The sequence below is a fragment of the Erysipelothrix aquatica genome (assembly GCF_009828775.2).
GTDB lineage: Bacteria > Bacillota_I > Bacilli_A > Erysipelotrichales > Erysipelotrichaceae > Erysipelothrix > Erysipelothrix aquatica.
Genome location: NZ_WTSY02000002.1, coordinates 1 through 55,618, shown reverse-complemented (window position 1 = coordinate 55,618; position 55,618 = coordinate 1). Strand labels below are relative to the sequence as shown.

The following is a 55,618-nucleotide window of genomic DNA, read 5'->3' as shown; positions in this document are numbered from 1 at the left end:
TCCCTCGTGTACGTGACTTCCGTGGAATTAACGGTGGATCATTCGATGGACGTGGAAACTACACAATGGGTGTTAAAGAACAATTAATCTTCCCAGAAATTGATTATGATAAAATTAATAAAGTTCGTGGTATGGATATCACTATTGTTACCACAGCTCAAACAGATGAAGAAGGATACGCTCTATTAAAAGAGTTAGGAATGCCTTTTAAGAAGGAGGGTAACTAATGGCTAAAAAATCAAAGATTGCTCGTGAAATGCAACGTCAAGAAGTTGTTGCTCGCTATGCCGAAAAACGTGCAGCATTAAAAGCTGAAGGTGATTACATCGGGTTACAAAAATTACCACGTGATGCTTCACCAGTTCGTTTACATAATCGCGATAAAGTCGATGGCCGTCCTCGTGGATATTTACGTAAATATGGTATGTCACGTATTCGTTTCCGTGAATTAGCTCATAAAGGGCAAATTCCGGGCGTACGTAAGGCTAGCTGGTAGCAAGGAGGAACTTTTCATGTATGTAACAGATCCAATTGCGGATTTATTAACACGTATTCGTAACGCTGTTCAAGCGAAACACGATATTGTTGAAATTCCTGCAAGTAAAGAAAAAGTAGAAATCGTAAGAATTTTAAAAGAAGAAGGTTTTATTCGTGACTTCCTCATTAATGGTGAGGGATACAAACAATCAATCACAGTTGTACTAAAATATGGTGCAAATGGAGAACGAGTAATCAGCGGATTAAAACGTATCTCAAAACCTGGAAAACGCGTTTATGCAAAAGTGAATGAAGTGCCACGTGTTCTTAATGGACTCGGAATCGCAATCATCACAACATCAGACGGATTGCTAACAGATAAACAAGCTCGCCAAAAACATGTTGGTGGAGAAGTGTTAGCTTACGTTTGGTAAGAGAGGAGACACACTATGTCACGTATCGGAAATAAAACGATTACCATTCCGGCTGGCGTTGAAGTCGAAGTAAAGGCTGGTAATGAGGTGACAGTTAAAGGTCCTAAAGGAACTTTAACACGTCAGTTCAATGAACTTTACACAATCGAAATCGCTGAAGGCGAAATCAACGTTATTCGTCCGAATGATACAAAATTAGTAAAACAGATTCACGGAACTACACGTTCATTGTTAAACAACATGATCGAAGGTGTTCACGAAGGCTTTAAAAAAGAACTTGACCTTGTTGGTATCGGGTATCGTGCATCTAAGTCAGGGAATACATTAGTCTTGAATGTTGGATACTCACATCCAATCGAGTTCGATGTAACAGAAGGACTAGAAGTTGAAGTACCATCAGCAACATCAATCGTTGTTAGTGGAATTGACAAACAAATGGTAGGAGAATTCGCAGCAAACGTTCGCGCAACTCGTAAACCAGAACCTTACCTCGGTAAAGGTATTAAATACAAAAATGAAGTTATCCGTCGTAAAGAGGGTAAAACTGCAGCTAAGAAATAGTGGGAAAGGAGAAATTGAATTATGGCAAAAAAATTATCTAGAAATCAGGAACGTGTTCGTCGTCATGCACGCGTTCGTCGTAAAGTCAGTGGAACGCAAGAACGCCCACGTCTTAGCGTGTATCGTTCAAATACACACATTGCGGTACAAATTATTGACGATGTAGCTAAGACAACTCTTGTTGCTACAGGATCAGTAGCTCTTAAACTTGAAAACGGTGGAAACATCGAAGCAGCTAAAAAAGTCGGTGCAGAAGTTGCAAAACTTGCTAAAGACAAAGGCATTACTACTGTAGTATTTGACCGTGGTGGATACATCTATCATGGACGTGTTCAGGCAGTTGCAGAAGCAGCTCGTGAAGCCGGACTAGAATTTTAATAAGGAGGCGCATGATGAATCGTAAACCTAGAAGAGAAGCACGCGAACAAGAATTCGAAGAACGTGTTGTTGTCATCAATCGTGTTACTAAGGTTGTTAAAGGTGGTCGTCGTTTCCGCTTTGCAGCTCTAGTCGTAGTTGGTGATAAAAAAGGCCGCGTAGGATTTGGAACAGGTAAAGCAAACGAAGTTCCAGATGCAATCCGTAAGGGTGTTGAAGCAGCTAAGAAAAACTTAATCAATGTTAAACTTGTAAACGGAAGTTTACCACATACAAACACAGGTAAATTCGGAGCAGGAGAAGTCTTTGTACGTCCAGCTATCGAAGGTACTGGTGTTATCGCTGGTGGAGCAATCCGTGACGTTATGGAGTTAGCAGGAGTTACTGACGTTCTTACAAAATGTATCGGATCACGCACACCAATCAACATGGTTCGTGCAACATTTGATGCTTTAGAATCAATGACAACTGTAGACGAAGTAGCGAAATTACGCGAAATTAAAGTCCAAGACGTACGATAGGAAGGGGACCTTTATGAAACTACATGAATTAAAATACAATGAAGGTGCACGCCAAGATCGTAAACGTATCGGTCGTGGACACGGATCAGGAAATGGAAAAACAGCGGGTAAAGGACACAAAGGACAAAACGCACGTAGTGGCGGTGGAGTTGCTTTAGGGTTCGAAGGTGGACAAACACCATTATTCAAACGTATTCCAAAACGTGGATTTAAAAACGTTAACCGTGTAGAGCACGCAATTGTTAACGTATCATCATTAAACGTATTTGAAGATGGTACAGAAGTTACAATTGAAATGTTATTAGAAAAACGTATTATCAACAAAACACTTGATGGCGTAAAAATCTTAGGCCAAGGTGAATTAGAGAAAAAATTAGTTGTTAAAGCTAATGTCTTCTCAAAATCAGCAGTTGAAATTATCGAAAAAATGGGTGGAAAAGCAGAGGTGATCTAATGAGATTTATCACTGATTTATTCAAAAACAAAGAAATCAGAATAAGAATCATTTTCACACTTGCGATGCTATTACTTTATCGTTTAGGAACAGTTGTACCTGTTCCTAACGTTGATAGCGTTAAGCTTTCAGGGATGGTATCTGCATTAGAGTCTAACAACTTAGTTGGAATGATGAATATTCTTGGTGGTGGACTACTTCAGTCGTTATCAATTTTCTCGCTTGGAGTGGGACCATACATCACAGCATCAATTATCGTTCAATTATTAGCAATGGACGTTATACCTTATCTCACTGAATTAACAAAATCCGGTCAAAGTGGAAAACAACAACTTGATCGTATTACGCGTTATTTAGGTGTGGTATTGGCATATGTGCAAGCAATTGGTATTTTATACGTATTTAATTCTCAATATGGAATCTTATTGAGTACAACTCCTGCCGACTATTTCTTCATGGGAACAGTCATGACAGCGGGAACTATGTTCTTACTTTGGATAGCTGATCAAATCACTACTAAAGGTGTTGGTAATGGTACTTCATTAATTATCTTTGCTGGTATTGTATCTGCAATGCCAAATTCATTTGTAAGTGCGTTTAACGCAATGGTTACAAATGGTGGAAGCTTAGGATGGTTATGGTTTACACTTTACGTTATATCATTTATTGCAATTATCATCTTGGTAACTTTTATGAGCGGTGCCGTTCGTAAAATATCAATCCAATACACTTCGAGTGCTGGCGGAACGATGCGTGGAAAAGGAATGAACCACTTACCATTAATGATTAACTCAGCGAGTGTTATTCCGGTTATCTTTGCAGGAGCAATCATGCAAGCACCGATTATCGCATTAAGTTGGGTAAATCAAGGAAGTGTCTATCAATTCTTGTCAACATACTTTGTAACATCTCACCCAGTGGGTCTTGCAATTTATGCTGTACTTACAATCGCATTCACATTCTTCTACACTCACTTGCAAGTTGATCCTGAGAAAATCTCAGAAGACTTTGCGAAAAATAATTCTTACATTCCAGGGGTTCGCCCAGGGAAAGATACTAAGAATTACATCAGTACAATATTAAATCGAATTACTGTGCTAGGTGCATTATTCTTAACATTTATCGCTGTATTACCACATATCTTACCAATGATTACTGACGGCAGAATTCCTGCATCAACAGCTATTGGTGGAACTGGTATCATCATCGTTGTTGGGGTAGCACTTGAAACTGTTAAAGAATTAAAAGGACGTTTAACTGAACGTTCATATAAAGGTTTATTCAGCCGATAGGAGGAACTATGAATTTATTAATTATGGGTCCTGCTGGTAGCGGTAAAGGAACAATGTCAGCGAAAATCGTTGAAGAGTTTGGCATTGCTCATATCTCTACAGGTGATATGTTCCGTTCTGCAATTGCGAACGGAACACCTGTAGGTTTAGAAGCAAAAACATACTTGGATAATGGTAACTTAGTACCTGATGATGTTACTGATCGTATGGTTAAAGAGCGTATTATGCAAGATGATACAGTAAATGGATATCTCTTAGATGGTTATCCACGTAACTTACATCAAGCAAACGCTGTAGAAGAAATGGCTCGTGAAATTGGAAAACCAATCGATCTCGTTATCAATCTACAAGTTAATTACGATACACTTGTAAAACGAATTACAGGACGTCGTCTCTGCAAAACATGTGGTGCAATATACAATATTCACTACAAACCATCTAAAGTCGAAAATGTATGCGACATTGATGGTGGAGAACTGTATCAACGATCAGATGATACAGAAGAGAAACTAGCAGTACGCTTTGAAGAATATACAAAACAAACAGAGCCTTCAATCGAGTATTTCAGAGAAAAAGGCTTAGTTCGTGACATTGATGCATCTCAAGATGCTGAAGCAGTTATGAATGAAATTAGAAACATTTTGGAGGCGGTTAAATGATTACAACCAAGTCTGAACGTGAATTAGACTTAATGCGTGAAGCAGGTCGTATCGCTTTCGAAGCACAAGAGGTTGTTCGTCAGGCTATTAAGCCAGGCGTTTCGACAAAACATCTTGACGATTTAGCACACACGTATATAATAAGTCAGGGTGCAACACCAGCGTTTCTTGGTTACGAAGGATTTACCGGATCCATATGTGCTTCAGTGAACGAAGTATTAGTTCATGGAATCCCTAGTTCGGATGTAATTCTCAAAGATGGAGATATCATTACGATTGACGTTGGAGCTGTTTACAAAGGATACTATAGTGATCATGCGTGGACATATCCAGTCGGACAAATTAGTGATGAAGCCAAACATCTATTGGAAGTTTCGGAAGCATCTCTTTTTGCAGGTATTGAAGCTGCAATTGCGGGAAATCGTGTTGGTGATATCGGTCATGCAGTTATGGGCGTTGTTACACCACATGGTTATGGTTTACCTGTTGAATATTCAGGACATGGCTTAGGAACATCAATGCATGAAGCTCCTTATGTCCCTAATGTAGGGGTACCTGGAAAAGGTGCATTACTTAGAAAAAATATGGTTATCGCTATTGAACCAATGGTTCAAGTTGGTACAAGTAAAACAGAAGTGCTTGAAGATGGTTGGAATGTGGTTTCCGCAGATCGATCATTGACGGCTCATTTTGAACATACTGTACTAATTCTAGAGAATGAATTTGAAATTCTCACTCGAACAAAGGAGGCATATAAACACTCATGAGCAAAGAAAACGTAATTGAAGTAGATGGAGTAGTACTTGATACATTGCCAGGTGCAATGTTTAAGGTGGAACTCAGTAATGGTCATGAAATTTTAGCTCACGTATCTGGTAAAATCCGTATGCACTACATTCGCATTTTACCGGGAGACCGCGTGACTGTTGAGATTTCGCCTTACGATTTATCACGTGGGCGCATTACATTTAGACATAAATAGATAGTTTTAGGAGGATATACTATGAAAGTAAGACCATCTGTAAAACCAATGTGTGAAAAATGTAGAGTTATTCGACGCAATGGTAGAGTAATGATAATTTGTGAAAATCCAAAACACAAACAAAGACAAGGATAGGAGGACGTCATATTAATGGCTCGTATAGCAGGAATTGACATTCCACGTAACAAACGTGTAGTTGTCTCATTAACATATATCTACGGAGTTGGTTTACCAACATCACAAGAAATCTTAGCGAAAACAAACATTGATGAGAACATCCGTGTTAAAGATCTAACTGAAGATCAAGTTAACGCAATTCGTCGTGAAGTAGAACAAATCAAAGTTGAAGGGGATCTTCGTCGTGAAGTAAACCTTAACATCAAACGTCTCATGGAAATCGGAAGCTTCCGTGGAATCCGCCACCGTCGTGGATTACCAGTTCGTGGACAACGTACAAAAACAAATGCACGTACACGTAAAGGACCTCGTCGTACAGTTGCGAACAAGAAAAAATAATTAAGTAGGAGGAAATCATAATGGCAAAGCAAAAAGTTACACGTAAACGCCGTGTCCGCAAGAATATAGCTCGCGGAGTTGCACATATCCATTCGACATTTAACAACACAATCGTTACAATTTCGGATGAACAAGGAAATGTTCTCGCTTGGTCAAGTGCTGGGGCTCTTGGATTTAAGGGTTCACGTAAGTCAACACCATATGCAGCTCAAATGGCTTCAGAAGCAGCAGCAAGAGCGGCAGTTGATCATGGAATGAAAACTGTAGAAGTAAGTGTTAAAGGACCTGGTCCTGGACGTGAGTCAGCAGTTCGTGCATTACAAGTTGCTGGTCTTGAGATTAGCGTAATTAACGACGTTACTCCAGTTCCACATAACGGATGCCGTCCACCAAAACGTCCACGTGGATAAAATTTTTAAACTAGTAAAAAAACCAGGAGGTATTCATAGATGAACAAGTTTGAACGTGCGAAATTTGAAGTTAAAGAATTCGATGAAACAGCAAATTACGGTAAGTTTGTAATCGAGCCTCTCGAAAGAGGGTTCGGAAATACAATCGGAAATGCCTTAAGACGCGTACTTCTTTCATCACTACCAGGCGCAGCAGTTTATTCAATTAAAATTGAAGGTGTTTACCATGAGTTCACATCAATTGCTGGAGTCGGAGAAGATGTAACTGGTATTGTTTTAAATGTAAAAGACCTTGTAATTAATATTGCAGATGATGAAGTATATACACTTCGTATATCACAAAAAGGTCCAAAGGTTGTAACCGCAGCTGACATTGAATGCCCAACAAATGTGGAAATCTTGAATAAAGATCACATTATCGCTACATTAGCTGAAGGTGCTGTTTTAGAAATGGAACTGAAAGCTCGTAATGGTCGTGGTTATGTTAGTTCCGATGAGAACAAACTAATCTATCAAAACGCATCCCAAGGGATTGGCACGATTTTCACAGATTCTATTTATACTCCAATCGAAAGAGTTAAATATCTTGTCGAGCCAACACGCGTTGGTCAAGATTCAAAGTATGATCGTTTAATTATGGAAATTTGGACAAATGGAGCAGTACAACCTCAGGTTGCACTTTCATTAGGTTCAAAAATCTTAATGGATCACTTGGAACAAATCGTAGCAATCAAAGATTCAGTTTACGAAAGTGAGTCAGTAATTCGCCCTGATGTATCAGGTGTAGAAAACCCTATGTCCACAATGATGATCGAAGATCTCGATCTATCAGTACGTTCATATAACTGCCTCAAACGTGCAGGAATCCAAACTGTTGAAGAGTTAACACTCAAATCAGAGGATGAAATGATGCGTATCCGTAACCTGGGTAAAAAGTCATTAAAAGAAGTTAAAGACAAACTCCATGATCTTGGACTAGGCTTTAAATCATTTGAATAGGAGGATATAGAATGAGAAACCGTAAATTAGGTCGTGACGCCGCTCATCGTAAAGCGTTACTTCGTAACCTTTCAACAAGTTTAATCGTCTCAGGACGTATTGAAACAACAGAAATGAAAGCTAAAGAACTTCGTTCAGTAGCTGACAAACTCGTAACACTTGCAAAACGTGGTGATCTTCACGCACGTCGTCAAGCAGCTCGTATCGTATTTAACGTTGTAGCAGACGAGAAAACAGGCCAAACAGCTTTACAAAAACTCTTTGATGAAATCGGACCAAAATATGCTGATCGTCAAGGTGGATACACACGCGTAATCAAAACTGAAATGCGTCGTGGTGATGCTGCTCCAATGGCAATCATCGAATTCGTTTAATATTCGATTCAAAAGCTATCTTCGGATAGCTTTTTCTTTACTCGAGTTGATTATTTCCGATTAAAAATGACAAGAAATGGCTTATGGGTAATAATATTTCATCCGAATGTGTGAATGAGTGAAATATCGTTGACATCGCTTACATAAATGAGTAAACTAATACTGTTGATACATGCATGTATCGAGAGGAGAGAATATGGAAGCTTTAACAAATTTCATGGACCAAAAACTTGGTGGTCCAATGACGAAACTTGCAAACCAGAGACATTTGCGAGCAATTCGTGACGGAATGGTTGCTACATTGCCAATCATCATCGTCGGTTCGTTCTTCTTAATTATTGGAGGAAACTTACCTTTCCCTGCAGACTGGGGAATTCAAATTTTCTTGAAAGAAAATGCTGCAAACATCGTATTGCCTTACCGTTTATCAATGGGAATCATGGCATTATATGCAACATTTGGTATTGGCTTCAGCTTAGCTGAGTCATATGACTTAGACGGATTGTCAGGTGGTATCTTAGGTACACTTGCATTCTTACTAACTTTCACACCTGTAAACGTTCCTGCAACTTTAAATGCTGGAATCGCTGGCTGGGTATTACCAATGGCAAACCTTGGTGGTGGAGGAATGTTCGTAGCAATCCTTACATCAATGTTAGCAGTTGAAATCTTCAGATTTACAGACCGTTCAGGAATTAAAATTTCAATGCCAGAACAAGTGCCCCCATCAGTTGCACGTTCATTTGAAGCTTTATTCCCAACAACAATCGTATTAATCCTTTTCGGATCAATTACTTACTGGTTAGGCTTTAACTGGCATACATTTATTGCTCAATTAGTATCACCACTTATCTCAGCAGCTGACAGCTACGCTTCAGTAATGATTCAAACATTCTTGAACTCATTCTTCTGGGTATTTGGTATCCACGGTGCATCAATCGTCGGAAACATCGCACGTCCAATCTGGGTTGTATTGTTAGAAAACAACCAAATCGCTTTAGAAGCAGGGCAAGCATTACCAGCTATTGCTGCTGAGCCTTTCTTCCAATGGTTCATCTACATCGGTGGATCAGGAGCAACAATCGGACTTGCATTATCAATGCTTATTGTTGGTAAATCAGCATTCTCAAAATCATTAGGAAAAACAGTATTCGTTCCTGCTTTATTCAACATCAACGAACCATTAATGTTCGGTACACCTGTTGTTATGAACCCTGTTTTAATGATTCCATTTGTCGTAACACCACTTGTACTTGGTACAATTGCATGGTTCGCAACAAAATGGGGATTTGTAAACCAAGTAACACAAATTGCTCCATGGACATTGCCTGGACCAATCGGTGCTTACATGGCTACAGGATTTGATTGGAGAGCAGCCGTACTTAGCGTCGTTCTAATTATCATTGCTACTCTAATGTACTTACCATTCTACAAAATCTATGACAACTCATTGGTTGCTGAAGAACAAGGTAAATAATAAATACAATAAATGCTTAAAAGGTCTTGCATTGAGCAAGACCTTTTAATTAGAAGGAGTCAATATGGCAAGAAGAAAAGCAGAAAAGAAGACAAGTTCCATAACACGTTTTTCATTCAAAAGTTCATTTATAGTGATGTTTGGAATCTTAGCATCAACATTAGGGTTTCCCTTGTTGCTCGATGCATTCGGATTGCAACTAAACTTTCTCCGCGTAATCGTAATTGGAGTTACTTCAGGTGGTGTCATCGCATACTGCTTGTATTTTGTTGATTCCAACAAAGGAATGCAAAAAGGATTTTGGATTGTTTTTGGACTTATTGCAATACTATCAATGTTTATATCCTACTATTGGATATTCAATATTTACCCAATCTAGTCAACCACAAGAATGTTGCAAGTCTGCAGATTTGACAACATTATAATGTTTGGTTAAACTAAGATTGTAGGTACAAATAAAAGGAGTTTTTATGAGAAAATTAGGAATATCGATTTATCCAGATAAATCAACAGTTGAAGAAATGAAAGACTATATTGTTAAAGCAGCAGATGCAGGGTTCTCACGTATCTTCTCATGCTTACTTTCTGTCGAAAAGCCACAAGAAGAAATCAAAGCAGAATTTATTGAAATCAATAATTTTGCACGTGATCATGGGTTTGAAATCATTGTTGACGTTAGTCCTAAAGTTTTCGCTGACTTAGGAATTAGCTATGATGATTTAACTTTCTTCCATGAAATAGGTGCTGATGGCGTTCGCCTCGATGCAGGATTTGGTGGTCATCAAGAATCAATGATGACATTCAATGAATTTGATCTCAAAATTGAAATCAATATGAGTAACGATACGCATTACATCGATACAATTATGGATTACCAACCAAATCAATATAACTTGATTGCATGCCATAACTTCTATCCACACCCTTACTCAGGATTGAATGAAGAACAATTTGTAAATACAACAAAACGTTTTACAAAATATGGCTTACGTACGGCTGCATTCGTTGCAAGTCAAAGTCCTGAAGCTTACGGACCATGGCCTGTAGACTACGGTTTGGTAACACTCGAGTCACATCGTAATTTACCACTTCACGTCCAAATGAAAGACTATGTTGCACGTAATGTTTTAGATGACATTATTATCTCAAACTTTGTTCCTTCAGATGCAGAAATGGCTGAAGTGAAAAAAGTAAACCTTACAAAATTAAACTTACAAGTTGAACTTGTTAATGATATTCCTGAGCTCATGAAAAAAATCGTCCTTGAAGAACCACATTTCAACCGTGGGGATGTCAATGACTATCTACTCCGTTCAACAATGTCACGTGTTAAATACAAAGGGCAAGGCTTCCCAGTCTTCAATGCTCCTGAGATGATTAAACGTGGAGACATCGTAATCGAGAGTGATAATTTTGGACACTATGCAGGTGAATTGAATATTGCGAAACGTGATATGGTTAATACAGGCCGTTCAAACGTTGTCGGTCATGTTGTTGAAGAAGAAGTATTCTTACTCGACAAGATTAAACCATGGCAAAAATTCGAGTTTACACTATGAAACAATACCTCGGTATTGATGCAGGGGGAACGCATACGCGTTTCCTCATCTTTGATGATAAAGGTGTAAACATTGACCGAATTGATCGTGATAGTATCCACTTTATGCGGGTGGGCTTTGATGGTATTAAAAAGGTACTTGAAGAAGTTCGTTTAGAGTTTGAAAAACGAGGTTATGATTTTGAATCGATGGGTGTAGCAATTGGTACTGCTGGTTATGGAGAGGATCAGCAAGTACGCAAAGGAATTGAAGATGCAATATGGGGTGTTTTCCCTAAAGCAGTTATCATGAACGATGCAAAATTTGCGATGGCATCAGCACTATCCATGAATGATGGTGTTTACCTAATTTCTGGAACAGGTTCAATTGCATTCCGCAAACAGGATTGTAACTATGATCGTCGCGGAGGGTTCGGATACCTATTGGCTGATGAAGGAAGTGCTTTTTGGATTGGTAAGCGCATCCTTGAAGTATTTACAAAAGAAGCTGATGGACGTTTACCACGAACGGATTTATATACAGCAATTATGCATCATTTTGAATTGACGGAAGCGTATGACCTCATCAGCATCGCAAACAATCATCAAAGTGATTATAGAACATGGGTTGCTCAATTCAGTAAGATTGCAGGAAATGTTCAAAGTGTTCATGCTGATAATGTTTACGAACGTGCAGGACAAGAACTAGCCGATCTCGCAAATAACTTCGAATTAAATGGTAAAACAAAGATTGCATTCGGCGGTGGCGTTTTATTGAACAATAAACATGTCTACAATGCAGTCGTGAAGAACTTATCCCCTGATTTTGAAGTTGTTACCAGTGATCATCCAGTGGAATATGCAGCATATTTATTATTCCAGTAAAAACTTGTCATAAGGCAAGTTTTTTTATATAGTTAGTAGTATACGAGGTACTCAATGAAACCAAAAATTATTGCGTTTGACATCGATGGTACAACCATCAATAACTATCGAAAAGTAGATCAATCAACATTGAAAGCCCTGATTGATCTTTCAAAGCGTGGTTACATACTTGTGCCTACAACTGGACGCTCTTTAGACGGGATTCCGAAACCGATTCGTGATTTAAATATTTGCGATTATGCAATAAGTTCAAACGGTGCTCGGATTACAAATTTACGTACAATGGAAGATATTGATTCGGATTTAATGTCCACTGAACTTGCAATCAAAATTGTGGAAATTGTAAAACCTTATCGTGTGTGGACATCGTTACATATCAATGGTGAATGTTATGATCAATCCTGGTTTCAAAAAATGGGACGAAAAATCCTTTTTCATAATGATTTCAAATCGCATCCAACAGTTCGTGATTTGGCGACTTTCATCAAGGACAATAATTACGAAGTCGAAAAAATTCAAATATTTACCTTGTCACACCGAAAATTAGAACGGGTCTTATCAGAGTTAGAACCGCTCAAATGCATTTCTTATCCAATGTCCGCTAATCGTTATTATGAAATAACACAAGAAGGTGCAAACAAAGGACGCTCACTCCAAATCCTATGCGAACATTTGGGTCTGAGCATGGATGATGTATTTGCGATCGGAGATGACTCGAATGATATCGCGATGTTAAAAATCGCAGGGATTTCCGTGGCAATGGGAAATGCACACCAAGCCGTTCGTGATGCTGCTCAATTTCAAACAGAAAAAAATACGGAGCATGGATTCGCACATGCAATCTATAAATATGTCATATCAGAAGACCGTTAGATTCAAAGAGTTCGTGATATCTTCACTTTCTAAACAAGTATGAGTATGATACACTAATAATAGAAGAAAGGCAGGAGATTCAATGAAAAAATTCTTACCACTCGTAATTATCGGTAGTGCAGTTGGTGCTGCAGCATACTATCTAAACGCAAATAATAAAAAGCATGTCGAGAAGACAATTGATGCTTTAGATGCAATCAGTCAAGAGGCAGAAAACGCAGTCTTAGATCTTGCCAATGAAGTTGTAGAAGAACCAACAGAATAGCATTATCAATTAATCCACTGAATAGTGGATTTTTTTATGAGGTTACCCTATCACTCTGTAACATTTCCGTTATCAAATATGGTAAAATAACAACAGACTAGCGAGGTAGAGACTATGAAAGATACTTTAATTGAACGCTTAGTACGTTATACTAAAATAAACACTCGATCAGATAGTGGATCTATGACAACCCCTTCAACCCAAATACAATTTGATTTGGCGAAAATGCTTTATCAAGAATGTATTGCGATTGGTTTAGAAAAAGTTAAAATCGATGATAATGCTATTGTGACTGCTTTGTTGCCTTCAAATGTGGATAGAGATGTTCGTACTGTAGGTTTCATTTCTCATATGGATACAGCTGATTTTAACTCGGAAAATGTACAGCCACGAATCATCGAAAATTACGATGGTCGCGATATTGTCTTGAATGAAGCATTAAATATTGTAACGAAAGTTGATGTGTTCCCGAATTTAAAAAAATATGTTGGAAAGACACTGGTTGTTACTGATGGGACGACACTTCTTGGTGCTGACAATAAAGCAGGAATTGCTGAAATTATGACGGCCATGGAATACTTAGTACAACACCCAGAAGTAGAGCATGGTGATGTCCGAATCGCATTTACGATTGATGAGGAAATTGGCACTGGTGCTGATGCTTTCGATGTCGAAGGATTTGAAGCAGATTTTGCATACACTGTAGATGGTGGCGGATTGGGTGAAATGGAATATGAAACTTTTAATGCTGCGGAATCACTTGTAACCATTAAGGGAGTCAGTGTTCATCCTGGGTCCGCCAAAGATACCATGATTAACGCGGGTGTTGTAGCGATGGAATTCTTTAATCAACTCCCGCCACTAGAACGTCCAGAGCATACTGAAGATTATGAAGGTTTCTTTATGATGTCAGATATGGAATCGACTGTTGAAGATGCGAAGATGATATTTATTATCCGTGATCATGATGATAGTAAATTTGAAGCACGTATGGACCTTATGGATACCATTGCAGCGAATCTTAATGCTAAATATGGCGCGGGTACAGTAATGGTAGAAACAGAAGAAACATACTATAATATGCGTAATATCATTGAAAAAGATATGAGTATTGTTGAACTAGCAAAAGAAGCAATGCTTGCTTGTGATATTGAACCTATCATTGCACCTGTACGTGGAGGGACTGACGGTTCAAGACTTTCTTACATGGGGTTACCGACACCTAATATCTTTACAGGTGGTGAGAATTTCCACGGAAAACATGAATTTGCCGTTGTTGAAACGATGGAAAAAGCAACTGAGGTTATTATTGCAATATCAAAATTAAATGCAATTCAATAGTTTGGAGTGAGTAATTTGAAACAATTAACAGTAAGTAATTTAAAATTCTCCTATAACAAAAAAGTCAATGCTGTCGATGGCATTGATTTTGAGGTTAACAAAGGAGATTATGTAACAATTATTGGCCATAATGGAAGTGGAAAATCTACTGTTGCGAAACTCATCATCGGTTTACTTGAAGCTGATGAAGGGAAAATCCAAATCGATGACATGATCCTTACACATGATAATGTTTATGACGTCCGCGAAAAAATCGCAATTGTATTCCAAAATCCAGATAATCAATTTATCGGATCCACGGTCCGTGATGATATCGCATTTGGGCTAGAAAATCGTACAGTAGAACCTGCACTTATGGATGGTGTTATTGAAACATTTGCAGGTCGTGTCGGAATGCTCGATTATTTAGGTCATGAGCCGACCAAACTGTCAGGTGGACAAAAACAACGAGTAGCAATCGCAGGGGCTCTTGCGATGAGTCCAGAACTTTTGGTTTTGGATGAAGCAACGAGTATGTTAGACCCCAAAGGCCGTAAAGAAGTAAATGATTTGGTGCATGAATTACACCACAAAAATAAAATGACAATCTTATCCATCACGCATGACATTGAAGAAGTATTGATGTCCGATTATGTCATTGTTATGAGCGGTGGGTCAATTGCAATGCAAGGAACACCAGAGAGTATCTTGAACCAAGCCGAAACGCTTGTAAAGTTACAATTAGATATTCCTTTCAGTGTTAAGTTTTATAATGCACTGAAGGTCCAGGGAATTGAACTGGAAGAGATGTATGATGTAGAAAGGATGATTGAGGAATTATGGCAATAACATTTAAAAATGTTGGTTTTGAGTATGCTCCGAAATCGCCTTTTGCATATGTAGCTTTGCGTGATATTAATGCCACAATCAACCCAGGTGTGGTTACCGCAATTATTGGTGCTACGGGTAGTGGGAAATCGACGCTTGTCCAACACCTAAACGGTTTGTTGCGCCCTACAGCAGGCGAAGTTCAAATTCTTGACCATATACATGTCGCGAATGAAAAGCCCTCTAAATTGAAAGCATTGCGTTCTAAAGTTGGATTGGTTTTTCAGTTTCCAGAAATGCAATTGTTCGAAGAAACAATTTATCAAGATGTTGCATTTGGTCCTAAGAACTTTGGGTTCAGTGACGAGACAATTAAAACAAATGTAGAACGTGCGCTCCGTTTAGTCGGAATTGATGAAGCGTTATGGCAACAATCTCCCTTTGACCTTTCTGGCGGTCAAAAACGACGTGTCGCAATTGCAGGTGTTTTGGCAACAGACCCAGAAATTATCGTACTAGACGAACCAACTGCTGGTCTTGATCCGCAAGGAAGTCGTGATATGATGCAATTGTTTATGACACTCAATAAAGACTATAACAAGACAGTTATCATGGTAACTCATGATATGGATCATGTACTAAACTACGCAGACGAAGTCCTTGTTCTAAAAGATGGTCAGGTGTTCTTTAGCGGAACAACTCAGAACTTCTTTGAAGATACCAGTCGTTTGGATAGTTTAGAATTTGTTGTCCCAAAAGTCTTACAACTGAAAGCATCTTTGAAACAAAGAGGCATCGATACAGGAACAGAACTCGACCTTGCTATCATTGCGCAAATGGTTAAGGAGGGACGTCATGAATAATATTGCATTAGGACGTTACGTTCCGCTCGATTCAAAAATCCATAAAATGGATCCGCGTTTTAAAATGGTGGCAATGATTATCTTGATGATTGCTATCTTTAATGTCAATAATGCTGCCGGAAGTATCTTTATGTTTGTTATTTTAGGTGCAGCAATTCTTGCGTCGAAACTCACATTCAAATTTATTTTAAAATCGATGAAACCGATGATGTTTATGTTGATTTTCTTATTCATTCTAAATATGTTTGCAATCCGAGAAGGCTATGTTCTTGTTTCGATTTTTGGATGGAATATTTACAGCGGTGCTATTTTTTCAACATTGTTCATCGTTAGCCGTTTAATACAGATGATCATGGTAACAACACTTTTGACAGCAACAACTCAGCCATTAGAATTGACACTTGGAATAGAGGATTTACTAAGTCCTTTACGTCGCATTAAAGTTCCCGCGCACGAGATAGCAATGATGATCTCAATTGTGCTTCGCTATATACCAACTTTAATTGAAGACACACAACGGATTATGAATGCGCAAGCAAGCCGTGGTGTAGATTTAGATGAAGGGTCGCTAAAAGAAAAAATAGCCGGAATCGTTTCGATGATCAGTCCTCTATTCATGATGAGTTATATGCGTGCGGAAGATTTAGCAGATGCGATGGAAGCACGTGGATATTACCCAGGAAAAACACGAACACGTTATAAACAACTTGAAGTAAAAGCAAGCGATTGGATGTTTATTGTTCTATCAGTTGCTATCCTCATAGCAACAATTATGATTGGACGTATCTAATGCGCTACAAAGTGACGGTTGCTTATGATGGGTCCGCCTTCTCAGGATGGCAAAAACAGCCATCGAAAGATAGTGTACAAGACGATATTGAAGGAGCACTAAAAAGGCTCCATCGTAAATCAGTACCAATTCATGGATCGGGTCGAACTGATACACAGGTTCATGCATTGGCTCAAGTCTTTCATTTTGATTCGGATATAAACATGCCAATTACAAATTGGATTAAGGCACTTAACACGCAAACCTCAGATGCAATTAATATTCTCAAAGTGGAAAGTGTTGATGATACATTTCATGCTCGCCATGATGCAATTGCAAAGACGTACGTTTACCGAATTAATGTCGGGCCGTACAATGTCTTTGAACGAAACTATGTTTACCAGTTCAATAACCCGCTTAACCTTTCAAAAATTGAAGAAGCAATGGAATATATTGTGGGCGAGCATGATTTTACAAGTTTCAATAGTTCACCACTTGACTTGTTTCCCAATCAAATTCGTACAGTTCATAGTTTTGATATGACTGTTTCGGATGATATTCTTGAATTTCGGATTACGGGAACTGGATTTTTAAGATATATGGTACGTATGATCATCGCATCGATGGTCATGGTCGGATCTGAAAAAATAAGTCCTGATACGGTCAAAATGTACCGAGATGCTAAGGACAAAGATATTGCAAAACACAATGTGCCTGGGTGTGGTCTTTATTTAGAAAAAGTCACGTACAATTCCTAATTAGTTTCTTGACTTTTATTGCCAAAGAACATATAATTTATATCGGCACTTTATGCCAATAGTAGCCCCGGAAACTACTTTTGGTTTAGGAGGAAATTTTATGCGTCAAACAACTATGACGAAACCAGCAGATGTTATGCGCCAATGGTATGTTGTTGATGGAACTGACAAGACTCTAGGACGTCTTGCAAGTGAAGTTGCAACAGTATTACGTGGAAAGCACAAACCAACTTACACACCTAACGTAGACGGTGGAGATTACGTAATCGTTATCAATGCAGACAAAATTAAAGTCAGCGGAGATCAAGAATTCAAAAAATTCTACTACAATCACTCACACTACCCTGGTGGAATGCGTACACGTTCAACACGTGTAATGCGTGAAGCATACACAGTAGAATGGGTCGAAAGAGCTATTCACGGTATGTTACCACACACAAGCTTGGGCGATGTTCAACGTAAACATTTATTTGTTTACAAAGGTGAAAACCACCCACATGCAGCTCAACAACCAGTGGAAATGGTAATCAAGGGATAGGAGAAGAGTATGACAACAAAAAACAAAGTAACTTACTTAGGTACAGGTCGTCGTAAGACATCCGTTGCTCGTGTCTATTTGACTCCAGGAACTGGTGTTATTACAATTAACCACAAACCTATTGAAGCGCATTTGCCTTCAGAATTATTACAAATGACAGTTCGTTCACCTTTTGAAGTGACATCAACTGTTGACCAATTTGACGTTAATGTTAACGTTAAAGGTGGAGGACTTACAGGTCAAGCCGGAGCAATCCGTCACGGAATTACTCGTGCTTTAATCGAAGCATCAGCAGATTACCGTCCTGCCCTCAAAGCAGCTGGATTCGTTACACGTGACCCACGTGCTAAAGAACGTAAAAAACCAGGTCTTCGCGGCGCTCGTCGTGCACCACAATTCTCAAAACGTTAATACTATTAACTTTAGAGACTATCAAGACTTCCTTTGGGAAGTCTTTTTATTTGACATGACGTAAAATTATGGCATAATGTTTAAACAAATGAGGTGATGAGTTGGTTCAAAAACTAAAACAGCTCAGAAATGTCGCAGTGGTCGTGCTCTCTTCTAAGTAAAATCGATAGAAGAGAGGTATTATCATGAAAATAGATTATCGACATTGGTCGGAGCCAAGATACTTAAAAGATATAATTACAAATCCCCTAATTGAGGTCGGAGAATATTCGTATTATTCAGGCTATTATGGGTCTGATGATTTTGAAGATGGATGTGTTCGCTTTTTATGGGGAGATGCATTTTCAAGGACTTTGTTTAACCCAATTGAATCAAATCAGTGGGAACTGGATCAATTAATAATTGGAAACTATGTCTGCATTGCTAGTGAGGTTGTAATTCTTATGGGAGGAAACAATAACCATAATACAGAATGGATTTCACTCTATCCATTTGCGGAAACGATTCAAGCATCGTATTCACCGAAAGGTAATACAATAATTGGGCATGACTCATGGATCGGGATGGGAGCAACAATTATGCCTGGCGTAACGATCGGGAATGGTGCTATTATCGCATCTGGAGCGGTTGTAACGCGTGATGTGGCGGATTATGAAGTTGTGGGCGGTAATCCTGCGAAAAGGCTTAAAATGCGCTTCAGTGAGTCGGAGATTTCGATGTTAAATGAGATTGCTTGGTATACGTGGTCTCATGATATTATTGTCTCGGCATTGCCTTACATTTCAAGTGGTGATGTAGACGCATTGTATCAATTTGCACAGAGTCATAATTTAATATAAATAAGAGGCGTTCATCAGATGATGACGCCTTTCTTACAGTTATAATAGTGTAAATTTAGATGGTGTCTTATGGGATATCTTAAATACTTGAGATATTATGAAATAAAGTTCAATTCCGGTTGACACCCCTAAATGCGAGTGGTATATTATTAAGGCAGTCAGAAATGGGCCTGTAGCTCAGTTGGTTAGAGCGCACCCCTGATAAGGGTGAGGTCGCTGGTTCGAATCCATTCAGGCCCACCATTTCTTTAAATAATAACAAAATATATGGGGCTTTAGCTCAGCTGGGAGAGCGCCTGCCTTGCACGCAGGAGGTCAGCGGTTCGATCCCGCTAAGCTCCACCATAAAATATTAAATCAACTTTCTACTTTAGAAAGTTTTTTTTATTCAACTTGATAAGTATAATAACAAAGTTGTTTGACGGAATAACTAATTCTGGGACAGGCCTATAAAAAACACCCTAAATGGATGTTTTCTATCCGCGATATGCAGACATGCCGCCTAACATATTGACGACTTTATACCCTTGCTGCGCTAAGAATTGTGCCGCAGTGTAGGAGCGAGACCCGCTTTGGCAAACAATGTGATAAGTTTTACTCTTATCCAGCAATCCTAAATTGTAAGGAATCGTCTGAAGTGGAATATTGAGTGCATTTGGTATTGAACCCATAGCAAACTCAATAGGTTCGCGAACATCAATAACGTGATGTTCCTGTTGATTATATTTGAACTCATTGATGAGTATAGTTTGAAACATAATTATCTCCTATCGTATGTGCATCATGCCGCCGCGAATATTAATGGCATCAATATTGCGTTGGCGTAATGACTTCACAGCGCGTTTACTCCTTGCGCCGCTTGCACAGATTACATAGACTGTTTTTGAACTATGAAACCCATCAAGCTGACTCAAAGGTACATTTTTTGTCCGTGGTAGTTTATGTTGTTGGTACTCATGTCGTTCGCGAACGTCTATAATGACTGCATTTGCAGGTAATTCGTGATAAGCGACTGATGGAACTTTATTGAAAAACATTGATTGCCTCCTTGATTTCATAAATACAATATACCCTATGGGGTATATTTGGTAAAGTAATATGCTCATAAAAAGAGCTCGATTACAACAATTTAAGAGATTTAGTACCTCGTATAAAAAGTAACGTACACCGCGGTTTGTGGTGGCTTAGAATCGACCAGAGCGTGCTAAATTTGTAGGTTTTTCAGAGAGGAATTCAATTGGAAAATAAAGTTCTCTTTTTTTGACTGATATTGTTCAAATTTTGTTGACACTTACAGGCCATAATGGTATATTAATTAAGCAGTCGAGATATGGGCCTGTAGCTCAGTTGGTTAGAGCGCACCCCTGATAAGGGTGAGGTCGCTGGTTCGAATCCATTCAGGCCCACCATTTCTAATGATTGCTAAATATTTGGGGCTTTAGCTCAGCTGGGAGAGCGCCTGCCTTGCACGCAGGAGGTCAGCGGTTCGATCCCGCTAAGCTCCACCAAATTTACAATTGAATGGTTACAGTATCTGTAACCAAATTATGGGGCTTTAGCTCAGCTGGGAGAGCGCCTGCCTTGCACGCAGGAGGTCAGCGGTTCGATCCCGCTAAGCTCCACCATAAATTGTAAATCACAGACCATCGTAAGATGGTTTTTTTTGACGTTATATTCTTTTTTGGATATAATATCTCCTTAAGGAGTTGATACTATGTATTTCGGTATAGATAAGCGTGTAAAAGCGTATAGCTACTCAATTTTTGATAATTGATTGAAGTAGCGTGAATAATTTACTTCTTTCAATTTTAAACGACACAATTTATTTAAAACTAAAAGGAGAAAAGCAATGAATAAATTATCAATTAACCGAGATGGTTACACACTAAATATTAATGATATGAGAAAGGATACAGATACTCCGATATTTGTAATCGGTAGTTCGGTATATTACCCCAAACTTTTTGCAGACTCAATTTTTGATTCGACAAACTTTGTCTTTGCAGACCACAGAGGGTTTTCAAAATCTGTAGATGATGGAGCGCCCTATAATCTTGATGCAATTGTTGAAGATATTGAGGCAATGCGTATAATACTTGGAATCGACACGATGCATGTGTTGGGTCACTCTGGACACGGATTCATGGCTATGGCCTATGCGAAAGCCTATCCTGATCATGTAGCGACACTAATACTGTCAAACTTAGCACCAACTAATACCGCAGAAAGACAGCAAGGTAGCATTCAATACTTTGAAGACATGGCATCAGTAGAACGTAAAGCAATGTTTTATCGAGCATGGGAAGCCTTCCAAGAGTCGGTTCAAGGTAATGAATCGGACCGTTTCTCATTGATGAATATAGCGATGCAAGCGCACAGTTTCTATGATTATACATTTGATGGTGCATACTTGTGGGATGATGTTGTGAATAACATGCCTGCTTTAGATCATTTGTGGGGCGAAGCATTTGCTACGTTCGATACGGAATCATTTCTAACAAAGTATCAAAAAACGGTCTTGCTTCTCTTGTCACCATATGACTATTTAGTTGCACCAACAAGTTTATGGAAAGACATAGTCTTTGATAATGCAAACATAATCTATGGACAGTTTCAAGCAAGTGGCCATAACCCAATGCTAGAAGAACCAATCCAATATAAAAAATACCTTGATTTAATACTGTAATCATGAAGCTGAGGAACATTCGTTCTTCAGCTTTTTTATCGACTTATAAATTTATTTTATAGGTTAAAATAATTTCTATTGGTCATGAAAGGGCATACAAACTATAATTTGGATAGAAGTTGTTAGCGCTTACAATTCTAAGTTTCAGGAAGTCAGAAGTTTATTGCTGTCATTTTTAAATGCGAAAAAGAGAGGAAATCGTATGTCTAAAAAAAGTAAAGTATTAGATTTTAAAGAGATTCTAGAAGAATCAAACAAACTTCCAGATTTATTTCAAATCATGGACGAAACTGGAAAAATTGTGAATGAGGCTTATATGCCAGAACTCACTGATGAGCAACTTGTTGAAATGATGGAAATCATGGTGTGGGGTCGAGAATACAATAATCGAGTCAGTATTCTCAGTCGCCAAGGAATTATTGGTAATCTTCCGCCAACAGAAGGCCAGGAAGCAAGTCAGTTGATTAGTCAATATGTCTTAGAAAAAGGTGATTGGCTATTACCAAGCTATCGAGATGTTCCACCAATGATTCGTCATGGTGTTCCAATGTCTCAAGCAATGAACTGGTATATTGGTCATACTAATGGCTTCTCCTATGACAAAGAAATTAAATCATTCCCACCACAAGTTATCATTGGGGCTCAAATTGTCCAAGCAACAGGTGTTGGTTTAGGGTTGAAAAAAAATAATAAGAAAAATGTCGCCCTAACCTACATTGGTGACGGGGGTACATCGCAAGGTGACTTTTATGAAGGTCTAAACTTTGCTGGTGTTTATGATGCGCCGGTCATCTTCGTAGCACAGAATAATGGATTTGGAATTTCGGTTCCACGTAGTTTCCAAACACGCTCCGCAACATTATCACAAAAAGGTCATGGCGTCGGAATTGCACACTTATTTGTGGATGGTATGGACCCTCTTGCGGTATATGCTGCAACAAAAGCGGCTCGTGATCATGCAGTGAATGGTCATGGTCCAGTACTGCTCGAATTCTTAACATTCCGATATGGGCCGCATACTTTAAGTGATGATCCACGTCGTTATCGTGAAAATGAAATGGTCGAGCGCTGGTTGCCAAAAGATCAACTTATTAGAATGCGTAATTTCTTAACGGAACGCGGCCTTTGGAATGAAGAAAAAGAGGAAGCTGTTCTAGAAAAAACGCAAGCAGAAGTTAAGGAAGCACTTGAAATCGCACGTAAAGCAGAGAAACAAACAGTCTCAGGTTACCTGAAAAATATGTTTGAAGTCATGCCGCCTTCTGTAAAAGAACAATACGAAGCATTCAAAATTAAGGAGGAGCAAGAATAATGGCACAACTCAATATGGTTGAAGCAATCACAAATGCATTGGATGAAATTTTAAAAGAAGACGAGAAAACACTTATATTTGGTGAAGATGTTGGATTAAATGGTGGCGTTTTCCGCGCTACTAATGGATTACAACAAATTCATACAGATAGCCGAGTCTTTGATACACCGCTTGCAGAATCTGCAATTTTAGGACTTGCTATTGGATTGGCCGCAGTGGGTTTCCGTCCAATTCCTGAAATTCAATTCTTTGGGTTTGTAACAGAAGCCATTGACTCACTTACAAATCAAATGGCACGTATGCGTTTTAGAACAGAAGGAAACATCACGGCTCCAATTACGATCCGCAGTCCCTTCGGTGGGGGTGTCGCAACTCCTGAAATTCACTCTGATAGTTATGAGGGTATCGTGGCTCAAATGCCGGGAATACGTGTTGTCGTCCCAACGAACGCCTATGATGCAAAAGGTTTACTCGTTTCTTCAATTCGTAGCAATGATCCAGTTGTTTTCTTAGAACATTTAAAACTCTACCGTGGTGCAAAAATGGAGGTTCCAGAAGGGCTCTATGAAGTGCCATTAGATAAAGCTGCGGTTACAAAAGAGGGTACAGATGTAACTGTTATTGCTTACGGTGCAATGGTAATTGAAGCACTTAAAGCTGCAGAAGCACTCGTTGATGAAGGCATTAGTGTTGAAGTGATCGATTTGCGAACTGTATCACATCCAGATTATGAAACAATCGGAGCTTCCGTTGGTAAAACAGGCCGAGTCGTTGTAGTTCAAGAGGCACAACGTCAGGCGGGTATTTCCGCGAATGTCGTATCAGAAATTAATGAGCGATTCTTCTTGGATTTACTTGCGCCTGTTACACGAGTCTCTGCACCGGATACAACTTATCCATTGCCTGCAGCTGAAACGATTTGGCTACCAAATGCAAAGGATATTATGGATGCAGTAAAAACTGTTAAGGAAGGATACTAGGTGATTGTATGAAATTTCAATATAGACTTCCCGATCTTGGAGAAGGAATTACAGAAAGTGAAATTGTAAGCTGGGGTGTTAAAAATGGCGATACAATTAAGCAAGACGATCTACTGCTTGAAGTTGCGAATGATAAAACGACTATAGAAGTACCATCACCAGTAACTGGTTTGGTTAAATCAATTTTTATTGATGATGGAAACATTGCGACAGTCGGTCAAGTATTAGTAGAAATTGATGTTGACGATGCATGGGCCGCAAAAACAGGTTTCAAAATTGAAGGTGAAGCGCATGTAGAAACTGAACCAGAAGTTTCAGTGGCTGAGGTTCAGACAGCAGTTGTTGCACCAAAAGAAGGTGTAGTCTTAGCTAAGGCGAAAGCAATTCCATCGGTTAGAAAATATGCGCGTGAAAAGGGTGTAGATATTAACGGAATCCCCGCTACAGGTAGAAATAATACTGTGACGCGTGAGGATATTGATTTATTCCTAAATGGTGCACCTGTAGTGGCTTCGGTCGTTGAATCTTCAGCACCTGTTGCACCTGTATTTGAACCTGAAATAACTGTGGATAGCGGTGGTTACCGTCGCGAAACTATGTCACCAATGCGTAAAGCAACGATGCAAGCGATGGTTCGTTCAGCAAATGAAATTCCGCGTGTCACAGTTTTTGCAGACTTGAATGCCACAAAATTAGTGGAACATCGTGAGAACTACAAAGCATATGCAAAAGAAAAGGGTGTTAATTTAACCTATACAGCTTATTTTGTAAAAGCAGCGACAGCGATGTTAAAAAAATATCCAATATTCAATGCGTTTGTAGATGAGAAAAACTTTGAAATTGTATATCGAAATGCAATCAACATTGGTGTAGCAACCAATACGGATGGTGGTTTATATGTACCAAACATCAAACATGCAGATTCGAAAAACTTATTTGAAATTTCCGAGGAAATCCAAAAAAATGCAGAACTTGCTACTGAAGGAAAATTACCGGGATCAAGTATGCGTGATGGCTCATTTACAATTACGAATATCGGCGGGGTTTCAAAAGATTCCGTTTACTCAACACCGATTATTAATTACCCAGAGGTTGCAATTTTGGGAACATCCCGTATTACGTATGAACCGGTCGTAAATGCGGATCGTGAACTTGAAGTAGCACCAGTTATGAAACTTTCATTCACATTTGATCATCGTGTCATTGACGGTGTCGAAGCACAGAAAGCACTAGACGAATTAAAATCACTCTTAGCTGATCCAAATAAAATCGTCTTAGAAGGGTAGGGTTATATGGTAGTAGGAGATTTTAGTAAACACGCTCAAACCCTTGTTATTGGAGGAGGTCCTGGTGGTTATGTGGCTGCGATACGCGCAGCCCAGCTGGGACAAAAGGTTACTTTAATTGAAAAAGATACTTTAGGTGGAGTTTGTCTCAATGTAGGGTGTATTCCATCAAAAGCGATGATTCATGTGAGTAAAGAATTCCGAGCTACACAAGAAAAAAATGAGTTTGGATTAACTTATGGTCCATCAACGCTAGATATGGTTCAGACACAACAATGGAAAAAGACTCAAGTTGTGGATGTACTAACTGGTGGAATTGCCGCACTCATGAAAAAAAATAAAATTTCTGTTGTATATGGTGAAGCGATGTTCATTGGCAACGAAAAAGTACGCGTGGTGGGTGGAAGTGAAGGTCAAACATTCTCTTTCGACAATGCAATTATTGCCACTGGAAGCCGACCAATCGAAATACCAGGATTTAAATTTGGTAATCGCATTTTAGATTCAACCGGAGCCCTTAACCTCAAAGAAGTACCACAATCAATGGTTATCGTTGGTGGTGGATACATTGGAAGTGAGCTCGCAGGTGTGTACGCGAATCTCGGAACGAAGGTCACAATACTAGAAGGAACGTCAACAATTTTGCCGACATTTAGTAAAGATCTTGTCAAAGAGGTGATTCGAAATTTTGAGCACAAAGGTGTTGAAATTCTGACAAATGTCAAAGCTACAAAAGCTGTATCTGAACCTGATCTTGTAACGGTGTCATTCGAAACCAATGGCAAACAAGAATCGATATCCGCTGATTACGTCTTGGTAACAGTAGGCCGAAGCGTTAACACCGATGAAATCGGTTTGGAATATACAGATGTTAAAAAAGATCAACGTGGAATAATTGAGGTTGATACCCAAGGTAGAACATCTGTCGATCATATTTATGCTATCGGTGATGTGATTCCTGGTCCTCAGCTTGCACATAAAGCAAGTTATGAAGGAAAAGTTGTTGCTGAAGTAATTGCTGGACAAGCAGCGGGATTTGACTATACTGCGATTCCAGCAGTGAGTTTTACAGATCCAGAAATTGCGGTCGTAGGTCATACCGTCGATTCAGCAAAAAAATCAGGATTTAAAGCAAAAGGATTTACATTCCCGCTTCAGGCGAATGGTCGTGCACTTTCAATGGGAAAAACACAAGGATTTGTTCGAATTACTGTAGATACTGAGACTTCATCAATTCTTGGTGCCGAGCTTGTTGGGGAACAAGCAAGTGAGTTAATTGCTGAGTTAACAATGGCAATAGAAACGCAACTGACTCTTGATGATATTAGCCTAATCATTCATGTTCACCCTTCTTTATCTGAATCAATTATGGATGCGAGTGAACTTGCGAAAGGACTTCCAATACACATATAGGAGAAAAATATGACAAAAAAACCAATTTTTGAAAAAGGATTTGGGATGAAAATATTGAATGGTATCGCTGTCGGGTCCGTTGTTGTATTAATACCTGGAGCGTTACTTAATGAGCTATTCAAAGCCCTTCTGCCAATCTTTCCACAAGGACAATTTGTCTTAGATGCAACATCCTTAGCGATGACGATGATGGCGGTGGTTATTGGATACGCAATATCTATGCAGTTTAAATTTACACCGATTGAAACGGCTTCTGTTGCTATGGCAGCAGGTCTAGGGTCAGGAGCATGGAAATTTGCGGAAGGGGGCGGTTTCCTCTTTGCAGGAAGTGGAGATATCATAAACATTTCCATTACCGCAACTATTGCGACGATCATGATTTTATACATAAATGGTCGGTTTAAAGCATATACGCTACTTTTAACACCAACACTTGTGTTGATTATTGCGGGTGGAATTGGTGTCTTGACGTTACCTTATGTCAAAATGTTCACCGGTGGATTGGCATCGATGATTGGATCATTAATGGATTTCCAACCAATTATTATGTCGCTACTCATGGCATCAATCTTTGCAGTGATGATTGTTTCGCCAATTTCAACGGTCGGTATAGCACTTGCTATCAACTTAACGGGAATTGGGTCGGCAGCTGCTAATATTGGAATCTGTGCAACTGCTTTTGGACTGGCAATCACAGGCTGGAAAGCAAACTCAACAGGTATCAGTATTGCACTTATGGCCGGTTCGCCGAAAATGGCAATGGCTAACGTTATCAAAAAACCAAAAATTATGTTGCCAATTGTCTGTAATGCTGCAATTGCAGGGATGATTGGAGCGATTCTTGGTCAACAAGGAACGCCGATGTCAGCAGGCTTTGGAATTAGTGGATTTATCGGACCAATCAATGCTATTAATCTTGCAGGTGGTTGGACATTCATCAATATTCTTCAAGCAATCATTGCATTCATTGTTGTTCCGGTCGCGCTTGCTTTCATTTTCCGCTATGTCTTTACAACAATGAAACCAATTGTTTCGCCAGAGGATTACAAAATCGAGGTGCAATAATATGATTAAAAACTTTGTCGAACTCGAAACGCTCCTAATTCGAAATAAAATAAAACCGCGCAAACTTGTGCTTGTGAATGCTCATGAGGAAGCATCACTATTATCAGTTGTTGAAATTATGAAACGAGGCTATATTAAGCCAACGTTAATTGGTGATGAACCTCAAATATTGGAAATACTTGAAGCTCATAAAATACGCGATGTCCTCAAAATTATACATGCAGATACTGATAAAGAAGCAGCTTTTAAAGCCGTTGAATGCGTTCGCGACGGGGATGCAGATATTTTAATGAAAGGCTTTATTCAGACAAGTGATCTCTTGCGTGAAGTGGTGAATCGTGATACTGGCATTCGTAATCAGCCGGTTCTATCACATGTTGCTTTGGTTGAGATTCCATATTTGGAACGTATGTTTATGATTACTGATGGCGGAATGATCCCTTATCCAAATTATGAACAAAAAATAGGTATTATTGAAAATGCTGTGCACGTTGCACATGCTTTGGGGGTTGAAGTACCGAAAGTTGCACTCATTGATGCGGCTGAACACACCAATCCACACATACAAGCCTCACTCGACTCGGAGAATCTTTCACAAAAAACTTGGAAGGATGCAACTGTCGAAGGCCCGATTTCGATCGATTTGGCAGTATCTGCTACCATCGCTAACACAAAGAAATACACGGGTAAAATTCAAGGCGATGCAAATATTCTCGTAGTTCCAGATATCATTAGCGGAAATATACTGGGAAAGGTTGGAACGCTATTTACAGAAGGGAAAATGGCAGGAATCGTTCAAGGTGCGAAAGTACCGATTGTTCTTACCTCAAGGGGTTCGACATTAGATGAAAAAATAAATTCCATTTTGCTCTCGTGCTTTATTGGAAATGAGGAATCCTAACATGACATACATTCTAAGTATTAATCCTGGTGCGACATCAACAAAGTGCGCATTATATAAAGATACAACTGAAGTATTTACGGATGAAGTGCGCTATGATATCAAACAAATTGAATCCTACAATCGCCTCATTGATCAGTTGGAGATGCGCTATGACTCCATTTTAGAAGCAATTCGTAAGCATGGATATTCTGTTTCAGATATTGATGTGGTTGTTGCTCGTGGAGGAATACTTCCACCCGTTGATGCAGGCGCCATCGAAATTGATGACGCACTTGTATCATATCTTTTGAATGAATCTAGCGTGTCACATCCAGCAAATCTAGCAGCAGCAATGGCGAAACGGATTGTTGATGCAAACGGAAAGGGTAAGGCGTATGTCTATGACCCTATATCCGTAGATCAGTTAAATGATATTGCCCGTATTTCGGGACTTAACGGTATAGAGCGAAAGAGTGTGGGTCACATGCTTAATTCTCGTGCCGTTGCTCATAAATATGCAAAAGACTCGAATAAACCTTACAACTCATTAAATTTGATTGTTGTACATGCTGGAACTGGTATAACTGTGACAGCACACCAACGTGGTCGTATGATTGATCTTGTAGGTGATGATGAAGGCGCATTTTCACCAGAGCGGTCTGGAGGATTGCCACTACGACCATTTATGGATTTATGCTATAATAAACCTAAAGAATCGGTTACGAAAGACATTCGCCATCGTGGGGGGTTAGTATCATATTTTGACACTAACGACGTTCGTGATGTTGAAGCATTAATTGATGCTGGTAATACCGAAGCAGCACTCATTCTCGAAGCAATGGCATATCAGATTGCGAAGAGTGTTGGAACACTAGCTCCAGTTTTATCGGGAGACATTGATGCAATCGTAATAAGTGGTGGTTTCTCTCGTTCTGCCCGCGTCATGAACTGGGTAACAGAGCGTGTTTCTTTCCTTGCTGAGGTAGTCATTTACCCAGGTGAGTATGAACTTGAAGCATTATCAATGGGTGGTTATCGTGCCTATAAACAAGAGGAGCCTGTACAGCGTTTCAAAAGAAACACGTAGGGGGCAGCATGGACCTAAAAAAATTAGGGTATTTTGTAACATTAGTTGAAGAAGGTAATTTTTCTCGTGCTGCGAAAGCACTATATATAACACAACCAGCACTTAGTTGGAATGTTAAAGAACTTGAAGAAATGATGGGAACCCAGTTGGTTAAAAGATCAACAACCGGCATTGAAATAACTGAGGCAGGAAATGCGCTCTATACAGGTGCGAAAACTTTACTAATGGATGCAGATAACCTAATGCGTTCAGTTCGTTATGCTGGTCAACTTCAAAAACGGCGTATTCGTTTTGGATTAACAATACTCTCTTCAATTGAATACATGAGTATCTTTCAAAAATTTACAGAGTTCTATCCCGACTATCGCCTTGACTATACGCAACGCGGTTCAAAAGAAATTCAGCAACTCGTCGCAAATGGACAGTTGGATATTGGGATGGTCTCAACACCAATTTATTTTCCGATTCTCAATGAATCAAAAGTAATTCTTGATGACTACTATTATGACGTTGCCGTCGTTTTGCCAAAGGGGCATCGTCTGTGTCAAGCAACCTCCTTATCGCTTGAACAGCTTAAAAATGAACGATTCAGTATGATGACAAATGCCTTTGCAATGGGAAACGAGATCGAGAAACGTTGCATTAATCTTGGTTACTATCCTGACATTGTCTTCGTGAATGAAAATTGGGAGGTTATCGTTGAACATGTTGCGACATATAAATCGGTAACATTCCTTCCATTCGCAATCCAAGATGTCTTACAACGGGATGATATTGTATGGATTCCCTTGGAAGATGCTGAAGTTGCTCGCTTCAATGTGGTTTTGATCACAAGTCTTGATTTAAAGGACTACGATAACCGAATTTTCTATAATAGTTTCCAACAGACACTTCTCAGTACTGAGTCAACATCGAAATAAAACGAATCCAATGCCAGGATTCGTTTTATTATTATGGATTGAATAGATGATTGAATCTAAATAGTAGCGTTGGATTAATATGATACAATTCGGCGCATAAAAAAGGAGTCTTGAAGACTCCTTAGTAAAAATTTACTCTTTAGCTGAAAGTGCAGCCATCGTAATGTAGTTGTAAGGTTGATTGAAGTGAGGTAAGAAGAAGATATCTAAGAGTTGGATTTCTTCAATTGTGACTTCTTTCATGATTGCTAATGAGAACATATGGATGGTCATTGAAATATCAGTGTAAGACGCAAGTTGTGCTCCGATTACGCGGCGGCTTGCACGTTCGTATAGAATACGGATCTTGACTTTATTATTCTCGCTCATGAAGCCAGGTTTTTGAAGATCTTCAAAGTCTGTGTAGACAACATCAATACCTGCTTTTTTAGCTGCTTCGATGTTAAGACCTGTCGAAACCATGTTATATCCGTAAATAGAAATACCATTTGAACCTTGGACCCCTAATGATTTAAGAGGTGTTCCTCCAACATTATGTCCAGCAACAATTCCTGAACGCACAGCGTTCGTAGCAAGCGCAATATATGTTGTTTCTTGTAAGGCATTTGAATACAATGTTGCACAGTCACCGACAGCATATACATCTGGTAAGCTTGTACGTTGTTGTAAATCAACAAGGTAAGCGCCATTGTTAAATAATCTAAGATCGTTCTTGCCTAATTCATTATTTGGTCTAAAGCCAATTGCCATGATGACAAGTTCAGCATCATAAGAACCTTTATCTGTAACAACTTTTGAAACATTGCCATCACCCTCGAAGGCAGTAACCATTTCGCCATAGTTAAGATCAATGCCCTTATCGCTCATAACTTTGTCCATGTCTTTAGAGAACCATTCATCATAGTAGCTACTTAAGCATGTCGATGCAGATTCGACGATTCGAACATTTTTACCGCGACGGCGCGCAGCTTCTGCCATTTCAACACCAATATATCCAGCACCAACGACAACAACATTTTTAACATGGTCTTGACTTAATAATGCGTCAACTTTTTGTGAGTCTTGGAAGAGTTTGACGAAGTGAACCCCGCCTAAATCCATACCTGGTAATTTTGGTGTAATTGGTAGTGATCCAGTTGCCAAAATTAATTGGTCATAATCGATGACTGTTTCACGATTTTCGGAGTCAACATAGTGAATCTTCTTTGCCGCAAAGTCAACGTGATCAACGTTTGTTTGCATATGCACATCAGCACCTTTAGCGATAAATGCATCTTTGTTCGTATAGAACAATTGGTCAGAAGAATCAATTTGTTGCCCCACCCATAGAGCTGTACCACAACCTAAATAACTAAGGTTTGTGTTACGGTCAAGTATTGTTAATGTGTGATCTGGATAGTTGTCCAAGATCGTATTTGCTGCTGCAATTCCAGCATGGTTTGCACCAATTAAAACTACTTTACTCATTTTACTTCCTCCTGTAGTGAATCGTTCACTATAGTTAGTATAGCACTGCGAATATTTGATGAATGTGTTTGAAAATAGAGAATTATAAAAATGTTCTTAACAAATAGCATACATAATCCATGAAAGGGTATGATAGTGATTATTATTTCACTATTCACGAATTATGCGATGAAATTTCTGTAAAAACAGACAAAAGAATGTAATGTTGGGATGATTTTCGATGGATTTAGGATTAATTGGGAATAATTATGAAAACGTGTTGACACTCCCAATTCAGAATGATATATTATCTTAGCAATAAGGAATGGGCCTGTAGCTCAGTTGGTTAGAGCGCACCCCTGATAAGGGTGAGGTCGCTGGTTCGAATCCATTCAGGCCCACCATTTCTTTAAGTAATAACATAATATATGGGGCTTTAGCTCAGCTGGGAGAGCGCCTGCCTTGCACGCAGGAGGTCAGCGGTTCGATCCCGCTAAGCTCCACCATATTTAAAATAACGACATCCATAACGGGTGTCTTTTTTTGTTCCTGAAACGTCCATTATACTTCTACATCAAGACACGTTATAATAAAGATACAAAGGGGTGGCACAATGATTACAAAAATTAATGTTTTAGAAGATGATTTGAATCGGTTACTTGATGTTTGGGAACAATCTGTAAAAGCGACGCATACGACAATCAATGAATCTATGATTGAATCAATGCGCCCAACAATACTTACTGGACTCGCGTCAATGGATGCTGTCTATGTTTTCGAAAGCAACCGCTTCATGCAAGGATTTATTGGGGTTCTAAATGGCGCAATCGAGATGTTGTACGTAAGTCCAGAGTTTCGTAACAAAGATATTGCAGGTTCACTGGTTCGAGAAGTTTTACAGCTCAGTCAAACAATTACAGTGGATATTCCAGAGACAAATTTACACGAAAAACTGTTCTATCAAAATTTGGGATTCAAGCTGGATCGGGTTAATCCAATCGATCAAGCAGGAAATCGTAATCCGATGCTTCACATGAAGTATCAGTCACAATAGAATTGTTAATTTCTTTTCACACTATTGTGAAAATTTCATGATATTATGAGCATGGTCTATATTGATGGAGGATGCTCATGGAGCTTATTAATGCATTTACTCAAACCTGGATGGATTTGGGAATACATATTATTTTAGGGGGATTTGGCTTGTTCATGCTGGGAATCACCCTTTTAGGGGATGGTTTCAAGGCAGTTGCGGGAGACCGCATGCGGGACTATATCGACAAATATACAAGCAACTTATTATCAGCAATTTTAGTAGGAGCGATCATGACTGGGATTATGCAGTCAAGTTCAGCAGCAACCGTAATTTCAATCAGTCTCGTCCGTGCGGGATTAATGCGATTGGATCAAGCAATTGGAATTTCTTTAGGAGCAAACATTGGAACAACAATGACTGCAATTATTATTGGTCTCAATGTTGACGAAATGGGTTATTTCTTCCTATTCTTAGGTGCTATGATGTTACTCTTTTCAGGAAAACAATCAATTAAAAACTATGGCAAAGTTGTCTTGGCATTTGGGATGACCTTTGTCGGATTACAAATTATGAGTGATAAACTACTTTTAGTACAACAAATGCCTTGGTTTGAAGCAATGATGCTTCAACTTTCAGAACATCCATGGTGGTCAATGTTGGGCGGTGCGGGATTAACTGCGATTGTTAACTCATCGTCGGCGACGATTGCTGTTGTGCAAAAGATTTACGAAAATGGTGGAATGTCAATTATTGCAGCTGTTGCCTTTGTTTTTGGATCAAACATTGGAACGACAATTACAGCATTTTTTGCATCCATTGGAGGATCGGCATCCGCACGCCGTGCATCCTTGTTCCATACACTCTTCAACGTGTTTGGCGCAGTGATTATGATGTTCTTCATTGTTCCTTATTCTAACTTTATTCTTTATGTAAATGGAATGATGGGTGGATCAAATGCGATGGCTATCGGTGTTGCGCATTTCTTCTTTAACTTAATCTTCTGTATTCTTGTAATACCGTTTGTTCCATCATTTATCAAACTCTTGAAAGTTATTATTCCAGGGGAAGATAAGATTAAGAACCGAGATAAACTCGAACCGTTGGATGAAGAAATTATTTCACGATTCCCAGAAGGTGCACTACGCCTTGTGAAGGACCGTACAATCGTTATGGCTGATTTAGTTCATGAATCTCTAGAAGCATCGCAAAGTTATTTGCGTACGAAAGATAAAGAAGATTACGATGTCGTAATGCAGTTGGAGGAAATGGTAAATAAAATTGATACCAACCTGACTGCTTATCTTCTGAAAATTATGAAGTCTGCAGGCAATCAACCAAACATTGCAGAAGCATACACACGTCAGCTCGAAATTATTAAAAACTACGAACGTATGAGTGATTTATCGACAAATTTAGTTGAACTTTATCAATTAGCGTTTGATAATCGTGAGGATTTCTCGAGTGAAGCAATTCGAGATTTAGATACAATGTATCAACTCCTCGATGACATGTTACGTCGTTCGTTGAAAATCTTTAAGACAGAAGATATCTCGCGCTTTGAAAAACTTTCTAAAGATGAAGAATATCTTGATCTGATTGAAGAAAAATACCGTGAGAAACATTTCCAACGTCTTGCAGAAGGAATCTGTGAAACAAAAGTTGCAAGTAGTATCTTTATTGATATTCTTGGAATCTTAGAACGGATTGGGGATCATGGTGTCAATGTCTCACGTTATATGGTTTCAACAGTAAAACGTCACGATAGTGATAATGAACTTTAGAATAGAGCAGTCGTCATGGCTGCTTTTTCTGTATACAGCATTAATTTTTCGCTTTCAAGATACATCGGAAACGATGTATAATAGAACACATATGGGTGGAGGAAATGACGATGGATGTAACGTCAAGTCTAGGAAGTTTGTCAGATATACAATTTAATGTAATCCTTGGTGGATTTGGTTTATTTCTATTAGGAATCAAATTACTGGGTGATGGTTTTAAGGACGCCGCGGGACCTCGAATACGTGACTATATCGAGAAATATACCGGGAATATCTTTTCGGCAATTCTAGTCGGTACAATATTAACTGCATTGATGCAGTCAAGTACTGCAGCGACCGTAATTTCAATAAGTCTTGTTAGAGCGGGCTTAATGCGACTTGAACAAGCAATTGGTATTTCAGTAGGAGCAAACCTTGGTACAACTGTGACTGCTTTGATGGTTGGGTTAAATATCGAAGCCTTTGGGTACTATTTCGTATTTGTGGGTGCTTTTATGCTAATGTTTGTCAAACGAAATCAAATTAAAGCCTACGCACAAATTATCTTTGGGTTTGGAATTACCTTTGTGGGACTCCAACTGATGAGTAATGAACTGATTATTCTGTCAACGTTACCTGAATTTGAATCATTCATGGTGTACATGTCTCAAAACCCTTGGCTTGCATTGCTTGCGGGTACTCTCGCTACTGCTTTAATCAACTCTTCAATGGCTGTTATCGTTTTGGTGCAAACTATTTATGGAGCAGGTGGCATGACTATGGTGGCTGCATCCGCATTTGTCTTTGGGTCAAACGTCGGAACCACGCTGACTGCGGTGCTTGCTTCGGTCGGAGGTTCCGTGTCAACACGCCGTGCTGGATGGTTCCATGCTCTCTATAATATTCTAGGTGCCTTGGTTATGATGCCGTTCATCGGAATCTATTCGGACTTTATTATATCGTTGAATGCATCGATGGGTGGTTCGCCAGAAATGGCGGTTGGACTCAATCATTTCGTATTTAATTTAATTTGGGTTGTAGGCATTATTCCATTCATTCCATTCTGTATCCGTATTTTGGAGAAAGTTATTCCAGGTGAGGATCGAATCAAAGAACGCGAGAAAATTAAACCACTTGATTACAATCTAATCGAAAGCTATCCAGAAGGGGCGAAGCAACTTGCAAAGCAAGGTATCGCAAGTATGTCTGATCTTGTGATAGAGTCTTTTGAGACTTCTAAGAGTTATCTAAACTCAAGAGATGAAGAAGAGTTTGATATTGTTATGCAACTTGAAGAGATGATTAATGATCTCGACAAGCAATTGACACGATACCTTCTTGAAATTGCGAAAAAGGTTTCGACAACCGATTATTTTGCTGAAGAGTATGCAATTAGTTTGGACACAGTAAAAAACTTAGAACGTGTTGCGGATTTATCAACGAGTCTTGTAGGTATTTACCAAACAATTTTTAATAACCGCGAATCAATGAGTGAAGCAGCTCGTCAAGATTTAAACACGATGTACGACCATGTCAAAATTATGTTAGATCAGGCATTAAAGATGTTTGAGACTGATGATATGCAAGACTTTATTGTTCTTGCTGAGAATAATCGCGCATTACACCTAATGGACATGAAATACCGAGAACGTCACTTTAAGCGGATGGCACAGGGAACCTGTGACTCGAACTATGCAAGTTCGCTATTCATCGACATATTGACCACACTTGTGCGGATTGGTGGCCATGCTGTTAATATTTCTGAGTATGTGTACGGTGGTCTTTTGAAAGATGTGACATTAGAAGTATCACAATGATATCGTGACAATTTCATTAAGATTAGATAGAATAGAAGAAACACAAGGAGGCGTCATTCATGAAAAAAATGTATTTTGCAAGTCCGCTATTCTCAAATATGGAGTTTCGATACAACGCAAGTGTTGTTGCTGAAATTCGTAAAGCATACCCCGAGTTAGAAGTTTACTTGCCCCAAGAACAAGGGGATATTAACGATAAATCAAGCTATGCAGATTCGACGATGATTGCTAAATTTGACACAGAAGCATTGCTAGCATCCGATGTTGTTGTGGCTGTACTCGATGGTATTAGTATCGATGCTGGCGTAGCTTCAGAAATTGGCGTTGCGTATCACGCTAATATCCCAGTGATTGGCTTGTATACAGACTCCCGTCAGCAAGGTTTTGAAAATCCGAAAAAAATTGCTGCTTTAGCTGAAATAGGCGAGTCTCAATTTTCATATGTTAACCTCTATACTATCGGCCTCATCAAATTAAATGGAGTTGTTGTTAATGATGAGGCAAGTATGATTGAACTTATTGGAAACTATATTTAATCTCTAATTAAGGAAGTGTAGATATGAAAGAACATGTTATTAAATTAATGCCTGGTGAAGATATCATTGTGGCGTTGGATCAATACTGTAAAAAATATGAAATAAAAGCAGCATACATTGGAACTGTCGTCGGAAGTCTTGAAAAAGTTGTATTCCGCAAAGGATACAATCAGACCATGTTTGTGATGGATGGTCCATTTGAAATCGTATCGTGTGTTGGGACATTGTCCATGCAAGGGATGCACATTCATGCATCTGTGAGTGATTCTGAGTTTAAAGTCTTTGGCGGACACATCGTTCAAGGGAGTCAGGTAAAATCGACAGCAGAAATAGTCCTCATAGAATTAGAAAATCACGAGTTGTCGCGCACGAAAGGCGAACTAACAGATTTTAAAGAATTACGCATTCGCGAAATCAGCAATCAATGCCAAAAAGGCTAAAGCAAGGACCGTGTAACGATTGATACACGGTCCTTACTTTATTGTAAGGATCCGTGATAGAATCTCGTGTTACCATAGAAAGGAAAGTCGAGGACAGTTGAAATGACACAAATTGTTGTAATACGAGGAAACAGTGGTAGTGGGAAAACAACGATTGCGCATATGCTTCGGGAGCACTATTCTGGGTCCACAATGATCTTGTCGCAAGACGTGATTCGTCGAGAGATTCTCGATGTAAAAGATACTGAAGGAAACCTCTCAGTATCACTTATTGTTAATATGCTTAAATTTGGTTTGGGAAAATACGATTTAATTGTGATGGAAGGAATTTTTAACAGTTGGAAATATCAGGAAATGTTCCGAGAAATTACGGCGTTAGCAGTCCCTACTTATTTCTACTATTTCGATTTGTCGTTTGAGGCAAGCTATACACGTCATCTTATGAAAGATACAGCAGAGTTTGGGTTAGATGCCTTAAAACGCTGGTGGGTCAAGGGTGATTTGCTCAGTGATATTGATGAAACCCTACTTAACGAACAACAAGATGCATTAGAAATTACTCAACTTATTATAAGTACCCTAAATGCTAAATAATGTGTTGCCCTATAATATCAAAATAATACAGTAAAGCAAAAGCGGCAATTTTGTCGCTTCTTGTATTCTTACGACAGCAACTTGAGTAAATCAATTAATCCGAAATCATTCGAAAAAGATTGAAACCTGTGTCAAAAAGGAATACAATAATCTTACGCCGACTTAGCTCAATTGGTAGAGCAACTGAATCGTAATCAGTAGGTTGGGGGTTCAAGTCCTCTAGTCGGCACCATTTGCTAAGTACACTGTATGTAAACATACAGTTTTTTTATGTAATGGGAAGAAAACGCAATACAAGGCTATTTGACTAGGAAAGCAAAATGAAATTTGTTATAATGATTCTGTAATAAAAGGAGAGTAATTAACTATGGAAGGTATTGAACTACTAAGTTTTCAAATGATCTCATTCAACGGATCAGCACGCTCATGCTTCATTGAAGCAATTGCAGCTGCAAAAGAAGGCGATTTCGATCGTGCAGAACAATTGATGGCAGAAGGTGAAGAACAATTCGTTGAAGGACACCGTGTACACGCTCAATTAATTCAACAAGAAGCTCAAGAAGGAAATACAGCAATCAACTTATTGTTAATCCATGCGGAAGATCAAATGATGAGTGCAGAAGTATTAAAAATTATTGCAGCTGAACTTATTGATATTCACAAACGAATTCAGTAATAAAAACCACCCTAGGGTGGTTTTTTGTTAAGAAAGTGCCTAAAATATATGACTACATGATACAATGTACAAAAGTGAGGAAAGAAAATGAACATGAGTGAAATTGTCGTTATGATTTGTCGATTTGTAATCATAGCGCTCTACGGATTTGAAATGATGCGATACAATCGCGGAAAACGTATTGATGATACGTTGAAATTGAAGTTTGACGTAAGAAGTTGGATCGAAATTGTCGTTGTGGGTGTGCTGAATATTGGCTTTATTATTTATCCAGACTTGAAAGCTAATGTTTCATTCTTGACCTTTTATGGTTTCATTATGCTCATTGTGACGTTTTATCATACACGTCGCGTTGTGGCATGGGGTAAAAAAGTGATTTTTATACTCGAACACTCATTTTACGTTAAGGACATTACACGTGTTAAGTATGAAAAAGGCCGCTTATCTTTCTTATTAAAGGGACAACCTTTCAAACTACGAATGCCACTTACAGACATGAAGGCCCTTGAACAAAAATTTGCTGGGAAAAATTTCCGTTAAGGATTTGCACTAGTTAGTGCAATGTCAACGCTTTCTTATAGACTATTGAAACGTAAATTGTTATAATGTTCTTGTATCAAGGAGGGTATTATGAGAAAAATTATTCTACTATGTTCAGCTGGTATGTCAACAAGCATCTTAGTGAACAAAATGAAAGAGTCAGCAGACTCACAAGGTTATGAAGTTGAAATCTCAGCTCACTCAGTAAGTGAAGCTGCACGTGTTGGAGCGGATGCAGATATCGTTCTTTTAGGACCACAAGTTCGTTTTAACTTAAGTACAGTTCAAAAACAACTTCCTGAAAAACCAATCGAAGTTATCGATATGCGCGCATACGGAACAATGAACGGTGAAGCAGTTATTGCTGAAGTTAAAAAAGTATTGGGTGACTAATTAAATCACTAAAAATGTTAGGAAACTAACATTTTTTATTGTCAAAGCAAGGAGCAAAATATGAAACCATCAATCGTATACTGGACAGGGTCTGGTAACACACAAATTATCGCTGAAGCGATACAAGAAGCAATTGAAGACTTAGGAATGCAATGCGAAAGTAATTACGTCAGTGATGTCACTGCTGATGACGTAAAGGATTCTGATATATTCTTTTTGGGATGTCCTTCGATGTCCGGTGAAGCTGTTGAAGAATATGAGTTTAGACCATTTTTAGACGATTTACTCCCATATGTTGCTGGAAAAAAAGTCGTTCTTTTTGGTTCATACGACTGGGGTGATGGCGAATGGATGGTCAGCTGGAATCAGGAGATGATTGATTCAGGTGCAGAGGTACTTGATCGCTATCAAATCCAATGGGAACCTAACGATGAACAACTCGCAAATGTGAAGGAAAAAGTAACGTCTTACTTCAAAATGTAATTTGTTTCATAAATAATGTAAAAATAGTGTAAAAATAGTGAAAGTCCGTTGACTTTTACATTTTTCAATGTATAATGTAAACATAGATAGCCAAACTATCTTATATAATACTTGTCCTCAAGAAGATTCGTTGACACTATTTCCTCAACTAATGAAATACATTTATATTTCCTCCATCAGTAACAACGAATCGTCTCCTTTATAAAAACACACGGTAGGGTGTGTTTTTTGTTTGTCATAGCGTATAATGTTAACGAGAGGTATTCATATGAGAGTTATGTATCCTGGGTCATTTGATCCAATCACTTTAGGTCACATTGACTTAATTGAACGTTGTTCTCGAATGTTTGAAGAAGTTGTTGTTGCAATTATGGGTAACGACAGCAAGCAAGGAACATTTTCGATGGCGGAACGTTTAGAGTTAGCGCAAGAAAGTGTTAAACATCTATCCAATGTTGAAGTTAAAATTGGTGATGGTCTGACCGTGGACTATGCAGTTAAAGAAAACTGTACACTGTTAATTCGTGGTATTCGTGCGGTTATGGATTACGAGTATGAGTTGCAACACGCTGCAACGAACCGAGTCTTAAATCCTAAAATCGAAACACTATTTTTGGTGGCAGATCCCCATTATTCATATATTTCGTCGTCAGTTGCTCGAGAAATTGCACGCTTTGGTGGCGATTTAAAATCACTCGTTCCGTGCAACGTAGCGGATCGACTCATCGAGCGCTATGCTCAAAAGAAATAGCTTAAATCTGCTATTTCTTTTTTGCGGACATAGCTCAGTAGGATAGAGCGAGCGCCTCCTAAGCGCTAGGCCACAGGTTCGATTCCTGTTGTTCGCACCAATATCAAGCCAACCCACCTAAACGTGGGTTTTTTAGTGTCGTAAAAGACACTTAAGGAAACTTTTGAAATTTCCTCTGGAATTATATAGCGATTTAGTCGCCAAAGATGACTATATAAACATTATCTTCTATGGGTAGACCAATGGCATGATATAGTGGATATCTAGTGAAGAAATATGGTTAAAAAGGAGAATATCATGGAAATTCTAGATATCGTGGTCATTATTTCATTGATAATAGGTGTCGTTTTTCGACGACAGATTGACAAGGTTTTAGGTGATTATAAACTTAAAGTATTTCTATTATTGTTGTTACTTGTACCAATTATATTTTTTCTAATCTATGAGTTTCTTTAAACGAAGAGTACGTAATTCATAAAAAATGGTTAAGATACCTAATTGAAAGTACATAATTTGCATATAATCAAAAGGATTGATTGTAGAAATGGGGGAAATAGTGATAAGATAGCCTATATGTATGTCTATCAACCAAGACTGTAGAAAGGAAGAATAAATGGGAAATCAACTCCGCGTTCTCGATGCCCTAGAATTCCATCGCGCAGACTTAACACAAACCGAGCAAAGACTCGCTGACTTTATTTTAGAGAAACCCCAACGCGTCGTCGGTATGTCAATTCAAACCCTTGCGGTTGAAACAGAGACGAGTGCATCAGCGGTGAGTCGCTTATGCCGTAAAATCGGAGTCGAAAGTTTTCAAACATTCAAGGTTATGCTTTCAAGTGAACTTGCGCGCCACAGCTATAAGTCGGCGAATGAAATCTTGCATTATTCAAAACCACAAGAAGCCAAGCATGATATTTTGAAATCAGCATTTGAGGCAATGAATCAAACAACAGAAGATTTGACAATGGAAGAGATCAATCCCATTGTTGAATTACTCTATCATGCGAAGAACATATTCTTATATGGGGATGGATTTTCTGTGTTGGCTGTTGAGAACTTTAGACAAAAATGGTTACGTGTTGGTAAAGCGGTGTTTGTGGTAAACGACCAAGGGTCGGATCGTGTGACCATGTATTCGCAAAAGGAAGACTCTGTTTATGTTGCAATTTCAAATTCAGGGAACTCATCAAAAGTCTTAGAACTGATGTTGTTTGCGAAGAGTATCGGGTTTAAGACATTAGCAATTAGTCGTCGTGCAGACAGCCGCATTGAACACAATAGTGATTATAATCTCTATACTGCACCGGTAAGCACCGAACCAACTGCACTTACAAATTCTATTTATGCACAGTTTATTGCAATCGATATCTTGTACAGTGCTTACGTGACCCGATATGGCTTGCAAAAAGCTATTGTCGTTTCAGATTATTTCAAATAATAAAAAAAAGATGGAATCCGTAGACGATTACCATCTTTTTACTCGTAGGCATAAAAAAACTGAGAGTGAATCTCAGCTAAATTGTTTATTGGTGCACCAGAGAAGATTTGAACTTCCACAGATTGCTCTACACGCCCCTCAAGCGTGCGCGTCTACCGTTCCGCCACTGGTGCATTTCCTTAATGCTAATGTATTATAACATTAGATTTCACATTATACAATACTAAAAGATATAAAAATAAAGTCAGAAATTAAAGTGTAAAAAAGGCAGTAAAAAACGAGCTGTGATATGATTAAAGCGAGGTGGTTGTATGAAAAAATTATATATGATAGTTGATGTACAAAATGATTTTGTTGATGGTGCGCTAGGATTTGAAAAAGCCGAGGATGTTGTGAAGCAAATCGTCGCGACATTAGAAACAAAGCTTGAACCTGAAGATGTCGTTGTATTTACACGAGACACCCATTTTGAAAACTACTTAGAAACGCAAGAAGGGATACGATTACCCATTCCTCATTGCATTCATGGAACATATGGTTGGGAAATCGTTGAAGCATTATCGCCATGGATCAAAACTACGACGCTGATATTTGATAAACCAACATTCGGCTCACTCGAACTGGGAAATTATTTAAAAACACAGAATTTTGATGAAATTGAAATCATGGGTTTAGTCTCGAATATTTGCGTCATCACAAATGCTGCGATTGCGAAAGCTGCACTTCCAGAAGCTCGGATTGTTGTGAATCGAAATTTAACATCGAGTTTTGATGAATCCTTAGATTTAAAAGCATTGGAAGCTATGGCAGGATTCCAAATTGATATTGTTGGTACTGAAGAGTGAAACAATACCAACGCAACATTATTGGCATATTTCTAACACTCACAATCGTTTTTTCGGGGCTGTTTGGTTATATCTATTTTAATCCGTATGTATCTGCGACGGTGGTTCGTCGTGCTTTTGATGTGGGTATTGCGAAACCGCCTGAAAATTATGATGAAATTCGAGCACAAGTTGATGTCCAAGAAAATCTGGTTTATCCATCAGTTGAAATAGATAACATCTTTGATCTCTATAAACCCAAAAATGCAACTGGAATGGAGCCGGTCATAATTTGGGTTCATGGTGGTGCATTTGTAGGTGGCGATAAGGCGGATATCACAGAGTATTCAGTATTATTAGCACAACGTGGTTTTGTTGTGGCAAATATGAATTATCAACGTGCTCCAGAGGCAAACTACCCAAGTCAAATTATACAAGTTGGAGAGCTTTACTCGCATTTGTCATCCAATCGCGATTTGTACAACCTGAACATGGATAAAGTGTTTTATGCGGGAGATTCTGCCGGTGCTCACATAGTGTCACAATTTGTTCTCATTCAAAATGATGCTGCTTATTCAGAAAAAGTAGGCATCAAGTCTGTGATGGCTCCGAATACAATAGCAGGAGTCGGATTATTCAGTGGTCCGTATGACTTGAATGAAATTCTTTCGTTTGCCGATTTTGGTAAAGGAGCATTGGATTTCTTCTTTGAGCGAATTGGTTGGGCATACTTTGGAGAAAGAAATTGGCGTCAAGGCGACTACATTGATGAACTAACTATCATCGATTATGTAAATGAAGATTTTCCACCTGCCTTCGTTACTGATGGCAATACAATGACATTCACTCAAGATGGTTTGAAACTGGTAGATGCACTTGAAAATCTCGGGGTTGATGTGACTGCAGCATTTTATGATGAATCTGAAGCGGAGTTAGTTCACGAATACCAATTTATCATGACACTCGAACAGTCGCAAATGACATTTGAACGCTTTGTTGAATTTTTAGTGAGGGTCGCTGGTTAGCGGTCCTTTTTTAATGCAACGATACGCATAGCGTGTTATAATAAATCATAAAGCGAGGAATTTATGAAAAAACTATTATTGGTATTAAGTGCAGGAATCTTAGCACTTGATTTATTCGTAAAATATTGGATTGAATCGACATTACGCTTAGGTCAATCTATAACAATTATCCCTAATTTTTTCGAATTAACATATGTCCGTAATTATGGTGCTGCATGGAGCCTATTATCAGGCAAGCAATTTGTGTTCTTATTTGTGACACCAATTATTATTGGAGCATTAGTCTATTACTACGTAAAACAATCTGAACCGCTCCACTTAACAGCAATTGCTTTTATACTTGCTGGTGCTGTCGGGAATTTTGTAGATCGTGTCGTATTTGGATATGTAAGAGATATGTTTAGTTTTAATATATTTGGATATGCCTTCCCAGTTTTCAATGTTGCGGACATGGCAGTGGTATTTGGAGTTTTTTTAGTAATATTGATTATTCTTCGTGAGGAGATGAGGTTAAAACATGAACAAAATAATGATTGATGAACAATTAGAAGGAATACGCATTGACCAGTATATGGCACTACTGCTTGGAGATTACTCCCGTAGCGTTATTCAAGCATGGATTGAAGATGGGAAGATTCTCGTCAATGATAAAACAACAAAGCGCAATTATCGCTTGAAAGAGTCTGATGTTGTGAGTTATGAAATTACAGAGAAAGATACAACAATTCAACCGATAAAAATGGATTTAGATATCGTATATGAAGATGAGCATCTCATGGTCGTAAACAAACCTAAAGGGTTAATTGTTCACCCTTCACCGTCGACACTAAATCAAGCGACGTTGGTACATGGACTGCTTGCACACACAAACCATTTGAGTGATTTAAATGGTGAATTGCGCCCAGGTATTGTTCATCGTCTTGATAAAGATACATCAGGTCTATTAATTGTTGCTAAAACAAATGAAGCACATGAACTTTTGGTGGAGGCCTTAAAAAATCGTGAGATTTCCCGTGAGTATTATGCACTGGTACACCATGCATTCCCACACCAAAGTGCAACTGTAGATGCACCAATCGGTCGCGATACCCGTAATCGTCAACGAATGACTGTTACAGATAAAAATAGTAAAGAGGCAGTTACACACCTCTTCTTGGTCGAAAAGTTTAAAGATCATAGCTTACTCAGATGTAAACTTGAAACAGGTCGTACGCACCAAATTCGTGTTCACTGCAGTTATATCCAACACCCAATTGTGGGTGATGCAACCTACAGTTACAAAAATACACTGGATACACAAGGACAATGTCTTCATGCATTCCGTCTTAAATTTACGCACCCTATTACACATGAAGCCCTAGAATTTGAAAGTCAAATGCCACAAATTATGCAAGATACAATCGATGAAGTGAGACGCCTCGATTCGTGAATAAGCTCTATGGTGCATGGCTTATCGAACTTTCAAATTATTTAATTAAAGAACATGGTTATCAAATGATTACAATGACAAAAGCAAATGATGAGATTTGGTTAACCAATGCAACACATGCGTCATTGCCAATTATTATGATTACGAGCAAACCGCTGCAGGCGATTGATCCACTTGCAATTCAAGCGCATCGAGAATCGCTTGCTGTAGTTTTTAAAACAGAGGCTAAGGGCCTTAATATTTCTGTTGATGACAATACAACGGTACGTAATGACGAAAATGTCGTTGTGTTACCGGGATATACATCGCATTCAAAATTCATGGAACAATTTCCAAACATTGAAAACTCAATTTCAATGAGTAGTAATCCAGAAAAATCATTGTCGAAAGCAGTAATGGATCTGCGAAAAACAATGTTTAAAGCACAAAAACAAGTCCAACGAAAAATGTTCCCAGCTACTAATGCTATTATGATTATGGCGATGATTGGGTATGGACTTGCACTGTTCTTGGCAATGCAGGGCTTCGACTTTGATAGTGTTATGATCATGGCAGGCGGATTTTATAAACCCTTAGTCGGCTATGGTTACGAAGTGTGGCGTTTTGTCACATCAGCATTTGTGCATATTGATTTCTTTCATCTTCTGCTAAATCTGATGATACTAAGAAACATTGCAACATTGTTAGAGCCCGTTGTTGGGTGGAAACGTTTCCTAATCATATTCTTTGTTGGAACGATATCAGGAAATATGTTCCTCTTCATCATGCAAGATACTGCAATTGGATATGGTATGGCTGCAGGACTTGCGGCAACACTGGGTGCACTTCTAATCTATGTATATGAAACTCAAATTTATAAAGTGCCACGTGTTCTTAGTCAAATTTCTTCGATTGTGTTCATGAACATTTTGATTATGATGCTACCAGGCTCTAGCTATACAGCGATGGGTGGTGGCCTGTTTGCAGGTCTTCTTCTTGGCTTCTTGTTCTCCAAGCGTCGAGATTGGGAAAGCATTCGCACAGGATTGAAAGTTTTAATGCCTATTTTCTATATTCTGCTTATTGCGATCATGGTGATGCAACGAGATGCAATCAGTAATGCAACGATTGCAGAGAATTTGATCAAATCATGGGATAGTTTTGGATTTACTGGCTATTCTGAACACTTAAAAAATATACTTTCATAGGAGGCTTTATGTCGAAACGTCAAAATGCAATTTCTTGGGATGAATATTTTATGGGTTTAGCACATTTATCTGCTAAACGCTCAAAGGATCCCTCAACCCAGGTCGGAGCAGCAATCATTGATCCACACAAAAAAATTGTCGGAATCGGATACAACGGATTTCCAATCGGAGTAAGTGATGATGAATTTCCGTGGGAACGGGACGGTGAAATGTTAGCTACAAAATATCCTTATGTTGTACATGCTGAACTCAATGCAATTCTGAATGCCACGACATCTTTAAGAGGATGTTCGATTTATGTTTCGCTATTTCCGTGTCATGAGTGCACGAAAGCGATAGTTCAGAGTGGCATTACCGAAGTTGTCTATGAAGATGATAAGTATGCGACAACGGATTCTGTCATCGCTTCAAAAAGAATGCTTACGAGCGCAGGTGTTTCGTTACGACGTTTAGAAAAACCAGTCCGTATTGAACTGGTTAAAGATTAATTATTTTTTGAGTATTGGCGAAATGGGTTTTGGCAACCTTATGTAAGGCCTCCTGCCCATGGCGTTCGATAAATGCTTTACCTGCAATATCTACATGTGCTCCAGCCCCTTTAGGGAATTCGAAATCATAAAGTGTTCCTAATTGGTCGAGTGCTTCGAGAAATGCAAAGCGTGCAATGATTGCAGCACATGCTACAGCTAAATATTTATTCTCAGCCTTTGTTTCAAACGTTAAGTCTTTATAGACTTCGGGTTCTTGAGCAAGGGCTTTGAAATAAGCATCCTTAGGCATGAATTGATCAATTACGGAGAGAGTGGGCATTGTTATTTTCTTCGATAAATTCAGAAAAGCCTTATTATGAAGCTTTGCTTTGATAACGTTCATATTCATTGTTTTATGGACACTGTTATATTTTGCATTTTCTAATACGAGCAGGCTATATGTGATGGTCTCCATGATTACGGGTGCGAGTTGGCGAATCGTGTCGTCATTAATCTGTTTAGAATCTACGATTTTGCTGACGGGAAGGACATTTAAGTCCGCATCCGTAAGATAGGCAGCACATACGGTTATTGGACCAAAGTAGTCTCCAGTACCAACCTCGTCAGATCCTGACATAGGATAGCGAGTTGGTGTTGCGCTACTTTGTGTAGATTCTTTCTTACTCGATTGGGTTACCTCTGATTCGACGTATCCATAAAGAGAAGCATGAAAAAAAGCAGCCTGACCTTGAAATACTACTTTTCCACTTGTGTATGCGGTAATTGTAAAATCGTCACCACGAATCTGGAAATGTGTGTATGGTAAGTCAGTCCGTATTTTGTAAGCGTAATAACGCTTTTTAAGATCAAAGATTTGATCGTTTGTAAGTTTTAATGTGATTGGTTTCATAACAATAATATAGACTATTTGAAGTTGAATCACAAATATTTTTAGATTATGATTAAACAAAGGAGTGATACAATGATTACATTTCCATCAGATTGGATGATCTACTTAAACGGTGTGATTATCATATGGTTCCTCATTGACCTATACAGAGGTTATAAACGGGGAATGCTCTTGCAGATCGTAGACGTAGTAGGAACGTTCGTTGCGCTTTTTGCAGCATGGCTTCTTTCTCCTGCATTTTCCAAAGTCATCACGTTCGTCAAGTTAGATGGTAACGGACTCGTTACGGTCAATCAATTCGTAGGCAATCAGGTTAACCGACTGATTTGGTTCGTAGTTCTATTTGTAGTTATACGTATCCTCTTGTTACTTGTAACACCACTAGCTTCATTCATTTCCAAGATGCCATTAATCAAACAGGTTAATTCAGCAATTGGCGGTGTGTTTGCTGTCGTGATGTTCGGGGTTAAATTAATGATTGCGATTCTACTACTCTCAACACCATTAATTATCAACGGACAAGATGTCGTTAATAATACGTGGTTGAAACAAGTCAATGAAGTTGGACAGCCTGTACTTGCAATTGTCGATGACTTTATCGTTCGAAATGATGCAATTCAGTCGATTATCATGGAACAAAAACTACCCGATGAACAAGAACAGGCAATGGTAAAATGGCTAACCGATAATAATTTTACAGATCAAGAAATTAAGGAGTTTTTAAATAAATATGAATAATATATCGTCTCGTCTCGAGTTCGATAAAGTACTAGAACGAGTATCATTTTACGCATCGTTCTCACTAGGGAAAGAGAAGGTGCTACAAAGTGAGCCTTCTTTTTCTGCTTTAATCGTTCGTCGAGATTTAGCACGTGCAAAAGATGCACTGCAACTAGTTATAACCAACGGATCATTATCTTTTGGTGGTATTACCGATGTTAATTTTGCACTGGGGTTCGCAGCAAAAGGTGGAACCCTCGCAATTGATGAAATCATCGATGTCGGTCGCTTTATGCAAGGGATTCAACGATTAAAAAATCAATACGAGAAAGTTGAAGGCAGTTATCCTGCTTTAGACGACTTGTTTGAAAGTTTAGTTGTGAACGTAAAAGTTCTTGACCATATCAATCATGCATTTGGAGAACAAGGGAATGTTCTTGATCGGGCAAGTACAACACTTTCTTCAATTCGAAGAAGTATTACACAACTTGAAGGAAATATTGATAAACAAACGCAAGAGTTCTTGACGAAAAATCGTTCCATGTTGAGTGAAGCCGTTGTTTCATTACAACATGGCCGTAAAACATTCTTAATCAAGCCATCCGAGAAAAACAAACTCGATGGAACAATATATGGAGAATCTGCAAGTGGACAGTCTGTATATTTTGAGCCTGCGTTTTTATCTCGCATGCAAAATGAACTTCAAGGCTTACATCATCAGGAAGCCGATGAAATTGAGCGAATTTGTCGTGAAACATCGGGTTTAATTGCTGGGGAAGCCCTACAATTAGAGGCTGATGTTGATACTGCTGGGATTCTTGATGCACTCTTTGCGAAAGCAGAATGGGGCCATAAAAATGACGCCGTCGTTGCAACATTGACCAAAGATTCTTTAAAGTTAAAGAACGCACGTCATCCACTAATTGATCCGAAAACAGTCGTTTCAAATACATATCAAATGATTCCCCCGCACCGAATGATACTCATTTCAGGACCGAACACCGGTGGTAAATCGGTGTCGCTCAAAACAATTGGTTTGAGTATTATGATGACCTTAGCAGGCTTCCCAGTGTGCGCAGAAGAAGCGGAAGTTATGTTAGTTGATAAAATCTTTGTGGATATTGGGGATCAACAATCTATTGAGAAGTCGCTATCGTCGTTTTCAGCACATATGCAAACGATGACAACGGTAAGTGAAGACGCAACACGCAATTCGATAGTACTGCTTGACGAGCTCGGTTCACAAACAGATCCTCTCGAAGGAGAGAGTCTTTCAATGGCGATTCTTGACCATTTCCGAGATGTTGGATGCTGGGTTGTCGCAACAACGCACTTTTCAAGATTAAAGCAATATGGTACACAATTTGAGGATATCTTAATTGCTAGCGTTGAATTTGATCTTCAAAATTTAATGCCAACGTATCGTTACCGTGAAAACATTATGGGCGAATCGAATGCGTTTGCAATTGCAAAACGACTTGGCTTAAACGAAGCGATTATCAACCAGGCCCAGGAATATAAAGAAGCAAGTCAATATGAAACCGAACATATGATGGAAATTCTTGAGGCGAAAATTCAAGAGCAAGAACAAAAAATTGTTGAACTGAATGAGAAAGAAAATGAACTAGAAAAAGACAAAGCGCAGCTTCTGTTAGATCGTGAAGCAATGCAGCGTGCATTTGAAAAAGAGAAAGAAAAATTAGTTGAAGAAAATGAATCCTATCTCGAAGAGATGCTTTCAGAAGCTCAGAAACAACTTGATGTGATTAATCAATCAAGCCGTCCTGATTTTAGGAAGCAAGCTGTCAAAAAGATTGAATCAATGCAACGTGAAATTGTAGTAGATGATATTGCGATTGGTGATCGGGTCAAACTTAAATCAACCAGTCAGGTAGGTGTGGTAGAAAGTATTGAAAAGAACACGGCACATGTATCAATCTCAGGTCTAAAAGTTAAAGTCGATTTATCAAAATTGACGAAGATTGCTGGACCAGCGCCAAAAGTAAAATCAAAACAACGGAAATCACATTCTATCAGTGCCCGTTCATCATTCAATACAGAGCTAAATATAATCGGTAAACGTGTTGCGGAAGGAATTCCAATGGTAGATAAATTTATTGATGATGCCCTTGTGAACAATGTTGTTCAATTCCGAATAGTACATGGTCATGGAACCGGACAACTTCGTAACGCTGTTCACGATAGACTTCGAAAGAATAAACATGTCGGTTCATTCGAACTGGGAAGTATTGGTGAAGGTGGCTCGGGAGCTACAGTCGTTAAACTAAAACAGTCATGAAACATACAATTGAAGAAAAACTAGCATTACTTCCAACAGAGCCCGGCTGTTATCTCATGAAAGATAAAAACGGAGAAATTATCTACGTTGGTAAAGCAAAGAAACTTAAGAACCGTGTAAGTTCCTATTTTCATGGTGCGCATGATCACAAGACAACCAAGATGGTCAGTCAAGTGCGAGATTTTGACACAATTATAACGTCAACAGAGAAGGAATCGTTGATTCTCGAGATTAACCTCATTAAAGAACACCGTCCGCGCTTCAATATCCTTTTTATGGATGATAAATCATATCCGTACCTCAAGGTGAGTCGCACTGGAAAACCGGAAGTTATTGTTTCCCGTGATAAAAAACACTCGCCGAATTACACCTACTTTGGTCCATATCCGGATGCCACTGCTGCTCGAGCAATGGCAAGTGTTCTAAATGATTCTATTCCAACAGGAGAGGATTTACTTCCTAATACACAAGCGATCTACAATAGCTTTAACCGGACTGAAAAAAAATACTCGAAAGAAGAGTTATCGTTATGGCGACAAAACGTTATCAGCATCCTTAATGGTAATTCGAAATCATTCATTGATGCTCTAGAAGCGAAGATGCTTGAAGCCAGTCAAGATATGAATTTTGAGTTAGCGCAACGCTATAAAGAAAAACTTCAGGCAATCGAATATGTAGGAGACCGCCAACAAGTCCAATTCAGTCGCACTGAAAACTTTGACGTATTCAACTATGCATATTATCAAGGATACATTGCGATTACCGGGTTGTTTGTTCGTGCAGGTCGTTTGCTTGAGCGAACCATGGCGGTTGAAGCAAGCCTCGAAGAACCAGAAGATGCGCTGACATCATTCATCGCACAGTTCTACCAAAACCAACCCACTCCTAAATACGTATATGTACCAGAATTGCTAGATAAAGATTCGATACAGGCGATGATTCAAACCGAAGTTTTGCATGCTCAACGTGGGAAAAAGCGAGCATTAATGGATATTGCTGAAAAGAATGCACACCAACAATTGGATGATCAGTTTCAACTCCTCAAAAATCGTCAAAATTTCAAAGAAGAAGCACTCTTGCACTTATCGCAATTACTATCATTTTCTGAGACAATTCATCGGATTGAGGTTTTTGATAACTCTCATATTTCAGGAACCTTCGCCGTTTCGGCATGTGTTGTCTTTGATGATGGGGAACCGAACAAATCGTTATATCGTCGATACCGTCTACATCAAGGTAATGATGATGTAGCATCAATGAAAGAAGTTCTATACCGTCGTTATTTTAGAATTTTGAAAGAAGATGGCGTCTTTCCAGATTTAATTTTAGTAGATGGTGGGAAGCCGCAAGTCAATGCTGCACTTGAAATTATGGAAATGTTAGATTTAAGCATAACCGTTGCAGGACTTGTGAAAGATGATCGTCACCGCACACATGCACTACTAAATGCAAGTGGCGAGATTCTCAACGTCGATAAAACATCATCCTTGTATGCACTAATGACGCATATGCAAGATGAGGTCCACCGTTACGTTATTGGTTACCATCGAAATTTACGTAAAAAAGCAATGACCAAATCAATATTAGACGAGGTTCCGGGTTTAGGACCGGTACGACAGAAGCAACTCTTTAAGACATTTGGATCGCTTCGTGGAATTCGTGGTGCAAGCATTGAAGCATTAGAAACGGTTATTCCAGAAGATGTTGCACGCGAACTCTATGATATAATTCATATAGATTGGACGGAACATAATGATGAGAAATAATAAGACAATAGGACTTTTTGATTCTGGATTGGGTGGATACAGCGTCTTTCAATACTTAAAAACCCATCTACCATCGTTAAATCTCGTGCTTTATGCGGATCAAAAAAATGCGCCATATGGAAACCAGAGTGATCAAGCAATTATTGAGCATACAATTCATGCGATGGCTTGGTTTGAAGCTCAAGGAATTACTGATGTCGTGATTGCATGTAATACTGTATCTTCGATTGCGATGTCAGCAATCTCGGAAGTCTATCCCGCTTTAAATATTATGGGGATTATTGATCTCACGACGTCACAAATGACAAGTACCAACGAAACGGTGGCGGTCGTATCAACATTGGCAACACATCGATCCAAGGCATATACCAAATCTTTACATGCTCGTGGTATCTATAATGTTGTGAGTCTGCCGTTGAGCGACCTCGTGAACTATATAGAAAACATGGAAGATCCGTCAGAGTATCTTCAAAAAGCACTGGAACCTATTCAAGAGGCAACAACGCTAATTCTAGGCTGTACACACTACCCTTTGATATTAGATACATTTGAACGCTTCTTTCATGGGGAAATTGTAGATTCAAGAGAACCAATCTATAAGGTATTAAAACATTATGAAAGCAATCAGGTTGGATCCATTCGCGTTGTAACGAGTGGAAATCCTGATATTATGCGAGATCAAATCAAAGCATTATTTTTAGAAGACATCGAGGTTGAAGGCGTATGAAAGAGTTTATCGTTGTAAGTGATAATCATGGCAATGCAAAGGTACTCCAACAAATTTTGGAAAAACACCCAAATGCGGAAGGATTTATCCATTGTGGCGACAGTGAGATGGATCCCCGTGATTTAAAGAATTTTACTGTCGTTACGGGTAACAACGACTATTACTTCAAATTTCCAGAATACATGATAGTGACGCTTGGCGGAAAACGTATCTACATTACACACAGTCATACGCTTCCGTATGGCAAAGCAATTGAGACTTTAGTCGCACGTGCAAAAGCCCAAGACTGTGAAATTGCTTGCTATGGGCACACCCATAAATTTGATTTTAGAACGATTGATGGAGTAACTGTCATTAACCCAGGATCGCTCTATTATAATCGTGATGGAAGTGACCCAAGTTACGCCAAAATTACGATAGAAAATGACATAATCTCCGCTGAAAAATTATTTTCGAAAGATTTATAAAAGGCGTTGTAAATGGCTGTACTATTTGTTATTATAATAGTCGCAGTGTCTTCGTAGCTCAGTGGATAGAGCACGCGCCTTCTAAGCGTGTGGTCGGGGGTTCAAATCCCTCCGAGGACGCCAATTGAAATTACACCCACTTAATAGTGGGTTTTTTTGTACCCTTATGTAGAAAACCCCTACAAAACCCCTACAATCTTAGATTTTTTCAATTATATCAAGTAATTCATCATCGCTCTTTTGCATTAAATGCGCGTAGGTTTTAAGTGTTTGTGAGGTTGTTGAGTGCCCAAGTCGTCTAGAAACGGCAATAATATTGGCTCCCTGGTTAATTAATATTGTAGCGTGTGAGTGCCTTAAATCATGTAATCTGATTTCTTTCACACCACTATCTTTAATTGCTTGTTTAAAGTGCCTTGTGAGCGTTGTTTTGGAAATAGGTTCAATGCCACCGAAAATGAACTCTCCTTCGAATTTGAGCACTTCTTTTATCTCTAGGGCCAACTCTTCATGAATCTTCACGATGCGACTGCTGCCTGCGGTTTTTAATGTTCTGTATTTGTTATCTCGGATCATAAATGAATTATTCTTAATATCAAAGTCACTTTTAGTCATCATCCTTAATTCTTCTCGCCTTGCACCTGTATAGAAGAGTGATTTCACCAAAAGTCGAGTTGTTCTATTAGAAATGGAATCCAAGACTTTTGTCATTTCCTCAGCATCCCAAAAAGGGTGGTCAATCTTTTTCCGTTCTGGAATTGTTTCTAATAGTTTAGTGTTGTCCGGCAAATCATAATAAAGGTATGCGTGATGGGCTACGGCTTTAAGG

67 protein-coding genes and 11 tRNA genes (1 of these 78 cut by a window edge) are annotated in these 55,618 nt (G+C 38.9%); 72 read left to right on the top strand and 6 right to left on the bottom strand.

Going from position 1 to position 55,618, the window contains the following annotated elements:
* The 32 genes from rplE to GVV20_RS00810 form a co-directional block, all read left to right on the top strand.
* A protein-coding gene (gene rplE / locus GVV20_RS00965; RefSeq protein WP_159741136.1) for a 50S ribosomal protein L5 crosses the window boundary here: on the top strand, positions 1 to 227 show its end. 319 nt of this gene lie to the left of the window's left edge; the window shows 227 of its 546 coding nt (coding positions 320-546); the start codon falls outside the window, past its left edge; its stop codon occupies positions 225 to 227.
* On the top strand, positions 227 to 496 hold the full coding sequence (gene rpsN / locus GVV20_RS00960; RefSeq protein ID WP_159635290.1) for a 30S ribosomal protein S14: 270 nt from the start codon (positions 227 to 229) through the stop codon (positions 494 to 496). The genes rplE and rpsN overlap by 1 nt, the downstream gene beginning before the upstream one ends.
* 16 nt (positions 497 to 512) lie before the next feature.
* Positions 513 to 911, top strand: a complete 399-nt coding sequence (rpsH, locus tag GVV20_RS00955) for a 30S ribosomal protein S8 (RefSeq protein ID WP_159635287.1) — start codon at positions 513 to 515, stop codon at positions 909 to 911.
* Between the two features lie 15 nt (positions 912 to 926).
* Positions 927 to 1,472, top strand: a complete 546-nt coding sequence (gene rplF / locus GVV20_RS00950) for a 50S ribosomal protein L6 (protein ID WP_159635284.1) — start codon at positions 927 to 929, stop codon at positions 1,470 to 1,472.
* 21 nt (positions 1,473 to 1,493) lie between these two features.
* Positions 1,494 to 1,850: a 50S ribosomal protein L18 gene (gene rplR / locus GVV20_RS00945; protein WP_159635281.1), complete on the top strand. Its 357-nt coding sequence runs from the start codon at positions 1,494 to 1,496 to the stop codon at positions 1,848 to 1,850.
* 14 nt (positions 1,851 to 1,864) lie between these two features.
* Positions 1,865 to 2,371, top strand: coding sequence for a 30S ribosomal protein S5 (gene rpsE / locus GVV20_RS00940; protein WP_159635278.1), 507 nt, complete (start codon positions 1,865 to 1,867; stop codon positions 2,369 to 2,371).
* 13 nt (positions 2,372 to 2,384) lie between these two features.
* Complete coding sequence (gene rplO / locus GVV20_RS00935; RefSeq protein ID WP_159635275.1) at positions 2,385 to 2,825, top strand: 50S ribosomal protein L15; 441 nt, start codon at positions 2,385 to 2,387, stop codon at positions 2,823 to 2,825.
* Entirely contained in the window at positions 2,825 to 4,117 is a 1,293-nt protein-coding gene (secY, locus tag GVV20_RS00930; RefSeq protein ID WP_159635272.1) for a preprotein translocase subunit SecY, read from the top strand. Before rplO ends, secY begins: the two co-directional genes overlap by 1 nt.
* A gap of 8 nt (positions 4,118 to 4,125) precedes the next feature.
* Positions 4,126 to 4,776 carry an adenylate kinase gene (locus GVV20_RS00925; RefSeq protein ID WP_159649859.1) on the top strand — a complete coding sequence of 217 codons (651 nt, stop codon included), beginning with the start codon at positions 4,126 to 4,128 and terminating at the stop codon, positions 4,774 to 4,776.
* Positions 4,773 to 5,543 (top strand): type I methionyl aminopeptidase, encoded by a 771-nt coding sequence (map, locus tag GVV20_RS00920; RefSeq protein ID WP_159741135.1) that lies wholly within the window; start codon positions 4,773 to 4,775, stop codon positions 5,541 to 5,543. The genes GVV20_RS00925 and map overlap by 4 nt, the downstream gene beginning before the upstream one ends.
* Entirely contained in the window at positions 5,540 to 5,758 is a 219-nt protein-coding gene (gene infA, locus GVV20_RS00915; protein WP_003775226.1) for a translation initiation factor IF-1, read from the top strand. Before map ends, infA begins: the two co-directional genes overlap by 4 nt.
* A gap of 21 nt (positions 5,759 to 5,779) precedes the next feature.
* The gene (gene rpmJ / locus GVV20_RS00910; protein WP_016357297.1) at positions 5,780 to 5,893 is read left to right on the top strand and encodes a 50S ribosomal protein L36; all 114 of its coding nucleotides are present in this window, start codon (positions 5,780 to 5,782) and stop codon (positions 5,891 to 5,893) included.
* A 15-nt stretch (positions 5,894 to 5,908) separates the two neighbouring features.
* Positions 5,909 to 6,274 (top strand): 30S ribosomal protein S13, encoded by a 366-nt coding sequence (gene rpsM, locus GVV20_RS00905; protein ID WP_159635263.1) that lies wholly within the window; start codon positions 5,909 to 5,911, stop codon positions 6,272 to 6,274.
* A 20-nt stretch (positions 6,275 to 6,294) separates the two neighbouring features.
* Positions 6,295 to 6,684, top strand: a complete 390-nt coding sequence (gene rpsK, locus GVV20_RS00900) for a 30S ribosomal protein S11 (RefSeq protein ID WP_159635260.1) — start codon at positions 6,295 to 6,297, stop codon at positions 6,682 to 6,684.
* A 39-nt stretch (positions 6,685 to 6,723) separates the two neighbouring features.
* On the top strand, positions 6,724 to 7,683 hold the full coding sequence (locus tag GVV20_RS00895) for a DNA-directed RNA polymerase subunit alpha (protein WP_159635257.1): 960 nt from the start codon (positions 6,724 to 6,726) through the stop codon (positions 7,681 to 7,683).
* A gap of 11 nt (positions 7,684 to 7,694) precedes the next feature.
* Positions 7,695 to 8,057: a 50S ribosomal protein L17 gene (rplQ, locus tag GVV20_RS00890; protein ID WP_159635254.1), complete on the top strand. Its 363-nt coding sequence runs from the start codon at positions 7,695 to 7,697 to the stop codon at positions 8,055 to 8,057.
* A 196-nt stretch (positions 8,058 to 8,253) separates the two neighbouring features.
* A complete protein-coding gene (locus tag GVV20_RS00885) occupies positions 8,254 to 9,534 on the top strand; it encodes a PTS sugar transporter subunit IIC (protein WP_159635251.1) in 1,281 nt (426 codons plus the stop codon).
* A gap of 64 nt (positions 9,535 to 9,598) precedes the next feature.
* On the top strand, positions 9,599 to 9,913 hold the full coding sequence (locus tag GVV20_RS00880; protein ID WP_159635248.1) for a hypothetical protein: 315 nt from the start codon (positions 9,599 to 9,601) through the stop codon (positions 9,911 to 9,913).
* Between the two features lie 91 nt (positions 9,914 to 10,004).
* Positions 10,005 to 11,093 (top strand): DUF871 domain-containing protein, encoded by a 1,089-nt coding sequence (locus GVV20_RS00875; protein ID WP_159741708.1) that lies wholly within the window; start codon positions 10,005 to 10,007, stop codon positions 11,091 to 11,093.
* The gene (locus tag GVV20_RS00870) at positions 11,090 to 11,956 is read left to right on the top strand and encodes an N-acetylglucosamine kinase (RefSeq protein WP_159812686.1); all 867 of its coding nucleotides are present in this window, start codon (positions 11,090 to 11,092) and stop codon (positions 11,954 to 11,956) included. Before GVV20_RS00875 ends, GVV20_RS00870 begins: the two co-directional genes overlap by 4 nt.
* Positions 11,957 to 12,010: 54 nt before the next feature.
* Positions 12,011 to 12,829, top strand: a complete 819-nt coding sequence (locus GVV20_RS00865; RefSeq protein ID WP_159741571.1) for an HAD family hydrolase — start codon at positions 12,011 to 12,013, stop codon at positions 12,827 to 12,829.
* 82 nt (positions 12,830 to 12,911) lie between these two features.
* Positions 12,912 to 13,094, top strand: a complete 183-nt coding sequence (locus tag GVV20_RS00860; RefSeq protein WP_159635239.1) for a hypothetical protein — start codon at positions 12,912 to 12,914, stop codon at positions 13,092 to 13,094.
* 114 nt (positions 13,095 to 13,208) lie between these two features.
* Positions 13,209 to 14,435, top strand: coding sequence for a peptidase T (pepT, locus tag GVV20_RS00855; RefSeq protein WP_159741570.1), 1,227 nt, complete (start codon positions 13,209 to 13,211; stop codon positions 14,433 to 14,435).
* Between the two features lie 15 nt (positions 14,436 to 14,450).
* On the top strand, positions 14,451 to 15,263 hold the full coding sequence (locus tag GVV20_RS00850) for an energy-coupling factor transporter ATPase (protein ID WP_159741569.1): 813 nt from the start codon (positions 14,451 to 14,453) through the stop codon (positions 15,261 to 15,263).
* A complete protein-coding gene (locus GVV20_RS00845; RefSeq protein ID WP_159741568.1) occupies positions 15,254 to 16,105 on the top strand; it encodes an energy-coupling factor transporter ATPase in 852 nt (283 codons plus the stop codon). The genes GVV20_RS00850 and GVV20_RS00845 overlap by 10 nt, the downstream gene beginning before the upstream one ends.
* A complete protein-coding gene (locus tag GVV20_RS00840; protein ID WP_159741567.1) occupies positions 16,098 to 16,895 on the top strand; it encodes an energy-coupling factor transporter transmembrane component T family protein in 798 nt (265 codons plus the stop codon). Before GVV20_RS00845 ends, GVV20_RS00840 begins: the two co-directional genes overlap by 8 nt.
* Positions 16,895 to 17,632 (top strand): tRNA pseudouridine(38-40) synthase TruA, encoded by a 738-nt coding sequence (truA, locus tag GVV20_RS00835; RefSeq protein WP_159741566.1) that lies wholly within the window; start codon positions 16,895 to 16,897, stop codon positions 17,630 to 17,632. Before GVV20_RS00840 ends, truA begins: the two co-directional genes overlap by 1 nt.
* A gap of 100 nt (positions 17,633 to 17,732) precedes the next feature.
* Positions 17,733 to 18,170 carry a 50S ribosomal protein L13 gene (gene rplM / locus GVV20_RS00830; protein ID WP_159741744.1) on the top strand — a complete coding sequence of 146 codons (438 nt, stop codon included), beginning with the start codon at positions 17,733 to 17,735 and terminating at the stop codon, positions 18,168 to 18,170.
* 9 nt (positions 18,171 to 18,179) lie between these two features.
* On the top strand, positions 18,180 to 18,581 hold the full coding sequence (gene rpsI / locus GVV20_RS00825; protein ID WP_159635218.1) for a 30S ribosomal protein S9: 402 nt from the start codon (positions 18,180 to 18,182) through the stop codon (positions 18,579 to 18,581).
* A gap of 185 nt (positions 18,582 to 18,766) precedes the next feature.
* Positions 18,767 to 19,420 carry a CatB-related O-acetyltransferase gene (locus GVV20_RS10615; RefSeq protein WP_159741561.1) on the top strand — a complete coding sequence of 218 codons (654 nt, stop codon included), beginning with the start codon at positions 18,767 to 18,769 and terminating at the stop codon, positions 19,418 to 19,420.
* A gap of 166 nt (positions 19,421 to 19,586) precedes the next feature.
* Positions 19,587 to 19,663, top strand: a tRNA-Ile gene (locus tag GVV20_RS00815).
* Positions 19,664 to 19,689: 26 nt separating this feature from the next.
* Positions 19,690 to 19,765 (top strand) — tRNA-Ala (locus GVV20_RS00810).
* A gap of 131 nt (positions 19,766 to 19,896) precedes the next feature.
* Here the strand turns inward: GVV20_RS00810 and GVV20_RS00805 are convergent.
* Complete coding sequence (locus GVV20_RS00805; RefSeq protein WP_159641097.1) at positions 19,897 to 20,178, bottom strand: rhodanese-like domain-containing protein; 282 nt, start codon at positions 20,176 to 20,178, stop codon at positions 19,897 to 19,899.
* Between the two features lie 9 nt (positions 20,179 to 20,187).
* Positions 20,188 to 20,457 (bottom strand): rhodanese-like domain-containing protein, encoded by a 270-nt coding sequence (locus tag GVV20_RS00800; protein ID WP_159741562.1) that lies wholly within the window; start codon positions 20,455 to 20,457, stop codon positions 20,188 to 20,190.
* A gap of 295 nt (positions 20,458 to 20,752) precedes the next feature.
* Between GVV20_RS00800 and GVV20_RS00795 the strand changes: the two genes are divergently transcribed.
* From GVV20_RS00795 to GVV20_RS00740, 12 genes are all read left to right on the top strand, one after another.
* Positions 20,753 to 20,829: transfer RNA gene (locus GVV20_RS00795), tRNA-Ile, on the top strand.
* Positions 20,830 to 20,852: 23 nt separating this feature from the next.
* Positions 20,853 to 20,928, top strand: a tRNA-Ala gene (locus GVV20_RS00790).
* 41 nt (positions 20,929 to 20,969) lie between these two features.
* Positions 20,970 to 21,045: transfer RNA gene (locus tag GVV20_RS00785), tRNA-Ala, on the top strand.
* A gap of 224 nt (positions 21,046 to 21,269) precedes the next feature.
* A complete protein-coding gene (locus GVV20_RS00780) occupies positions 21,270 to 22,106 on the top strand; it encodes an alpha/beta fold hydrolase (protein ID WP_159741563.1) in 837 nt (278 codons plus the stop codon).
* A gap of 202 nt (positions 22,107 to 22,308) precedes the next feature.
* Positions 22,309 to 23,418, top strand: coding sequence for a pyruvate dehydrogenase (acetyl-transferring) E1 component subunit alpha (gene pdhA / locus GVV20_RS00775; protein WP_159741564.1), 1,110 nt, complete (start codon positions 22,309 to 22,311; stop codon positions 23,416 to 23,418).
* Entirely contained in the window at positions 23,418 to 24,398 is a 981-nt protein-coding gene (locus GVV20_RS00770) for an alpha-ketoacid dehydrogenase subunit beta (RefSeq protein WP_159741565.1), read from the top strand. Before pdhA ends, GVV20_RS00770 begins: the two co-directional genes overlap by 1 nt.
* Before the next feature lie 8 nt (positions 24,399 to 24,406).
* Positions 24,407 to 25,684 (top strand): dihydrolipoamide acetyltransferase family protein, encoded by a 1,278-nt coding sequence (locus GVV20_RS00765; protein WP_159812688.1) that lies wholly within the window; start codon positions 24,407 to 24,409, stop codon positions 25,682 to 25,684.
* A gap of 6 nt (positions 25,685 to 25,690) precedes the next feature.
* Positions 25,691 to 27,097 carry a dihydrolipoyl dehydrogenase gene (gene lpdA, locus GVV20_RS00760; RefSeq protein ID WP_159741600.1) on the top strand — a complete coding sequence of 469 codons (1,407 nt, stop codon included), beginning with the start codon at positions 25,691 to 25,693 and terminating at the stop codon, positions 27,095 to 27,097.
* 9 nt (positions 27,098 to 27,106) lie between these two features.
* Entirely contained in the window at positions 27,107 to 28,162 is a 1,056-nt protein-coding gene (locus tag GVV20_RS00755) for a PTS sugar transporter subunit IIC (RefSeq protein WP_159635192.1), read from the top strand.
* Between the two features lies 1 nt (position 28,163).
* Positions 28,164 to 29,063, top strand: a complete 900-nt coding sequence (locus GVV20_RS00750) for a phosphate acyltransferase (protein ID WP_236261762.1) — start codon at positions 28,164 to 28,166, stop codon at positions 29,061 to 29,063.
* A 1-nt stretch (position 29,064) separates the two neighbouring features.
* The gene (buk, locus tag GVV20_RS00745; protein WP_159812690.1) at positions 29,065 to 30,132 is read left to right on the top strand and encodes a butyrate kinase; all 1,068 of its coding nucleotides are present in this window, start codon (positions 29,065 to 29,067) and stop codon (positions 30,130 to 30,132) included.
* 8 nt (positions 30,133 to 30,140) lie between these two features.
* Entirely contained in the window at positions 30,141 to 31,052 is a 912-nt protein-coding gene (locus GVV20_RS00740; RefSeq protein ID WP_159812692.1) for a LysR family transcriptional regulator, read from the top strand.
* A 132-nt stretch (positions 31,053 to 31,184) separates the two neighbouring features.
* Here the strand turns inward: GVV20_RS00740 and nox are convergent, their stop codons facing one another.
* Positions 31,185 to 32,519 (bottom strand): H2O-forming NADH oxidase, encoded by a 1,335-nt coding sequence (nox, locus tag GVV20_RS00735; RefSeq protein ID WP_159812694.1) that lies wholly within the window; start codon positions 32,517 to 32,519, stop codon positions 31,185 to 31,187.
* Between the two features lie 306 nt (positions 32,520 to 32,825).
* Here nox and GVV20_RS00730 point away from each other — a divergent pair.
* The 16 genes from GVV20_RS00730 (at position 32,826) to GVV20_RS00655 (ending at position 42,965) form a co-directional block, all read left to right on the top strand.
* Positions 32,826 to 32,902: transfer RNA gene (locus tag GVV20_RS00730), tRNA-Ile, on the top strand.
* 26 nt (positions 32,903 to 32,928) lie between these two features.
* A tRNA-Ala gene (locus tag GVV20_RS00725) sits at positions 32,929 to 33,004 on the top strand.
* Positions 33,005 to 33,111: 107 nt separating this feature from the next.
* Complete coding sequence (locus GVV20_RS00720) at positions 33,112 to 33,552, top strand: GNAT family N-acetyltransferase (RefSeq protein WP_159741760.1); 441 nt, start codon at positions 33,112 to 33,114, stop codon at positions 33,550 to 33,552.
* A 77-nt stretch (positions 33,553 to 33,629) separates the two neighbouring features.
* Positions 33,630 to 35,315 (top strand): Na/Pi cotransporter family protein, encoded by a 1,686-nt coding sequence (locus GVV20_RS00715; protein ID WP_159635177.1) that lies wholly within the window; start codon positions 33,630 to 33,632, stop codon positions 35,313 to 35,315.
* A 110-nt stretch (positions 35,316 to 35,425) separates the two neighbouring features.
* Complete coding sequence (locus GVV20_RS00710) at positions 35,426 to 37,111, top strand: Na/Pi cotransporter family protein (RefSeq protein ID WP_159741572.1); 1,686 nt, start codon at positions 35,426 to 35,428, stop codon at positions 37,109 to 37,111.
* Between the two features lie 59 nt (positions 37,112 to 37,170).
* Positions 37,171 to 37,647, top strand: coding sequence for a nucleoside 2-deoxyribosyltransferase (locus GVV20_RS00705; protein ID WP_159635171.1), 477 nt, complete (start codon positions 37,171 to 37,173; stop codon positions 37,645 to 37,647).
* Positions 37,648 to 37,670: 23 nt separating this feature from the next.
* On the top strand, positions 37,671 to 38,087 hold the full coding sequence (locus GVV20_RS00700) for a PPC domain-containing DNA-binding protein (protein WP_159635168.1): 417 nt from the start codon (positions 37,671 to 37,673) through the stop codon (positions 38,085 to 38,087).
* A 102-nt stretch (positions 38,088 to 38,189) separates the two neighbouring features.
* The gene (locus GVV20_RS00695; protein WP_159741573.1) at positions 38,190 to 38,681 is read left to right on the top strand and encodes a P-loop NTPase family protein; all 492 of its coding nucleotides are present in this window, start codon (positions 38,190 to 38,192) and stop codon (positions 38,679 to 38,681) included.
* A gap of 156 nt (positions 38,682 to 38,837) precedes the next feature.
* Positions 38,838 to 38,913 (top strand) — tRNA-Thr (locus tag GVV20_RS00690).
* A 135-nt stretch (positions 38,914 to 39,048) separates the two neighbouring features.
* On the top strand, positions 39,049 to 39,357 hold the full coding sequence (locus GVV20_RS00685) for a PTS lactose/cellobiose transporter subunit IIA (protein ID WP_159635161.1): 309 nt from the start codon (positions 39,049 to 39,051) through the stop codon (positions 39,355 to 39,357).
* Positions 39,358 to 39,444: 87 nt separating this feature from the next.
* Positions 39,445 to 39,897 carry a hypothetical protein gene (locus GVV20_RS00680; RefSeq protein ID WP_159741574.1) on the top strand — a complete coding sequence of 151 codons (453 nt, stop codon included), beginning with the start codon at positions 39,445 to 39,447 and terminating at the stop codon, positions 39,895 to 39,897.
* 90 nt (positions 39,898 to 39,987) lie between these two features.
* On the top strand, positions 39,988 to 40,290 hold the full coding sequence (locus GVV20_RS00675) for a PTS sugar transporter subunit IIB (protein WP_159635155.1): 303 nt from the start codon (positions 39,988 to 39,990) through the stop codon (positions 40,288 to 40,290).
* 60 nt (positions 40,291 to 40,350) lie between these two features.
* Positions 40,351 to 40,773, top strand: coding sequence for a flavodoxin domain-containing protein (locus GVV20_RS00670; protein WP_159741739.1), 423 nt, complete (start codon positions 40,351 to 40,353; stop codon positions 40,771 to 40,773).
* 268 nt (positions 40,774 to 41,041) lie between these two features.
* A complete protein-coding gene (gene coaD / locus GVV20_RS00665) occupies positions 41,042 to 41,524 on the top strand; it encodes a pantetheine-phosphate adenylyltransferase (RefSeq protein WP_159741649.1) in 483 nt (160 codons plus the stop codon).
* A gap of 23 nt (positions 41,525 to 41,547) precedes the next feature.
* Positions 41,548 to 41,624: transfer RNA gene (locus GVV20_RS00660), tRNA-Arg, on the top strand.
* Between the two features lie 513 nt (positions 41,625 to 42,137).
* On the top strand, positions 42,138 to 42,965 hold the full coding sequence (locus tag GVV20_RS00655) for a MurR/RpiR family transcriptional regulator (protein WP_159638222.1): 828 nt from the start codon (positions 42,138 to 42,140) through the stop codon (positions 42,963 to 42,965).
* A gap of 89 nt (positions 42,966 to 43,054) precedes the next feature.
* Here GVV20_RS00655 and GVV20_RS00650 read toward each other — a convergent pair.
* A tRNA-Leu gene (locus GVV20_RS00650) sits at positions 43,055 to 43,138 on the bottom strand.
* 138 nt (positions 43,139 to 43,276) lie between these two features.
* Here GVV20_RS00650 and GVV20_RS00645 point away from each other — a divergent pair.
* From GVV20_RS00645 to GVV20_RS00620, 6 genes are all read left to right on the top strand, one after another.
* On the top strand, positions 43,277 to 43,810 hold the full coding sequence (locus GVV20_RS00645) for a cysteine hydrolase family protein (protein ID WP_159741651.1): 534 nt from the start codon (positions 43,277 to 43,279) through the stop codon (positions 43,808 to 43,810).
* Positions 43,807 to 44,814: an alpha/beta hydrolase gene (locus GVV20_RS00640; protein ID WP_159741652.1), complete on the top strand. Its 1,008-nt coding sequence runs from the start codon at positions 43,807 to 43,809 to the stop codon at positions 44,812 to 44,814. The genes GVV20_RS00645 and GVV20_RS00640 overlap by 4 nt, the downstream gene beginning before the upstream one ends.
* Positions 44,815 to 44,877: 63 nt before the next feature.
* A complete protein-coding gene (gene lspA, locus GVV20_RS00635; protein WP_159741788.1) occupies positions 44,878 to 45,351 on the top strand; it encodes a signal peptidase II in 474 nt (157 codons plus the stop codon).
* Complete coding sequence (locus tag GVV20_RS00630) at positions 45,332 to 46,243, top strand: RluA family pseudouridine synthase (protein ID WP_159638230.1); 912 nt, start codon at positions 45,332 to 45,334, stop codon at positions 46,241 to 46,243. The genes lspA and GVV20_RS00630 overlap by 20 nt, the downstream gene beginning before the upstream one ends.
* Complete coding sequence (locus tag GVV20_RS00625) at positions 46,240 to 47,430, top strand: rhomboid family intramembrane serine protease (protein WP_159741420.1); 1,191 nt, start codon at positions 46,240 to 46,242, stop codon at positions 47,428 to 47,430. Before GVV20_RS00630 ends, GVV20_RS00625 begins: the two co-directional genes overlap by 4 nt.
* A gap of 8 nt (positions 47,431 to 47,438) precedes the next feature.
* Positions 47,439 to 47,918, top strand: a complete 480-nt coding sequence (locus GVV20_RS00620; RefSeq protein ID WP_159741421.1) for a deoxycytidylate deaminase — start codon at positions 47,439 to 47,441, stop codon at positions 47,916 to 47,918.
* On the opposite strand, the gene rnhC is transcribed toward GVV20_RS00620, so the two are convergent.
* The gene (gene rnhC / locus GVV20_RS00615) at positions 47,908 to 48,810 is read right to left on the bottom strand and encodes a ribonuclease HIII (protein ID WP_159741422.1); all 903 of its coding nucleotides are present in this window, start codon (positions 48,808 to 48,810) and stop codon (positions 47,908 to 47,910) included. The two genes, GVV20_RS00620 and rnhC, sit on opposite strands and share 11 nt — an antisense overlap.
* Positions 48,811 to 48,882: 72 nt before the next feature.
* Here rnhC and GVV20_RS00610 point away from each other — a divergent pair, with 72 nt between their 5' ends.
* The 6 genes from GVV20_RS00610 to GVV20_RS00585 all read left to right on the top strand — a co-directional run bounded on the left by GVV20_RS00610 (position 48,883) and on the right by GVV20_RS00585 (position 54,912).
* Positions 48,883 to 49,548 carry a CvpA family protein gene (locus GVV20_RS00610; RefSeq protein ID WP_159741423.1) on the top strand — a complete coding sequence of 222 codons (666 nt, stop codon included), beginning with the start codon at positions 48,883 to 48,885 and terminating at the stop codon, positions 49,546 to 49,548.
* A complete protein-coding gene (locus GVV20_RS00605) occupies positions 49,541 to 51,829 on the top strand; it encodes an endonuclease MutS2 (protein ID WP_159741424.1) in 2,289 nt (762 codons plus the stop codon). The genes GVV20_RS00610 and GVV20_RS00605 overlap by 8 nt, the downstream gene beginning before the upstream one ends.
* A complete protein-coding gene (uvrC, locus tag GVV20_RS00600; protein WP_159741425.1) occupies positions 51,826 to 53,595 on the top strand; it encodes an excinuclease ABC subunit UvrC in 1,770 nt (589 codons plus the stop codon). Before GVV20_RS00605 ends, uvrC begins: the two co-directional genes overlap by 4 nt.
* Positions 53,582 to 54,322 (top strand): glutamate racemase, encoded by a 741-nt coding sequence (locus GVV20_RS00595; RefSeq protein ID WP_159741426.1) that lies wholly within the window; start codon positions 53,582 to 53,584, stop codon positions 54,320 to 54,322. The genes uvrC and GVV20_RS00595 overlap by 14 nt, the downstream gene beginning before the upstream one ends.
* On the top strand, positions 54,319 to 54,789 hold the full coding sequence (locus GVV20_RS00590; protein ID WP_159741427.1) for a metallophosphoesterase family protein: 471 nt from the start codon (positions 54,319 to 54,321) through the stop codon (positions 54,787 to 54,789). Before GVV20_RS00595 ends, GVV20_RS00590 begins: the two co-directional genes overlap by 4 nt.
* A gap of 47 nt (positions 54,790 to 54,836) precedes the next feature.
* A tRNA-Arg gene (locus GVV20_RS00585) sits at positions 54,837 to 54,912 on the top strand.
* A gap of 75 nt (positions 54,913 to 54,987) precedes the next feature.
* On the opposite strand, the gene GVV20_RS00580 is transcribed toward GVV20_RS00585, so the two are convergent.
* A partial coding sequence (locus GVV20_RS00580; RefSeq protein ID WP_250690165.1) for a tyrosine-type recombinase/integrase occupies positions 54,988 to 55,618 on the bottom strand: 631 nt, incomplete at its 5' end.

Excerpts from the sequence above, each read along its gene's own strand:
- rpsN (WP_159635290.1), top strand. The coding sequence starts at position 227 with ATGGCTAAAAAATCAAAGATTGCTCGTGAAATGCAACGTCAAGAAGTT.
- rpsH (WP_159635287.1), top strand. The coding sequence starts at position 513 with ATGTATGTAACAGATCCAATTGCGGATTTATTAACACGTATTCGTAAC.
- rplF (WP_159635284.1), top strand. The coding sequence starts at position 927 with ATGTCACGTATCGGAAATAAAACGATTACCATTCCGGCTGGCGTTGAA.
- rplR (WP_159635281.1), top strand. The coding sequence starts at position 1,494 with ATGGCAAAAAAATTATCTAGAAATCAGGAACGTGTTCGTCGTCATGCA.
- rpsE (WP_159635278.1), top strand. The coding sequence starts at position 1,865 with ATGAATCGTAAACCTAGAAGAGAAGCACGCGAACAAGAATTCGAAGAA.
- rplO (WP_159635275.1), top strand. The coding sequence starts at position 2,385 with ATGAAACTACATGAATTAAAATACAATGAAGGTGCACGCCAAGATCGT.
- secY (WP_159635272.1), top strand. The coding sequence starts at position 2,825 with ATGAGATTTATCACTGATTTATTCAAAAACAAAGAAATCAGAATAAGA.
- GVV20_RS00925 (WP_159649859.1), top strand. The coding sequence starts at position 4,126 with ATGAATTTATTAATTATGGGTCCTGCTGGTAGCGGTAAAGGAACAATG.
- map (WP_159741135.1), top strand. The coding sequence starts at position 4,773 with ATGATTACAACCAAGTCTGAACGTGAATTAGACTTAATGCGTGAAGCA.
- infA (WP_003775226.1), top strand. The coding sequence starts at position 5,540 with ATGAGCAAAGAAAACGTAATTGAAGTAGATGGAGTAGTACTTGATACA.
- rpmJ (WP_016357297.1), top strand. The coding sequence starts at position 5,780 with ATGAAAGTAAGACCATCTGTAAAACCAATGTGTGAAAAATGTAGAGTT.
- rpsM (WP_159635263.1), top strand. The coding sequence starts at position 5,909 with ATGGCTCGTATAGCAGGAATTGACATTCCACGTAACAAACGTGTAGTT.
- rpsK (WP_159635260.1), top strand. The coding sequence starts at position 6,295 with ATGGCAAAGCAAAAAGTTACACGTAAACGCCGTGTCCGCAAGAATATA.
- GVV20_RS00895 (WP_159635257.1), top strand. The coding sequence starts at position 6,724 with ATGAACAAGTTTGAACGTGCGAAATTTGAAGTTAAAGAATTCGATGAA.
- rplQ (WP_159635254.1), top strand. The coding sequence starts at position 7,695 with ATGAGAAACCGTAAATTAGGTCGTGACGCCGCTCATCGTAAAGCGTTA.
- GVV20_RS00885 (WP_159635251.1), top strand. The coding sequence starts at position 8,254 with ATGGAAGCTTTAACAAATTTCATGGACCAAAAACTTGGTGGTCCAATG.
- GVV20_RS00880 (WP_159635248.1), top strand. The coding sequence starts at position 9,599 with ATGGCAAGAAGAAAAGCAGAAAAGAAGACAAGTTCCATAACACGTTTT.
- GVV20_RS00875 (WP_159741708.1), top strand. The coding sequence starts at position 10,005 with ATGAGAAAATTAGGAATATCGATTTATCCAGATAAATCAACAGTTGAA.
- GVV20_RS00870 (WP_159812686.1), top strand. The coding sequence starts at position 11,090 with ATGAAACAATACCTCGGTATTGATGCAGGGGGAACGCATACGCGTTTC.
- GVV20_RS00865 (WP_159741571.1), top strand. The coding sequence starts at position 12,011 with ATGAAACCAAAAATTATTGCGTTTGACATCGATGGTACAACCATCAAT.
- GVV20_RS00860 (WP_159635239.1), top strand. The coding sequence starts at position 12,912 with ATGAAAAAATTCTTACCACTCGTAATTATCGGTAGTGCAGTTGGTGCT.
- pepT (WP_159741570.1), top strand. The coding sequence starts at position 13,209 with ATGAAAGATACTTTAATTGAACGCTTAGTACGTTATACTAAAATAAAC.
- GVV20_RS00845 (WP_159741568.1), top strand. The coding sequence starts at position 15,254 with ATGGCAATAACATTTAAAAATGTTGGTTTTGAGTATGCTCCGAAATCG.
- GVV20_RS00840 (WP_159741567.1), top strand. The coding sequence starts at position 16,098 with ATGAATAATATTGCATTAGGACGTTACGTTCCGCTCGATTCAAAAATC.
- truA (WP_159741566.1), top strand. The coding sequence starts at position 16,895 with ATGCGCTACAAAGTGACGGTTGCTTATGATGGGTCCGCCTTCTCAGGA.
- rplM (WP_159741744.1), top strand. The coding sequence starts at position 17,733 with ATGCGTCAAACAACTATGACGAAACCAGCAGATGTTATGCGCCAATGG.
- rpsI (WP_159635218.1), top strand. The coding sequence starts at position 18,180 with ATGACAACAAAAAACAAAGTAACTTACTTAGGTACAGGTCGTCGTAAG.
- GVV20_RS10615 (WP_159741561.1), top strand. The coding sequence starts at position 18,767 with ATGAAAATAGATTATCGACATTGGTCGGAGCCAAGATACTTAAAAGAT.
- GVV20_RS00805 (WP_159641097.1), bottom strand. The coding sequence starts at position 20,178 with ATGTTTCAAACTATACTCATCAATGAGTTCAAATATAATCAACAGGAA.
- GVV20_RS00800 (WP_159741562.1), bottom strand. The coding sequence starts at position 20,457 with ATGTTTTTCAATAAAGTTCCATCAGTCGCTTATCACGAATTACCTGCA.
- GVV20_RS00780 (WP_159741563.1), top strand. The coding sequence starts at position 21,270 with ATGAATAAATTATCAATTAACCGAGATGGTTACACACTAAATATTAAT.
- pdhA (WP_159741564.1), top strand. The coding sequence starts at position 22,309 with ATGTCTAAAAAAAGTAAAGTATTAGATTTTAAAGAGATTCTAGAAGAA.
- GVV20_RS00770 (WP_159741565.1), top strand. The coding sequence starts at position 23,418 with ATGGCACAACTCAATATGGTTGAAGCAATCACAAATGCATTGGATGAA.
- GVV20_RS00765 (WP_159812688.1), top strand. The coding sequence starts at position 24,407 with ATGAAATTTCAATATAGACTTCCCGATCTTGGAGAAGGAATTACAGAA.
- lpdA (WP_159741600.1), top strand. The coding sequence starts at position 25,691 with ATGGTAGTAGGAGATTTTAGTAAACACGCTCAAACCCTTGTTATTGGA.
- GVV20_RS00755 (WP_159635192.1), top strand. The coding sequence starts at position 27,107 with ATGACAAAAAAACCAATTTTTGAAAAAGGATTTGGGATGAAAATATTG.
- GVV20_RS00750 (WP_236261762.1), top strand. The coding sequence starts at position 28,164 with ATGATTAAAAACTTTGTCGAACTCGAAACGCTCCTAATTCGAAATAAA.
- buk (WP_159812690.1), top strand. The coding sequence starts at position 29,065 with ATGACATACATTCTAAGTATTAATCCTGGTGCGACATCAACAAAGTGC.
- GVV20_RS00740 (WP_159812692.1), top strand. The coding sequence starts at position 30,141 with ATGGACCTAAAAAAATTAGGGTATTTTGTAACATTAGTTGAAGAAGGT.
- nox (WP_159812694.1), bottom strand. The coding sequence starts at position 32,519 with ATGAGTAAAGTAGTTTTAATTGGTGCAAACCATGCTGGAATTGCAGCA.
- GVV20_RS00720 (WP_159741760.1), top strand. The coding sequence starts at position 33,112 with ATGATTACAAAAATTAATGTTTTAGAAGATGATTTGAATCGGTTACTT.
- GVV20_RS00715 (WP_159635177.1), top strand. The coding sequence starts at position 33,630 with ATGGAGCTTATTAATGCATTTACTCAAACCTGGATGGATTTGGGAATA.
- GVV20_RS00710 (WP_159741572.1), top strand. The coding sequence starts at position 35,426 with ATGGATGTAACGTCAAGTCTAGGAAGTTTGTCAGATATACAATTTAAT.
- GVV20_RS00705 (WP_159635171.1), top strand. The coding sequence starts at position 37,171 with ATGAAAAAAATGTATTTTGCAAGTCCGCTATTCTCAAATATGGAGTTT.
- GVV20_RS00700 (WP_159635168.1), top strand. The coding sequence starts at position 37,671 with ATGAAAGAACATGTTATTAAATTAATGCCTGGTGAAGATATCATTGTG.
- GVV20_RS00695 (WP_159741573.1), top strand. The coding sequence starts at position 38,190 with ATGACACAAATTGTTGTAATACGAGGAAACAGTGGTAGTGGGAAAACA.
- GVV20_RS00685 (WP_159635161.1), top strand. The coding sequence starts at position 39,049 with ATGGAAGGTATTGAACTACTAAGTTTTCAAATGATCTCATTCAACGGA.
- GVV20_RS00680 (WP_159741574.1), top strand. The coding sequence starts at position 39,445 with ATGAACATGAGTGAAATTGTCGTTATGATTTGTCGATTTGTAATCATA.
- GVV20_RS00675 (WP_159635155.1), top strand. The coding sequence starts at position 39,988 with ATGAGAAAAATTATTCTACTATGTTCAGCTGGTATGTCAACAAGCATC.
- GVV20_RS00670 (WP_159741739.1), top strand. The coding sequence starts at position 40,351 with ATGAAACCATCAATCGTATACTGGACAGGGTCTGGTAACACACAAATT.
- coaD (WP_159741649.1), top strand. The coding sequence starts at position 41,042 with ATGAGAGTTATGTATCCTGGGTCATTTGATCCAATCACTTTAGGTCAC.
- GVV20_RS00655 (WP_159638222.1), top strand. The coding sequence starts at position 42,138 with ATGGGAAATCAACTCCGCGTTCTCGATGCCCTAGAATTCCATCGCGCA.
- GVV20_RS00645 (WP_159741651.1), top strand. The coding sequence starts at position 43,277 with ATGAAAAAATTATATATGATAGTTGATGTACAAAATGATTTTGTTGAT.
- lspA (WP_159741788.1), top strand. The coding sequence starts at position 44,878 with ATGAAAAAACTATTATTGGTATTAAGTGCAGGAATCTTAGCACTTGAT.
- GVV20_RS00630 (WP_159638230.1), top strand. The coding sequence starts at position 45,332 with ATGAACAAAATAATGATTGATGAACAATTAGAAGGAATACGCATTGAC.
- GVV20_RS00620 (WP_159741421.1), top strand. The coding sequence starts at position 47,439 with ATGTCGAAACGTCAAAATGCAATTTCTTGGGATGAATATTTTATGGGT.
- rnhC (WP_159741422.1), bottom strand. The coding sequence starts at position 48,810 with ATGAAACCAATCACATTAAAACTTACAAACGATCAAATCTTTGATCTT.
- GVV20_RS00610 (WP_159741423.1), top strand. The coding sequence starts at position 48,883 with ATGATTACATTTCCATCAGATTGGATGATCTACTTAAACGGTGTGATT.
- GVV20_RS00605 (WP_159741424.1), top strand. The coding sequence starts at position 49,541 with ATGAATAATATATCGTCTCGTCTCGAGTTCGATAAAGTACTAGAACGA.
- uvrC (WP_159741425.1), top strand. The coding sequence starts at position 51,826 with ATGAAACATACAATTGAAGAAAAACTAGCATTACTTCCAACAGAGCCC.
- GVV20_RS00595 (WP_159741426.1), top strand. The coding sequence starts at position 53,582 with ATGATGAGAAATAATAAGACAATAGGACTTTTTGATTCTGGATTGGGT.
- GVV20_RS00590 (WP_159741427.1), top strand. The coding sequence starts at position 54,319 with ATGAAAGAGTTTATCGTTGTAAGTGATAATCATGGCAATGCAAAGGTA.